The following is a 57,671-nucleotide window of genomic DNA, read 5'->3' on the forward strand; positions in this document are numbered from 1 at the left end:
CCGGATGGTGGGGAACTCGACGAAGGAGGCGGCCGGGACCTCGAAGTCCAGTTCCTGGCCGAGCTCGGCGACGACCTCGATGAGCACCAGGGAGTCCAGGCCGAGGTCGAAGAGGTTGGTGTCGGGGGCGGCGAGGTGCCTGCCGCCGAGGACCTTGCCGATGGCCTCGGTGAGGTGCTCCTGAATCAGTTCGACGTTGTGCTGCGGGTCGGCCGGGTCGAAGCGGGCGATCAGCCGCTCCCCGGCCGGTGCCGTCCCGGTCCGGGCGCCGTGGTCGCCGGGCTCCACCCAGTGCCGCCGCCGCTCGAAGCGGTGGGTGGGCAGGGGCACCCGGCGGATGTCCCTGCCGCTGTGCACGGCCGCGAAGTCGAGGTCGGCGCCGAGCACCCACTGCTCGGCGGCGAGGGTGAGCAGGTGGGCGAGTCCGCCGGGTCCGCCGTCCGGCGGGGTGAGGCGGACCGGGTGCCGGCCGGTGCCGTCGAGCAGCGCGTCCACGGAAGCCGTCGCGTCGGCGGGGCCGGTCCAGACGGCCGGGTCGCGGCCCTCTTCCTCGGTCATCCAGCGGCCGGTGCGCGGCGACACCACGGGCAGCATGGGCGGGGCGACGCGGTGGGGAGCGGCGCCGCGGGCCAGGGCGAGGGCGTCGGCGAGCGGGAGGGCCTCGGCGAGGGCGGCGGCCGCGGCGAGGCCGGCGCCGGTGGCGGCGAGGCCGGCCGGTGCGACTCCCCAGGCGGTGAGGGCGCCGGCGAGGGAGTACTCGTGGCAGCAGGCGGCGACCGCGCCGTACTCGGCGAGGAGGGCCTCGGCCTCGCCGGGGCGCCCGAGGGCGGCGGCGCAGGCGTCGGCGGCGTCCCGGTAGGCGGGCACCGACGCGTACAGCTCGGCCGTGTCGGCGGGGTCGGCGCCGGTGCCGGTCAGGACGAGGACGGGGGCGCTCGGGTCGCGTCCGGTCACGCCGCGGCGGGTGCGCTCCTCGTCGCCCAGGGCGAGCGCCATGGCCGCGGAGCGGGTGCTGTCGGCGACCAGGGCCAGCCGGTGGGTGTGGGCGCGGCGGCCGAGGCCGAGGGTCTGGGCGACGGCTGCCGGGTCGAGGCCGGGGTGGGCCCGCAGATGGCGCGCCAGGGCGGCGGCGGCCTTCTGGAGGGCGTCCTCGGAACGGGCGGAGAGAACCAGCAGCTCCGGTCGGCTCTCGTGCGGGGACTCGCCGCGGGCCGGGCTCTCCTGGAGGATCACATGGGCGTTCGTACCGCCGATGCCGAAGGAGCTGACGCCGGCGCGCAGCGGGCCTGCCTCGTTCTTCCACTCGGTCTTCTCGGTGTTGACGAAGAACGGGCCGGTGGCGAAGTCGATGTCCGGGTTGGGCTCGGTGAAGTGCAGGCTGGGCACCAGCGTGCGGTGCTCCAGCATCAGCGCGGTCTTGATCAGGCCGGCCAGGCCGGCGGCCGTGTCCAGGTGGCCGATGTTGGTCTTCACCGAGCCGAGCGCGCAGTACCCCGTACGGTCGGTGCCCTCGCGGAAGGCCTGGGTGAGGGCGGCGACCTCGATCGGGTCGCCGAGCGGCGTGCCGGTGCCGTGCGCCTCCACGTAGCCGATGGTCTCCGGGGCGACGTCGGCGACGTCCTGGGCGTCGGCGATGACCGCGGCCTGCCCGGAGATGCTGGGCGCGGTGTAACCGGTCTTCGCCGAGCCGTCGTTGTTGACGGCGGAGCCCTTGATGACGGCGTGGATCCAGTCGCCGTCGGCGAGGGCCTCCTTCAGCCGCTTGAGGACGACCGCTCCGGCACCGCTGCCGATCACGGTGCCGCGGGCGTCGGCGTCGAAGGCGCGGCAGTGGCCGTCGGGCGAGAAGATCATGCCTTCCTGGTACTGGTAGCCCTGGCCCGGCGGGTTGAGGTGGACAGCGCCGACCAGAGCCATGTCGCACTCGCCGCCGAGCAGGGCGAGGCAGGCGGTGTGCACGGCGACCAGCGAGGTGGAGCAGGCGGTGTTGACGCTGACGCTGGGGCCGGTCAGGTTGAGCTTGTAGGAGACCCGGGTGGCGAGGAAGTCCTTGTCGTTGGCGAGCATCAGCCGGTAGTGGTCCACGGAGGACGCGGTCCGGTAGCGCTCGCCCAGGTTGTGCAGCAGGTAGGTGTTCATGCCGGCGCCGGCGTAGACGCCGATCTGGGCGTCGGTGCGCTCGGGGTCGTAACCGGCCCGCTCCAGGGCCTCCAGGGCCAGCTCCAAGAGGATCCGGTGCTGCGGGTCGAGGATCTCGGCCTCGTCCTGGGTGAACCGGAACAGCTCGGAGTCGAACAGGTCTGTGCCGGGGATGGTCTGGGCGGCCTTCACATAGCGCGGGTCGGCCAGCCGGGCGGCGGGCACGCCGGCGGCGAGGAGTTCCTCGTCGGTGTACCGGGTCAGCGTCTCGCGGCCCTCGCCGAGGACGTCCCAGAAGCGGTCGACGGAGTCGGCGCCCGGGAAGCGGCAGGCCATGCCGATGATGGCGACGTCGGAGTCGGAAAGCGTCATGGTGCTGGTTCTCCTGCTCGGGTGTCAGCTCAGCCGTATGCCGAGGTCGGCGGCGACGGATCGCATCTCGAGGAAGCCGCGGGCGACGAAGCGGGCGGCGTCCTCGGTGGCGTCCATGCGCTGGAAGAGGTCCACGAGGGTGCGCTCGTGCTCGTCGGGGTCGCCCTTCCCCGCCGCGATCTCCTTGACGACCTTGCCGAGCCGGTCCTCCACGTCGGCGAGGTCGAGCGAGCGCGGGAACTTGATGCTGAAGGTGTTGCGGTCGTAGGAGGCGTTGCGCTTGACGGACCGCACATGGCTGGCCGCGTTGAGCTTGTAGAACATGCAGTCGTAGTTCGTGAACGAGTAGTAGTTCAGCAGCGGGAAGAGCGTGCAGTGGGTCTCCAGCGGCGAGGACTGGTACAGGCCCTTGGCGCGCAGTTCCTCGACGATGCGGTCGGGGTCGTACTCGTGCCGCGTGGCGATGAACGGAAAGACGATCTTCGGCAGGTTCTCGTCGTCGTCGAAGAGGAGCTCCTCCAGCTGCCCGCCGAAGAGCGTGTCGGTGAGCCGCTCGCCGAACGTCTTGTAGAAGTCGCGCACGATCTCCCGGACGTTGGACTCCATGGTGAGGATCTGCTGCGGGTCGGCGCACAGCGCGATGTAGGGGATCTTCTGCCGGTAGGCCATGAGGATCGCGCGCAGCACGAAGAAGGTGCGGCAGGAGACGCAGGGCAGTTTCTCGTCGAGGTACTTGCCGGGCTTCTTCGGCGCGGGGCGGTTGAACACCTCGCGCATCATCAACTTGATGTTGTCGTCGTCGGCGTCGAGGACGAACGTCGCCGGGATCTTCTCCCGCGCCAGCGCGATGTTCTGGGCGGCGTGCACGCTCTCGAAGGGCACGTCGAAGGTGAAGGCCAGCACCCGCTTGCCGTACTCGTTGACGAACTTGTCCAGCATGTACGTGCTGTCCTTGCCGCCGCTGTACATGAACAGGCAGTCGTACTCGCCGGCGGCGGGCGGCGCCTGCTGGAACTCGGTGAACACCCCGCTGGTGTAGCGGTAGTTGACGAGCAGCTCCTCGGCGAAGTCCAGGTTGCACAGGTTGCACACCCCCTGGTCGTCGAGCACCACTCCCGGATGGCCGGCCTTGAGCGAGCAGACCTGACAACTGGACACGGAACCCCCTGGAGAGACGGACGGATCGGGCTGTGCGGTGGGTGTGGCGGCGTCGTGCCGGCCGGTCATGAGCGCCGCCCCCTGCGGTCGCGGCGGCGGGCGAGCGCCGAGGTGTCCCGGGAGCGCCGGGGCCGTGACACGGCATGCTCGGCGGGGCGGCCGGCGTCGGCGACATGGGCGGCCATGGCCCGTACGGTCGGACGGCCGAACATGTCGAGGCGGGTGACCTTCAGGCCCAGCCGCTCCCGCAGGGTCGCCACCACGGACGTCAGACGCAGCGAATCACCGCCGACGTCGAAGAAGTTGTCCTCGGCGCCGACCCACTCCACGCCGAGCGCCTCGCACCAGACCTCTGCGATGCGCCGCTCCAGATCGGTGCGGACGGCCGCCGCGCCGCCGACGCGGACGACGTCCGGCTTGGGCAGGGCCGCGCGGTCGACCTTGCCGTTCGGGGTGAGCGGCAGCCGGGGCAGCACGACGAGGGCGGAGGGGACCATGTAGACGGGCAGCCGCTCGCCCAGGGCGGCGCGCATCCCGGCGACGTCGGGCGGACCGGCCGGGCCGACCAGGTAGCCGGCCAGGCGGCGTTCGCCGGGCCGGTCCTCGCGGACGACGGCGACGGCTTCGGTGACGCCGGGCAGCCGGCGCAGGGCGGACTCCACCTCGCCGAGTTCGATGCGGTAGCCGTTGAGCTTGATCTGGCCGTCGATCCGCTCCAGGTACTCCAGGCGGCCGTCGGGCAGGTGGCGCACCAGGTCGCCGGTGCGGTAGGCGCGGCCGGTGCCGCCGCCGGGGACGGTGACGAAGCGTTCGGCGGTCAGCTCCGGCCGGTTGAGGTAGCCGTCGGCGGTTCCGTCGCCTGACAGGTACAGCTCGCCGGGGATGCCGGGCGGGACCGGGACGCCGCGCTCGTCGAGGACGTGGCAGCGGGTGTTGCCGATGGGCCGGCCGATGGTGGTCGCCTCGCCGGGCAGCACCCGGTCCACGGTGGACCAGATGGTGGTCTCGGTGGGGCCGTACATGTTGTACAGCGCACCGACGCGGGGCGCGAGTCGCTCGGCCAGCTCGGGGGGCAGCGGTTCACCGCCGCACAGGGCCCGCAGCCCCGCGTCGCCGTCCCAGCCGGCGGCGAGCAGCATCCGCCAGGTGGTCGGGGTGGCCTGGAGGACGGTGGGCGCGGAACGCTCCACGCGCTCGCGCAGGGCGACGCCGTCGGCGGCCTCGGCCGCGGGAAGGATCTCCACGGTGCCGCCGCGCACCAGCGGCAGGTACAGCTCCAGGCCCGCGATGTCGAAGCACACGGTGGTCAGCGCGAGCAGCGAGTCCCGGGAGCCGAAGCCGGGCCGGCGGGCCATCGTCCACAGGAAGTTGACCAGCGCCCGGTGGCCGACCTGAACGCCCTTGGGCAGGCCGGTGGAGCCGGAGGTGTAGATCACGTAGGCGGGGGCGTCCGGGTCGGAGCGGTCGAGGGGGGCCGCCGGCGGCCCGGTGGTGAGCGCGGCGGAAACCGGTACCGGGGTGACCGGGAACGGGGTCAGGGTGCCGCCCAGCGTCTCGTCGGTCACGACCAGCCGGGCGCCGGAGTCCTGGAGCATGTGCCCGATCCGGGCGGGCGGGTAGATCGGGTCGATCGGCACGTAGGCGGCGCCGGTGCGCAGCACGGCGAGCAGGCTGATCAGCAGTTCGGGCGAGCGCTCCAGATAGACGCCGACGAGCGTCCCGGGGCCCGCGCCGAGGCCGGCCAGGTGCCGGGCCATCCGGTCGGCGGCCTCGTCGAGTTCGCCGTAGCCGAGGGCGCGGTCCTGGAAGCGGACGGCGGTGGCGTCCGGTGCGGCGCAGGCCATGTCGGTGACCAGCCGGGTCACGGTCTCCTCGCGCGGATACTCCTCGTCGGTGTCGTTCCACCGGCCGAGCAGCAGTTCCCGCTCCTCGGGTGCGAGCAGGTCGGCGGTGCCGAGCGGTGCCCGGGGGTCGGCGGCGAGTGCGCCGAGGAAGGCCGCGAAGTGCCCGGCGAGCCAGCGCTCGTGGTCCGCGGTCAGGCCGGCGCCCGCGTGGAATCCGACGGCTCCGTCGGCGTCGATGCGGACGGTCAGCGGCCGCTCAGCCGGTTCGGCCGCGCCGGGCAGAACCACGGCGACGGGCAGCCCGCCGCGGGCGGCGCCGGTCAGCTCCGGGTGGCGCAGCGGCACGTCACGCCGGTACGGGGTGCGGTCCCGGAGCTCGTCGAGTGCGGCGCCGAGCAGCTCGGTGAGGCCGGACAGGGTCAGGTCGAGCAGCCCGTCCGGGGCCTGCAGGGGCACTTCGGGCGCCAGGATGCGGGAGGCGGCCGGGGAAACCGCCCGCCGGACGGACACGGCGACGTGCCGCTCGTCGCCCCGGGTGAGCCGGGCGAGGAAGGCCAGGGCGGCGGCGAGGGCCGGCCGCTCGGGTTCGGTGCTTGGCTCGCGCAGGGCCTCGGGCAGCGGGACCGGGCCCGCCGGGCGGGCCACCGGGTGCAGCGGGCCGAACCTCGGCGGGAGCACCGGGCGCAGCGACCGCAGGTCGCGCAGCCAGCGGCGCTCCTGGCGGTGGGCGGTGCGGGCGGCCTCCGCGAGGTCGGCGACGGCCGCGTCGGACAGGTGCGGGAAGCGGCCGCCGAGTTTTGGGGCCAGGGCGACGAGGTCGAGCCGTTCCCCGGACAGGGCGGCGAGGTCGGTGAGGCGGACGTCCCGGTCGCCGGTGGCCACGGTGAGGGCGTCGGGTCCGGCGTCGACGACGGTGCCGGGCTCGGCGGTGGAGAGCCGGTCGGTGACCTCCACGGCGCGGACGGCCAGCAGGCCGTCGCCGCGCGCGAGCAGCGCCGTGCCGAGGTCGTTGCGGCGGCGCCCGAAAGCGGTGGCCCGCACCAGGGCGTCCAGTTCGGCGGCGGGCTGGCGCCAGTCGAACACACCGCCCCGGGGCAGGCCGTCGTACCGGCCGTGGTAGGTGCGCAGGCCCAGGTCCTGCGGTGTGCGGGTGGCCGTGCCGGCGGCCAGTTCGTCCACGAGTTCGGCGAAGGACTCCACGCCCGCCTCGAAGCAGGCGACGTCGAGGTCGTGGACCGTGGCCGCCGGGTCGACGGGCACGGTGCGCTGCTTGAGCACGTCGCCGGTGTCGGCCTCCAGATTCATCACGTGCCAGGTGACGCCGTGCTGCTTGTCGCCGTCGAGGATGGCCCAGCTCGTGGCGAACAGGCCGGCGTGCCTGGGCAGCGGACCGTCGTGGAAGTTGACGGGCAGCCGGGTGGGCAGGGCGAGCACCTCCTCCGGGAGCATCCGGAGGTTGGCGATGCTGAACAGGTAGTCGAAGCGCAGCGGGGCCAGTCGCTCGGCGAGGTCCGCGCCGAACGGTACGGCGGGCAGCCCCTCCCCCTCGGCCCAGTCGAGCAGCTCGGCCGAGGGGGACACCACGGCGGCCACCGTGTGTCCGCGGGCCACGAGCAGCCTGGTGCACTCCACGAGGAGGGTCTCCTCGCCGATCACGACACAGCTGAACGGCTCGGCGGTCATCGGACGCCTCCTTCGGACTCCCCGCGCTGGGAGAGCAGTTCGGCCAGCAGCTCGTCCACGGCCGCGTCGGACAGGCCCGCGACAAGGCGCTCGGCGTCGCCGGCGGGGGCTGGTGCGGGCGCTGCGGGGGTGGTGGGGTCGGGGGCTTCCCGGGTTTCGGGGCTTCCCGGGCTGTGCGCCCGGGCGGCGAGGTACCCGGCCAGCTGACGGATGGTGATCCGTTCGAACAGCAGGGTCGCCGGCTGGGGCCCGTAGACCGCTTCCAGGGCTCGGGTCAGCTCCAGGACGACCAGCGAGTCCACGCCGTAGTTCTCGAAGGTGAGGTCGGGGTCGAGCCGGTCGGGGGTCATCTCCAGGACGCGGGCGAACACGTCCGTCACCTGGCGCAGGGCCTCGTCCGGGGAGACCTGGGACGCCGGGGAGAGGGGGGCGGTCGGGGCCCCGGCGGGAGCCGGCGCAAGGGCCGGAGCCGGGTTCCGCCGCGGCTCGCGCCCGGCCGTCGGAGCCGGTCCGTCGCCGGGCACCACGCCGTCGCTGACGGCGGCGATGACGCTCTGGAAGGCCGGTCCGGCCTCCGTCGTCGGGGCGGCCGCGCTGATGTCCGTGAAGCCGCACGCGGCCAGCGCGTCCCGCCACTGGCGCTCGCTCGCCAGGGGCGAGCGGGGCATGCGCTGCTCGGGGTCCGAGAACAGCCACCAGCCGGCCGTCAGGCCGAAGACGAGCGCCAGCTGGTGCCGCGCCCGGGTGCCCTCCACCAGCAGCAGCGCACCGCCCCGCCGCAACAGCCGCTTGGCCCGGCCCAGCGTGTCGGACAGCCGCCGGGTGGCGTGCAGGACGTTGGTGGCGAGCACCACGTCGTGGGCGCCGGAGGTCAGTCCCTGCCCGGCCGGGTCGGCCTCGATGTCCAGCGCCTCGAAGCGGGTGAAGGGGTACTGCGCGCCGAAGCGGTTCCTGGCCTTGCGGACGAAGGCCGGGGAGACGTCGGTGAACACGTACTCGACGCTGTCGCCGTAGGGGGCGAGGGCGGCGAGCACGGCCGCGGTGGTGCCGCCCGTGCCGGCGCCGATCTCCAGGATCCGCACCGGTGCGGCGGGGTCGGCGGCCCGGCGGGCCCCGACCTGCTCGAGCACGAGCCGCGCCACCTCCGCGTTGCAGCGGTCAGTGACCGGGTCGCCCCGGTAGACGGCTGCCACCCGCTCGGCGGAGCCGTCGGGGAAGAGGACCTCCATGGCGGGACGGCGGCCGGTGAGCACGTCGGGCAGCGCGGTCAGGCAGTCACCGAGGAGGGTGGCGACCGGCGCGAGGGACGGGTGACGCCCCGTCAACTCTTCGAACTCGGCGAGGAGCTGCCCCTCGGGCGCGGTCACGCGGTCCGTCGGGCGCAGGCGGCCGTCGTCCGTGGCGGTCAGCCAGTCCGCCTCGGCCAGCATGTCCAACTGCGCCTGGAACAGCGCGGCGTGCTCGGGCACCACGCCCAGGTGGGCGGCGAGCTCCTCCCGGGAGGCCTCGCCCGCGTCGAACAGGGCCGCCCGGTCGAGCACCGACGCCAGCAGGCGCAGCGCCAGCTCCTCCGCCTCGGCGACCGCCCGCTGGTGGGCGGCCAGTTCACCGTCGGCGCCGGGCACGCCCGGGAAGCGGACCTCGGGCAGCGGGTCCGGCGCGTCGCCCGGCAGCACGCTCAAGGTGCGGTCGGGGTCGATGCCGAGGTTGTCCAGGATGGGCCGGTCGGCGTCCAGGGCGAACACCTGGGGCAGCCCGGCGGCGAGGGTCCGCTCGACGACGGTCATGCCCTGCTCGGCGCTCAGCGGCCGGATGCCCGCGGCGCCGAAACGGCGCAGCACCCGCTCCCGTTCCGGATCGCCGCCCGCGTGCCAGTAGCCGAGGTTGAGGACCCGCACCGGGAAGGGCAGGGTGCGGGCGGCGTGCAGGGCGCAGGCGTCGGCGAAGGTGCAGCCGGCGGCGTAGCCGGCCTGGCCGTGGTTGCCCTCGAAGGCCACGCCGGACGAGTAGAGCAGCGCGAAGTCCAGCGGCATCTCCCGCACCGCGTGCAGCAGGCTCCAGGTGGCGTCGGTCTTGGCCTCCAGGGCGGCCCGCAGCCCGTCCTCCGGCAGTTCCTTGAGTACCTGGTCGACCAGCACCATCGCGGCGTTGATCACCCCGTGCAGGGCGCCGAACTCCTGTACGGCGAGCTCGACGGCCCGCGCCAGCGCGTCCGGGTCGGTGGCGTCCAGGGCGAGGTAGCGGACCTCGGCGCCCGCCTTCTCCAGCTCCGTGACGGTCCGCCGCCGGGTCTCGTCGAGCGGGGAGCGGCCGACCACGACCAGTTTCGCCCCGTACACGCGGGCGAGGTGCCGGCAGGTGTCCCGGCCGACGGCGCCGAACCCGCCGACGACCAGGTAGACGCCGCCCGGGCGGAACCGGGGTGCGGCGGCGGGCAGTTCGACCCGCTCCAGGGTGCGCACCCGGCGGACGCCCGCCCGCAGCGACACCGGCACCGGCCGGGCCGGGAACGGCTCGGCCACGATCGCGTCGGCCGCCCGGGCGGCCTCGGCCGCGCGCGTGTCGACGAGCGCCACGCGCAGCGCCGGGAACTCCTTGGCCGCGACGGCGGCCAGGCCGAAGGTCCCGGCGGCCCACGGGGCGGAGTCGTCGCCCGCCTCGAGCGGGTGGACGTCCGTGGTGACCACCTTCAGACGGGTCTCGCGCTCCAGCAGGCCGTGCCGCGCCAGCGCCCGCACCAGGCGGTACAGGGCGACCGGGCCCCGGTCGGTCAGGGCGCGCAGCTCGGCGCGGCCGGCGGGCTCCCCACCGGGAGCGGCGGCGAGGAAGTAGACCAGGTCCGGTGCGCCGGATCCGGCCAGCACGCGGTCGAGTTCGGCGTCCGCGAGGCCGCCGGGGCCGACCGGGAGCCGTCGTACGTCGGCGCCGTGATGGGCGCGGGCGATGCCCGCGGCGGGCTCGGCGTCCAGCCGCTCCCCCACCAGCAGCACGCTTCGGGCGGCCGCGGCGCGCTCCTCGGCGGGCCGGGCGGTCCACACCGGCCGGTGCACCACCACCGCGGCCGGCTTGGCCTCGCGGTAGGTGAGGCCTTCGAACCGGACCCGCACCGCGCCGGTGTCGTCGCAGAGCAGCACCTCGCAGCGGTCCGTTCCGGTCTCCCGGACATAGGACCAGCCGGTCGTGGGGACGGCGCCGAACACCTCGACGCGGTCGGCCGCGAACGGCAGCATCGGCGGGGCGTGTTCACCCCGGCGGCGGACCAGCAGGGCGGCGACGGTGTGCAGGGCGGCGTCCAGGACGCCCGGGTGCAGGGCGTGCGCCGGGTCGTCGCCGGTGGCCTCGCCGATCCGGCCGAGCACCTCGTCCCGGCCGGTCCACACCTGCCGGACGCGGCGGAAGAACGGCCCGTACGGCAGTCCCTGACCGGCCAGCGCCCGGTAGAAGGAGGCTTCGCCCGGGCCCTCGGCCAGGCGGGCGCGCAGCGCGGTGACGTCGAGGGGGGCGGGCGCGGGCGCGGCGGCGGCGAGGCGGCCGCAGGAGCGCACGGCGTCGTCGCCCCCGCGGATCTCGTAACGGTCGCCGTCGAAGGCCACCGCCACCGTCTCCTCGGGGCCGCTCAGGGCCAGCGGGACGATCCAGCGGACGTCCAGGCAGGCCCGCCCGGCCAGGCCCCCGCCGGCTTCGGCGACCAAGTCCAGGTGGCCGACTCCGGGCAGGAGGGGCCGCCCGTCGACCACGTGGTCGCGCAGCACCGGTTCGTCGGCGGCGAGCCGGCGCTCCCACCGGCGCGAGCCCTGCGCGGGTGCCGCGGCGGGCGTGGTGTCGAGCCAGTGCCGTACCCGCTCGAAGGGGTACGTCGGCAGCGGCACCCGGCGGCGCTCGGCGGGGCGCAGGCGGTGCAGCAGGTCCCAGTCGACGGCGACGCCCGAGACCCACAGCCGGCCGAGGAGGTCGTCGGCGCCGGCCGCGATCTGGGCGGCGAGGAAGTCCTCGCCGCCGACGCCGTCGGTCAGCAGGCCGGCCAGCGGCGGGTGCTGCTCCACCCGCCCCCGGTGCAGCCACTGGCCGCCCTCGCCGCGGCCGACGGCGGCGAGCCTGCCCGCTGCTTCCGCGAGGTCGGCGGCGACGAACGCCAGCCGTGCGGGGAGGGGTTCGCGGCCCACACGCAGCGTGTGGGCGACGTCGGCCAGGCGCGGGGCGTCCGGCCCGGCCAGGGCACGGCCCAGGTCGGCCGCCCGGACGCGCAGCCGGTCCTCGTCGCGGGCGGACAGCACGATCAGCTCCGGCTGCTCGGGCCCGGCCGGGGCGGGTCCGGGCGTCAGGTACTCCTCCACGACCACGTGCGCGTTGGTGCCGCCCGCCCCGAACGAGCTGACGGCGGCGCGGCGCGGCAGCGGACGGCCGTCGCCGTCGTACGCGCGCGGCCACGGCGCCGTCTCCCGCTGCACGGTGAACGGCGAGTTCTCGAAGTCGATGACCGGGTTGAGCTCCTCGGCGTGCAGGGTGGGGAGCAGGGTGCCGTGGCGCAGTTGCAGGACGGCCTTGGTGAGTCCGGCGATCCCGGCGGCGCCCTCGAGGTGGCCGATCGCGGACTTCACCGAGCCGAGCGCGCAGAACCCCGTGTCGCCGGTGTGCCGGGCGAAGGCCTGGGCCAGCGCGGTGTGCTCGATCGGGTCGCCCAGGGCGGTGCCGGTGCCGTGCGCCTCGACGCAGCCGATGGTGCGCGCGTCGATGCCCGCGGCGGCCAGCGCCTGTTCCACCAGCGCCTGCTGGGCCTGCGGGTTGGGCACGGTGTAACCGCTGGTCCGGCCTCCGTGGTTGACGGCGCCGGCGCGGATCACGGCGTGCACGGTGTCGCGGTCGCGGACCGCGTCCGACAGCCGCTTGAGCACCACGGCGCCGACGCCCTCGCCGGGCACGTATCCGGTGCCGCCCGCGCCGAAGGCCCGGCAGCGGCCGTCGGTGGACAGCATGGTCTTGTGGCTCAGGTGCACGTACTTGTCGGGGTGCACGGCGACGTTGACGCCGCCGGCGATGGCGTACGAACACTCGCCGCGGCGGATGCTCTCGCAGGCCTGGTGCACGGCGACGAGGGACGCGGAGCAGGCCGTGTCGACGACCACGCTCGGGCCGCGGAAGTCGCCGAAGTAGGAGACCTGGTTGGCGATGGCGGATCGGTTGGCCAGCACGACCTGGTGGTTGCCGCGGGCCGACTCGGCGGCGGCGAGGATCGCGTAGTCGTCCCACATGACGCCGACGAACACGCCGACGTCGTGCCCCTGGCCGCCGTGGCGGGGCGCCGGGATCCGGGACGGCGGGTAGCCGGCGTCCTCCAGCGCCGACCAGGCCGTCTCGAGGAAGAGCCGCTCCTGCGGGTCCATCGTGCGGGCCTGCTTGGGCGCGATCTGGAAGAACAGCGAGTCGAACGAGGCCACGTCCGACAGGAAGCCGCCCCAGCGGCCGTAGCTGCGGCCCGGTGCGGCCGGGTCCGCGTCGAACAGGGCGTCGGCGTCCCAGCGGTCCTCGGGGATCTCGGTGACACAGTCGCGGCCCTCGGCGAGGTTGCGCCAGAACTCCTCAAGGGTGTCCGCCTGGGGATAGCGGCCGCTGATGCCGATGATGGCGATCGGCTCGTCGGCGTCCCGGCGGGCGGACGGGGTGTGCGGGTCCGGCGCGGGAGCGGGAGATGAGGCGGGCGCGGGGGCGGTGTCCCGTGGCGACGGCTGTGTCGCCTGCCGCGACGGCCCGGTCTCCTCGGGGAACAGGCGGGTGACGGCTTCGGCCTGCTCGGCCAGGATGTGGTCGGCCAGCTCGTCGACCGTCCGGAACTCGAAGAACACGGTGCCGCGCAGGCCCGGGAAGTCCTTGCCCAGCAGCGAGTTGGACTCCATGACCAGCACCGAGTCCAGTCCGTAGTCGTCCAGCGGGACACGGCTGTCCAAGCGGCCCACGGGCAACTTGAGCACACCCGCGAGGACCGCGCGCAGGTGCTCCACCAGCCGCTCCCGCAGCCGGTCGGCGCGCGCGGCGGCGGGCGCCGGCGCGGCGGACCGGGACGGGGCGGGCGTGCCCGTCAGGGCGGCGTCGACTGCCGCCGGGTCGCCCCAGGCGGGCACGAGCCACGGAGTGCCGGGGGCGAAGGACCGGGCCAGCAGGTCGAGGCCCGCTTCGGCGGTCAGTGCCCGCATCCCGCTGCGGCGGGTGTACGCGGCCAGTTCCTCCTCGCGGACCAGCCCGTCGACTCCGCCGACGGCCCAGAGCGGCCAGGCGAGGGACAGACTGCGCCCGTGCCCCTCGCCCCGCCGCACCCGGCGGTCGCGGAGCACCGTGTAGAGGTCGGCGAACCGGTTGGCGGTGGCGTAGCCGGCCGCTCCGAAGTCACCGATGAGGGAGGAGACGGAGGAGAAGACCACGAAGAGGTCGAGCGGGTCCTCACGGGTCAGCCGGTCCAGGTGGACCAGGCCGTGCGTCTTGGCGCCGAGCAGCCGGGCGAAGCGGCCCCGGTCGCCGTCGGCGCGGCCTTCGTCGGCGACCCCCGCGAGGTGGAACACGCCGTGCGGGGCGCCGAACCGGTCGCGGGCGGAAGCCAGCGCGGCGACGAGTTCGTCGGCCCGGGCCACGTCGGCGCGCAGCGCGAGCACCTCGGCGCCGAGCCCGGTGAGCGTGCGGTGCCAGGCGCGGGTCCGCTCGTCGGGCTCGGAGCGGCCGATCAGCACCAGTTTGGCCGCGTGGGCACGGGCCAGGTGCTCGGTGAGCACACGGCCGATGGCACCGGCGCCGCCTGTCACCACGTACACACCGCCGTCCCGCAGGGGCGCGTCGGCCGGGGCCGTCGTGGCGGTGAGCGGGCGCAGCGCCCGTACCTGCCGCTCGCCGGAGGCCGTGCGGCGGACCTCCAGGCCCGCGGCGCGGGGTGCGGCGCGCAGTTCGACCGCCACGGCCCGGGCGACCTCGGCGGCCGGGGCCGCGGTGTCGACGCCGAGGGTGAGCAGTTCCAGACGCGGCGCGACCGGAGCCGTGGAGCGGGCGAACCCGGCCAGGGCGGCCCACTCGGGCCGGTCCTCGCCGGCGTCCTGCGTGTGCAGCACCAGGCACCGCACCCGGCCGGGCAGTCCGCCGGTGCGGGCCGCGTCGAGCACGTCAAGGACGGGGGCGCAGGCGCGGTCGAGCAGGTCGGCGGGCGAGCCGCCGTCCGTGCCGCCGAGGACGACCGCGAGGTCCAGCCCGTCCTCGGCGGCGAGGGAGGCGAGCCGGCCGGTGTCCTCGCCCACGGCGACGACGCGCCGCCACACGCCGGTCGCGGTCAGCGCGGACTCCAGTTCCGGGTGGCGGCCGAGCAGGGCGAGGGTCCCGGCGGCGTCCGCCGGTTCCGGGTCGGCGGCGGGACGCCAGTACGGCTCGTAGAGGCGGGGTTCGCCGGCGGCGGGAACGGCCTGGGCGGCGGGCGCGGCGGTCCCGGCCTGCGCGGCGGTCCCGGAGACCCCGCCGGGAGCGGAGAGCGCACCGGGTGTGCCGGACGCGGCGGGCAGGCCGGACGCGCTGCCGGCAAGCGCGGCTCGGACGCCGACCGCGGGGCCCGCCGGGGGCGCCTGTGTGCCGGGCAGGCGGCCCGCGAAGTCCCGTACGGAGGCGAGCACGCGGCCCTGGTCGTCGTACACGGTCAGGTCGAAGCGGCGCACGCCCGCCGACTCGCCGGCCGTGCGGGCGTGCGCGTGGCACACCTCGGGCAGCGGGGCGAAGGAGTCAAGTGCGCCGAGGCTGAAGGGGACGGCGAGTTCGCCGGGGCGCGGCGCGCTGGACCGGCCGGTCCAGTGGCAGGCCCGCAGAGCGCCGTCGAGGAGCGCCCAGGGCAGCTCGGTGCCCGGGGCGGTACCGGGCCGGGTCAGCCGCAGAAGAGCCTCGCCGGGGCCGACCCGGATCTCGTCGACGACCTGGAAGGAGGGACCGTACGCGAACCCGGCGGCCGCGTACTCGGTGTAGGCGGTGGGCCCGTCGCGTACGACGGACAGCCGGGCGCGCAGCGTGGCGAGGTCCTCGGCGGACTCGGGGGCGGCGGGGGCCGGGACGGCACTGCCGCGGGCGTGGGTGGTGCGGGCGGCACCGGTTTCGCTGTACACCTCGAAGGCCAGCCCGGTGCCCTCCGGACGGAAGGCGACGTACAACTCCAGTTCGCCGTCGGCGAGTTCGACGGCCCGGCCCCACACCACCTCGCGCAGGGCGTGCCGGGTGCCGGGCTCGGCGAGCGCGGCGGCGGCGCGGGCGAACTCCAGCGTCGCCGCACCCGCGAGCAGCGGCCGGCCCTCGATCACGTGGTCGCGCAGCAGCGGGTCGTGGGCACGCAGCGTCTTGCGGAAGCGGACCTCGGCGACGGTGGACTCGTTGGCGTCGACCAGCGGGTGCGGAGCGGCCGTGCCCAGGTCGGCGTCGAGCGGGATCCAGTAGCGCTCCGGGGCGAACGGGTACCGCGGGGCGCGCACCCGGCGCGGGGCGGGCCCCGGCCGGCCGGCGTGCCAGGCCGCCCAGTCCACGTCGGCGCCGCCGAGCCAGCTCCGGGCCGGCTCGGCCAGCGGGCCCGCGTCGGTGAGGTCGGGGGCGGGACCGCCCTCGGCGAACCGGCTCAGTGCGGCGACGAGTTCGCCGCCGTCGGTGACCGCCACCGCGAGCCGGGCGTCGAGGGGCTCGCGGCCCACCTGGGTGGTGAAGCACAGGTCGGCGAGCGGCACGCGCTCGGTCCGGACGAAGCGGGCGGCCGACTCGGCGTAGGCGCGCAGCCGTTCCTCGTCGCGGGCGGAGAGCAGGAACAGCACGGGTTCGGCGGTGCGCTGCTCGGCCGCCGGTACGTCGGTGACCGGGTCGGGGCGGGGGGACTCCTCGAGGACGAGGTGTGCGTTGGCGCCGCCCGCGCCGAAGGAGCTGAGGCCGGCCCGGCGCGGCCGGTCCCCGTCGGGCCAGGCGGCCAGCTCGCGCTGGACGCGGAACGGGGAGCGCTCGAAGTCGATGTTGGGGTTCGGCTCGGCCGAGTGCAGCGACGGCACCAGCGTGCGGTGCCGGAACTGGAGCAGCGCCTTGGTGAGTCCGGCGATGCCGGCCGCGGACTCCAGGTGCCCGATGTTGGACTTGACCGAGCCGATCGGCCAGGTGCCGGGCGCGGCGTCGGCGGAGCGGTAGGCGTGGGTGAGGCCGGTCAGCTCGATCGGGTCGCCCAGGGCGGTGCCGGTGCCGTGCGCCTCTACGTAGCCGATGTCCCGCGGAGTGACGCCGGCCCGTTCCAGCGCGGTGGTGATCGCGCGCTGCTGGGCGCGCGGGCTGGGCACGCTGTATCCGTTGGTCCGGGCGCCGTGGTTGACGGCGCTGCCCAGGATCAGGCCGTGGATGCGGTCCCCGTCGGCCAGCGCCTTGCGGTACGGCTTGAGCAGGACGGCGCCGACGCCCTCGCCGGGCACATAGCCGTCGCCGCCCGCGCCGAAGGCCCGGCAGCGGCCGTCGGAGGACAGGAAGCGGCCCTGGCTGAGGAAGGCGTACTTGTAGGGGTGGACGGAGACGTTGACGCCTCCGGCGATGGCCAGTTCGCTCTCGCCCCGGCGCAGGCTGTCGCAGGCCAGGTGGATCGCGGTGAGCGAGGAGGAGCACATGGTGTCCAGCGCCATGCTCGGACCGGACAGGTCCAGGGCGTGACTGACCCGGTTGGCGATGGTGGCGAAGGACGAGCCGGTGAGCGGCCGTCCGCCGCGCAGGGCGTCCAGAGCGCCGTGGAACTGGTACTCGCCGTACATCACGCCGACGTACACGCCGACGGGCCGGCCGGAGACGTCGGAGCGGCGGTAGCCGGCGTCCTCCAGGACGTGCCAGGCGTTCTGCAGGAACAGGCGCTCCTGGGGGTCCATCAGCTCGGCCTGGCGCGGGGAGATGCCGAAGAAGAGCGGGTCGAAGCGGTCGACGTCGCGCAGGAATCCGCCCCACCGGGTGTGGGCGAGACCGGCTGCCGCCGGATCCGGGTCGTACCAGCGGCGGCTGTCCCAGCGGTCCGAGGGGATCTCGGTGATGGCGTCGTGGCCCTCGGCCAGGACGGTCCAGAGTTCGTCGATGTCGTCGGCGGCCGGGTAGCGGCCGGCCAGGCCGATGACGGCGATGGCGTCGGCGCCGTCCTCGGCGGGTGCGTGCTCGGCGGGTTCGACGACGGTTCGAGCGGTGCGGCGCGGGGTGCGCGGCGGGCGCGGGGCGGTGCCTTCGTTCGCGGGCGTGGCCGGTACGGCCGCCGGTGCGCCGCCGGTCAGCTGGGCCGCGTGCTGCTCGGCGAAGTAGCCGGCGAGCTCCCCCAGGGTGGCGTACTCGAAGAACAGGGTCTTGGACAGGGCGTCGAAGTGCCGGTCCAGTTCGCGGTTGAGCTTGGTGATCACCAGCGAGTCGATGCCGAGCCGGTCGAACGGGGCGTCCTCGGCCAGTTCGGCCGGATCCAGGCCGGTCTCGGCGGCGATCAGCTCGCGCAGCAGCCGCAGGGCCTCGTCGCGCGGGCCGCCGCCCTCGGCGGGAACGGTGGGCGGGGCGGTCCTGGGCGCCCGGGCGACGGGCGCGGTGAGCGCGGCGGTGATGGTGCGCAGGTCTCCGTGGGCGGCGACGAGCGCGCCGGGGATGCCGAGGGCCTGCCCGAACAGGGCGAGGCCGGTCCGGGTGGGCAGGACGCCGAAGCCGGTGCGGGCGGCGATGCCCGCGGCGGCCTCGCTGCTCTGGCGCATTCCGCCGTCGGCCCACATCGGCCAGGCGATCGCGGTGATCCGGCCGTGCCGTTCGGCGTAGGCCTCCAGGTAGGCGTTGGCGTACGCGTAGTCGCTCTGGCCGGGGTTGCCGATGTGGGCGGCGATGGAGGAGAAGGCGACGAAGAAGTCCAGCGGGTCGTCGGCGGTGGCCGCGTCCAGGGCGCGCAGCCCTGCGGCCTTGGGGGCGAGGACGGCGGCGAGGTCCTCCGCGGACTTGGTCAGGGCGAAGCCGTCGCGCAGCACGCCGGCGGCGTGGACGACACCGGTGAGCGGGCCGAACTCCTCGCGCACGGAGACGAGTCGGGCGGCCAAGGCGTCCGGGTCTGACACGTCGACGCTGTGGTAGACCAGGCGCTCGTCCAGGTCGGCAGGCCGTTCGCCGCGGCCGAGCAGGACCACACGGGCGTCGGCCCGGGAGAGCAGCAGACCGGCGACGGCACGGCCCAGTCCGCCGGCGCCGCCCGTCACGACGTACACGCCGCCGTCACGGATCGCGACCGGCTCGGCGGCCGGGGCCGGCTCGGCCCGCGGGATCCGCCGGCCCCCCGCGGTGTGCGCGACCTCCGGGTCGCGGCCGTCGCCGGCCAGTTCGCCGGCGAGCGCGTCGGCCTCGGCCACGTCCTCGGCGAGGCCGACGGCCTGCACTTCGAGCAGGGGGTTCTCCGCGCGGACGGTCCGGGCGAAGGCGCCGAGCGCGGCGCGTTCGGGGCGCGGGCCGTCGGTGTCGTGACGGTGCAGCAGCAGGACGCGCACGGGTGCGGTGGGGCGGGCGGCGAGGAGCGTGCGGACGACGTGCAGCGCCTTCTCGGGGGACGGTTCGTCGACGAGGACGACGTCGGGCGCGGTGGCCGGGTCGAGGTCGCGGGTGACCGTGCCGACGCCCAGGGCGGTGAGGTGGCCGGCGAGCCGTGTGCCGCGTCCGGGATCGGCGCTGAGAACGACGGCCGTGTCACCGGGGGGCGCGCCGGTGGGCTCCGCGGGCACGGTGGTCCAGCGGCGGACGAGCAGGGCCGACTCGTGGCGCTCGCCGAGGACGCGCACGGCGAGGTCGTGCAGGCGGGCCAGTACCTGGCCGTGGGTGTCGACGACGGTGAGGTCTGCGTGCGCGGTCCGCTCCCCCAGCCGGCCGGCCGTGACGTGAACGTGGCAGGGACCGACGACGGGGGCGTGCACGGCGAGTTCGCCCAGGGCCAGGGGCAGGAAGCCGTCGGCCCGCTCGCCGTAGGCGCGGGCCAGCAGCACGACAAGAGCGTGCAGGGCGCCGTCCAGGAGAGCGGGGTTGAGCAGGACGCCGTCGAGCGAGGCGCCGTCGGGCAGTGCGATGGTGCCGAGGGCCTCTCCGTCCCCGAGCCGGACCTCGGTGAGGGCGCGCATGCGGGGGCCGTAGTCCAGGCCGCAGGCGCGCAGGACGTCGTAGCAGTCGGTGCGGTCGACCACCTCGGCGCAGCGGGCGGCGACGGCGGCCAAGTCGGCCGGTGCGGGGCGCTCGTCCGCCCCGGGGTGGATCTCGCCGGCCGCCACCACCCGGTCGCCGTCGGTCAGTTCGAACCCGACCGTGTCCTGCTCGCGCCACAGCTGGACCAGCGCGGTGCGCGGCCCGGTGGCGTAGGAGAGCAGTTGCTCGAAGGAGACTCCGCGCAGCCGGACCGGTCCCCCGAGGGAGAGTTCGCCGGCCGCGCGGACCAGTTCCAGCTGTCCGGCGGCGGGCAGGACGGGCTCGTCGCCGACACGGTGGTCGGCGAGGTAGAACTCGGTTCCGGTGCGGGAGCTGCGGTAGGCGAGGGTGTCCAGGGTGGAGACGTTCTCGTCCAGCATGGGGTGCGGTCCCGGGCCGGTGGCCCGGTCGTCGGGTGCGCCGGTGTCCGGGCCGGTCAGCCAGCAGCGGCGGCCCTCGAAGGGGTAGGTCGGCAGCGGTACGCGGCCGCGCTCCTCACCCTCGAACCAGGCGGCCCAGTCGACGGTGGCGCCGGCCTGCCAGGCGCGGGCCACGCCGTCCCAGGGGCCGTCGGACACGCCGAGGGCGACACCGCGGACCTCGTCGTGGGCGCCGCGCACGGAAATCCGCCCTCGGGCGGCGGGCGGTACCGGGCCGCTGCCGGTCAGCGCGTCCTGGAGCGGCAGTGCCCCGCTCACGCAGGCGGCGGCCCGGGCCGCGAGCCCGTCGCCGTGCACCGCCACCGGGGTGATGCCCCAGTGGAGCCACAGCCGACCGAGCGCGTACTGCACGGCGAACGCCCGACCCCGCTCGCCGAGCCGGTCGGCGCCCGCGGCGAGGGCGGCCTGGTGGTGCTCGGCGAACGCGGGCTCGGCCGCGGACCACCGCTCCGCCAGGCCCGCCGCGTCCGGGACGTCCTCGGAGAAGACGAAGGAGACCTCGCCGGTCCCGGGTCGCTCGGGCACCGGGGTCTGCCGCAGCGCCCGGGCGAGGGCGGCGCGGTCGGAGCCGGTGACGGCGAGCCGGTACTCGTGGGCGCGGCGGCCCACGGCGAGCGTGTAGGCGATGTCGGCGAGCGCGGCGGAGTCGTCGCCCTCCAGGTGGGCGGCCAGGTTCCGGGCGGCCGTGGCCAGCGCCGTCGGGGTACGGGCGGACACCACCAGCGGTTGCCGCTCACGGTGTGCGTCGCCGGTGACGGGGGCGGGCGGCGCCTCCTGGAGGACCGCGTGCGCGTTGGTGCCGCCGATGCCGAAGGAGCTGACGCCCGCGCGCAGCGGGCCCTCCCCCTCCCAGGGGGCGGCGTCGGTGCTCACCTTGAAGGGGCCGGCCGCGAAGTCGATCGCCGGGTTGGGGGTGGTGTGGTTGACGGTCGGCACCAGCGTCCGGTGCTTCATCATCAGCACCGTCTTGATCACGCCCGCGACCCCGGCCGCCGCGTCCAGGTGGCCCACGTTGGACTTCACCGAGCCGATGGCGCAGAACCCGGTGTCGGCGGTGGACTCCCTGAACGCCCGGGTGAGCGCCGAGACCTCGACCGGGTCGCCGAGGCGGGTGGCGGTGCCGTGTGCCTCGACGTAACCGATGGAGCGGGGGTCGACGCCGGAGACGGTGTGCGCCTCGCGGATGACTGCGGTCTGTCCGGCGGCGCCGGGCGCGGCGAAGCTGACCTTGCCGGAGCCGTCGTTGTTGGTGGCCGTGCCCTTGATGACGGCGTGGATGGTGTCCCGGTCCGCGATGGCGTCCCGCAGGAGCTTGAGCACCAGGACGCCGACGCCGTTTCCGAGAACGGTGCCGCTGGCGTCCGCGTCGAAGGTGCGCACGTGCCCGTCCTTGGACAGGATCGCGCCTTCCTCGTACAAGTAGCCCTTGACCTGCGGCAGTTTGACGGTGACACCACCGGCCAGCGCCATGTCGCACTCGCCGTTGACCAGGCCCTGGCAGGCCAGGTGGAGGGCGACGAGCGAGGTGGAGCAGGCGGTCTGGACCGCGTAGCTGGGGCCCTTGAGGTCGAGCTTGTACGACAGCCGGGTGGCCAGGAAGTCCTTGTCGTTGCCGACCATGACCGCGAAGTGCTCGGAGGTGGTGGTCTGGTCGACGTGCGGCAGGACCTGCTGCTGGAGGTAGGTGTTGATGGCCGCGCCGGCGTAGACGCTGATCAGTCCGTCGTAGCGGGCGGGGTCGTAACCGGCGTCCTCCAGGGCCGCGTGGCCGGCCGTCAGCAGGATGCGGTGCTGCGGGTCGGTCATCGCGGCCTCGGCCGGGGTGAACTCGAAGTACCCGGTGTCGAACAGGTCGACGTCCGGGATGATTCCGTGGGCGGGGACGTACTCCGGGTCGTCCAGCAGCCGGGCGGGCACCCCGGCCGCCGCCAGTTCCTCGCGGCTGAACCGGGTGATGCCCTCGCGGCCCTCACGCAGCAGGCGCCAGAAGGAGTCCAGGTCGTCCGCGCCGGGGAAACGCCCGGCCATGCCGATGATCGCGACATCCGTCTCGGCTGCCTGGACCTCGTGGCTGCTCACTGGCCCTTCTCCCCTTTTCGTGTGCTCGTCCCGGTCCGGGACGGGCAGGTGGTGGCTCTGGTTCGGTACGGGCCTTCGGCCCTTGGTGCTGCGGCGGCGGATGACCGGGGTCAGCCCGGTCCGGGGCTTCTCACCGGGCCGTCCTGCGTCGCGCGGGACGGCGGCCGCCGGTGCGCGGCGCGCTCTTCGCGGTCGTCCCGGACGCCCTCGCCTCGGCGCGGGCCCGCAGGTCGGCGAGGGAGGCTCCGGGCTCCCCGGCGATCTCGGCGAGCAGCCGTTCGTAGGTACGGGCCAGGTGCTCGGCGGTGTCCCGGGCGAACAGGTCGGTGCTGTACTCCAGGTAGCCGCCGAGGGCGTCACCGGTCTCCTGGACGACGAGGCTGAGGTCGTACCGGGCGGGTCCGGCGTCGGTGCGCACCTGGGTGACCGTCAGCTCGTCCGCGGCGCCGGAGCCGGCCGCCGTGTCCCAGGTCGGCAGCAGGTTGAACGCCGTCCGGAACAGCGGGGAGCCGCCCGGGTCCGGCTCGGGTTCCAGGGTGCGCACGAGGTCGGTGAAGGGCAGGTCCTTGCGCCCGTGGGCCTCGGTGGTCACCTGCTTGGCCTCGGCCAGCAGCTCGAGGAAGGTCCGCCGCCCGGTCACGTCCAGGCGCATCGGCAGCATGTTGACGAAGTAGCCGACGACGTCCTGCAGTTCGGCCCAGGGCCGGTTGGCGACCGGGGAGCCGATGACCAGTTCGCCGTCGTCGGTGCGGCCGCCGAGCAGCACGGCGAAGGCGGCCAGCAGCGTCATGTACGGGGTGGCACCGGCGTCCTGGCCGAGCCGCCTCAGCCTGCCGGCCACCTGCCGGGAGACCGTCAGGTCCACCGAGGAACCCTGGTACGTCTTCACCGGGCACCGCTCATAGTCGGTGCGCAGCGCGGGGCGGGCGGGCAGGCCGGCCAGCGCCCGCCGCCAGTGGTCGCGCTGCCGGTCGAGTTCCGCCGGGTCCACGGCGGTCCGCTGGCGGCGCGCGAAGTCGGCGTAGTCGAGGGACAGATCGGGCAGGGTCGCGTCCTGTCCCGTGGCGATCGCCCGGTAGAGGGCGAGCTGCTCGGTCAGGACGATGTTGACCGACCATCCGTCGAAGACGCCCCAGGGCCGGGTGAGGACGGCGACGTGCCGGTCCTCGGACATGGTGAGCAGGTGCGAGCGGAGCGGGTACGGGTCCTCCGGCGCGAAGGGCCGGGCCCGTTCGGCGCGCAGCCACTCGGTGAGCCCGGTCTCGTCGCGGGGACCGGGGGCCACGGTCACGGTGAAACCGTGACCGTCGTTCACGCGCTGGGTGACCGTGCCGTCGGCGCCGCGGTGATAGCTGGTCCGCAGGATCGCGTGCCGTTCCACCAGCGCGTGCACGCTGCGCACGAACGCGTCCCGGTCGAGGGGCCCGTCCAGCCGGAAGGCCAGCTGGACGTTGTCGTGGGCGGCGGACAGGTGCGCGGGCCGGTTCAGGAACCACAGGTCGCGCTGCTGGAGGGAGAGGGGGGCGTCGCCGGTCTCCGGGGTGGTGACGGTGTCCGAGGCGGTGCCGGTGTCCGAGGCGGCGGTGCCGGCCGGCGCGGCCGGTGCCGGCGTCCCGGGTGCCTCGGCGCCGGCGCCCACCGTCCCGAGCCCCTCTGTCCCGGCGCTCCCCGTCTCGTCGTGGCCGTCGGCGACCGCACGCCGTTCCTCCGCCGTGCTCGGCGACCCCGGAGCCGCGTCGGGGCTCTCGGGCCCCTCCAGCAGCGCGTCCAGCGCCGCCGCTATGCCGGCCATGCCCGACGCGGTGAAGATGGTCTGCAGCGGGAGGTCGGCGCCCGTCTCCTTCTTGATGCGCAGGGAGAGACGGGTGGCGAGGAGGGAGTGGCCACCGAGGTCGAAGAAGCTGTCGTGCAGGCCCACACGGCTGACGCCGAGGACCTCGCCGACGATGCGGCACAGGGTCCGCTCGGTGGCCGTGCGCGGCGCCACGTAAGCGTCGCGGGCCAGGTCGTGCTCGCTCGGGGCGGGCAGGGCCCCCCGGTCGACCTTGCCGTTGCGGTTGACCGGCAGCTCGTCCAGGACGACGAACGCGGTGGGCACCATGTAGTCGGGCAGCCGGGCCGCCAGGTACTCCTTCAGTTCCCGGGCGGGCGACGCCTCCGGACCCGCCTCCTCGCGCCACTCCCGGGACGGGCTGAGGTAGGCGACCAGCACGCGGGCGGCGCCGGAGCCGTGCGGCAGGACCACGGCGCGGTGCACCGCGGGGTGGGTGTGCAGATGGTTCTCGATCTCGCCCGGCTCCACCCGGAAGCCGCGGATCTTGACCTGGTCGTCGACCCGGCCCAGGTGCTCGATCAGCCCGTCGGACCGCCACTTGACCAGGTCGCCGGTGCGGTACATGCGGGTGCCCGGCGTGAAGGGGTTGGCGACGAACCGCTCGGCGGTCAGCCCGGGACGGCCGAGGAAGCCGCGGGCCAGCTGGTCACCGGCGATGTAGAGCTCGCCGGGCACCCCCTGCGGCAGCAGCCGCAGCGCCGAGTCGAGGACGTAGGCCTGGGTGTTGCACACCGGCGCGCCGATCGGCACCCGGACGGCGCCCGGCTCGACGGTGTACGGCGTCTCCAGGCCGAGGGCGCCGCCGACCTCGGTGGGCCCGCACAGGTTGTACAGATCCGTGCCGGGCAGGGCACGCGCCACGCGCTCGGCCAGCTCGACGGGCAGCGGTTCACCGGTGGCCTCCAGACGGACCAGGCCGGTGCAGTCGACGGCGGCCGGCTCGGAGAGGAACTCGGCGAGCATCGACGGCACGAAGTCGATGTCGGTGACGCGCCGGTCGCGGATGAGGTGAGCCAGGTACTCGGGGTCCTTCTGCCCGCCGGGCCGGGCGATGACGACGGTGCCGCCGACCTGGAGCGGCCAGAACAGCTCCTTGACGGAGACGTCGAAGCCGATCGAGGTCTTGAACACGATCCGGTCGTCCTCGCGCATGCGGTAGGCGCGCTGGTCCCAGTGCAGCCAGTTCATGCTCGCCCGGTGGGTGATCATCACGCCCTTGGGGCGGCCGGTCGTGCCGGAGGTGTAGAGCACGTACGCCGGGTTGTCGGCGTGCACGGGCACGTCCGGGTCGATGTCGGGCAGGCCCGCGGTGTCCGGCAGCTCCTCCAGCAGCAGCAGCGGGCGTCCGTCGTTGAGCATCTGCTCGCGGCGTTCGAGCGGCAGGTCCGGGTCCAGGGGCAGGTAGGCGGCGCCGGACTTGAGGATGCCGTAGATCGCGACGAACAGGTCGAAGGAGCGCTGCATGCTGACGGCGACCAGCTGCTCGGGTCCGGCGCCCCGCCCGGCCAGCCAGTGCGCGAGCCGGTTGGCGCGGGCGTCGAGCTCCGCGTACGACAGTTCGGCGTCCTCGAGGACCAGCGCGGTCAGGTCGGGGGTGCGGGCGACCTGGGCTGCGAAGGCGGCGGTGAGCGTCGGGGACGGCATCGGGGTGTCCGTGTCGTTCCACTCGGCCAGCAGGCGCCGGCGTTCGGCGGCGGGCAGGACGTCGATGTCGAGGGCCCGGGTGCCGGTGCCGTCGCCGTCGGCGAGGGCGGCGGTGATGCCCCGGAGGGCGGCCTCGACGTAGTCGGCGACGGAGTCCGCCGAGACCGAGTCGTCGGTCTGGAGGTCGAGGGAGAATTCGCTGCCGAAGTCGTCGAGGGAGACCGACAGCGGGTAGTTGATGCCGTCGGCGGCGGCGAGGAACCGCACGCCCCGGTCCTCGATGCGGACGGCGGCGGCCTCGCCGTGCCCGGGCTCGAAGTGCCGGAAGTTGCCGACCGCGCTGAACAGCGGTGCGTCGCCGTCGGTGCCGGCGCAGCGCTGGGCCAGGCCGAGCGGGGTGTGCTCGCGGGCGACCAGCTCCCTGAGGCCGGTGTCGACGTCGTCGATCAGCTCGCGCACGGTGCGTCCGGCGAGCCGGACCCTGAGCGGCAGCGTGTTGATGAAGTTGCCGAGCATCCGCTCGACGCCTTCGACGCCCTGGAGGCGCCCGGACATCACGGTGCCGAAGACGACGTCCTCGCGGCCGCTGCACGCGGCGACGACGCGGGCCCACGCGGCATGGAAGAGACACGCCGGGCTGAGCCGCAGCCGCTTGGCGTGGGCGCGCAACTCGCGGGTCAGGTCGTCGGGCAGCGAGCGGCGCAGCCGGGTGACCCCGCCGGTGTCGCCGTGCGTGTCGGACAGGCCGAACGGGAAGGTCGGTTCGGTGACGTCGCCGAGGACCCGGCGGAAGTAGTCCTCCGCGTCGCCGGCGGTCTGCTGGTGCAGGGCGTGGGCGACGAACTCGCGGTACGACGCCGGTGACGGCAGCAGGTCGGCGCGGTCGGCCATGTGCAGGGCCAGCTCCTGAAGCGTCAGCCGCAGCGAGGTGGCGTCCTCGATGAGGTGATGGGCGGTCAGGAGCAGGTAGCGGCGCTCGGAGTGCGGGTCCTCGGCGACGAGCAGGCGCAGCAGCGGCGCGTGCTCCAGGCTCATCCGCTCGGGACGCGCCAGCAGCTCCCTCGCCTGTTCCTCGGCGTCGCGGTCTGCGGCGAGCCGGATCCGCCGCACGGGCAGTGTCGCGGTGCGGTGCACCACCTGGACCGGTTCGGGCAGGCCGGCGGTGAGGACGGCGGTACGCATCACGTCGTGGCGGTCGACGATGCGCTGGAGCGCGTCGGTGAACCGGGCGCACGCCTGCTCGTCCTCGGCCCGGTAGAGGGTGGCGACGAGGTACGGGTCGTGGTCCGGGTCCATCAGATGGTGGAAGAGGATGCCCTCCTGCGTGGACAGCAGCGGGTACACGTCCTGCACGCCGGCCGCGCCGCCGGGCACGGCGGCCACGACGGTGTCGATCTGCTCCTGCGTGAGGTCGATCAGCGGAAGCAGGTCGGGCGTGAGGCGCTCGCAGCCGACCGGGATCGGGTTGGCCGGGACGGTGTGCGCGGGCGCGGCGCCGGTCCGGTCGATGCGCGCGGCGAGCTCGGCCAGCGTGGGTGCGGTGAAGACGTCCTGGACGGTGACGTGCAGGCCGCTGTCCTTCAGCCGGGCCACCAGCACCGTGATCATCAGTGAGTGGCCGCCGAGGGCGAAGAAGTTGTCGTCGGCGCTGATCCGGTCGGTGTCGAAGCCGAGCAGTCCGGCGAAGATCCCGGCCAGTGTGCGCTCGGTGCCGGTCGCGGGGGCGACGTGGGCGCGCCGGGTGAACGCCTCGATGCCGGGGGCGGGCAGGGCGCGGCGGTCGAGCTTGCCGTGCGCGGTCACGGGCAGGGCGTCGAGCGCGACGAAGGCACTCGGGACCATGTACTCGGGCAGGGTGCCCTCGAGGTGCCGGACCAGTTCGGTGCGGTGGCCGTCGAGGGCCTGTCCGGGTTCGAGGACGAGGTAGGCGACCAGACGCGGGCTGCCCGGCTGGTCCTCACGGACCAGGACCGCGGCGGAGCGGACGGCGGGGTGCTCGGCGAGGCGGTGCTCGATCTCGCCGGGCTCGATGCGGAAGCCGCGCAGTTTGACCTGGTCGTCGGCGCGTCCGAGGAACTCCAGGGCTCCGTCGTGCAGTCGGCGCACCAGGTCGCCGGTGCGGTACATGCGGGCGTCCGGGTCGTCGGCGAACGGGTTCGGCACGAACCGCTCGCGGGTCAGCTCGGGCTGGTGCAGATAGCCGCGGGCCAGTCCCACGCCCGCTATGTACAGCTCGCCGACACAGCCGACGCCCTGCGGTGCGAGGGCCTCGTCGAGCACGTGCAGCTGGATGTTCTGGATGGGCCGGCCGATGGGCACGACGCGGGGCGCCGGTCCGGCGGGGACGGTCCAGTGACTGACGTCGACGGCGGCCTCGGTCGGGCCGTAGAGGTTGTGCAGCGGCGCCGGGTGACGCTCGTGGTGGCGGGCGCACAGGTCCGGGGGCAGGGCCTCACCGCTGCAGAAGACCTGCCGCACGGTCGTGCACCGCGCCCAGCCGGGTTCCTCCACGATGCTGCGCAGCAGGGACGGCACGAAGTGCAGGGTGGTCACGCCGAAGTCCTGGACGGCGCGGACCAGGTAGGCGGGGTCGCGGTGGCCGCCGGGCGCGGCGACGGCGAGGCGGGCGCCGAAGAGCAGCGGCCAGAAGAACTCCCAGACGGACACGTCGAAGCTGTAGGGGGTCTTCTGCAGGACGACGTCGTCGCCGGTGAGCCGGTACTCGTTCTGCATCCACTCGATGCGGTTGACGGCGGCCCGGTGCTCGATCATCACACCCTTGGGCCTGCCGGTGGAGCCGGAGGTGTGGATGACGTACGCCAGATTGCCCGCGCCCACGCCGAGTCCGGCGGCGGGAAGGTTGTCGTCCCGATCCCCGGAGACGTCCTTGCCGTCCTGGTCGCGCAGGGTGCCGTCAGGGTGCAGGGCGAGCAGGTGGGCGGCGCCGCGCAGCGGCTCGGTGTCCAGGTGCGGCTGGGTGAGGATCACGTCGGCGCCGGTGCGCTCGACGAGGTCGGTGCGGCGGGCCGCGGGGTAGGAGGGCTCGATCGGCATGTAGGCGCCGCCGGCCTTCAGGGCGCCCAGGATGCCGGCGACCATTTCGGCGGAGCGCTCGGCGTGCAGACCGACCAGCGTGTCCGGTCCGACGCCGTGCCGACGCAGGCCGTGGGCGATGCGGTTGGCCCAGGCGTTGAGCTCGGCGTACGTCCAGGAGCGGTCGGCGGTGACCAGGGCGGTGAGCTCGGGGTGCCGGGCCACCCGGTCCTCGAACAGCTCGTGCAGGCAGCGGTCGTCGGTGAAGGGCCGCCCGGTGTCGTTGAACTCCTCCACCACCCGGCGGCGCTCCTCGTCGCCGACCATGGGGAGCCGGGACACGGGCAGCGCCGGGTCGTCGGCGACGGCGGCGAGCAGCCGTGTGTAGTGGCCGATGAAGCGCCGGACGGTTTCGCGGTCGTACAGGTCGGTGTTGTACTCGATCGTGCCGACCAGCCCGTCGGGGGTCTCCCGTACGTCGACGGTCAGGTCGAACTTGGTGAAGCTGAGATCGATGTCGACCGGGGAGACCGCCAGGTCGCCGAGGGTGACGTCCCTGCGGGTCTGCGCCTCCTGGAGGACGAACAGCGTCTGGAAGACGGGCGAGTGGGCGAGGCTGCGCTCGGCGCCGAGGGCGTCGACCACCACCTCGAAGGGCACGTCCTGGTGGTCGTACGCCTCCAGCGCGGTCTTCTTCACCCGGGCCAGCAGGTCGCCGAAGTCCGGGTCGTCCGCGAGGTCGGCGCGCATGACCAGGGTGTTGGCGAAGAAGCCGACCAGGTCCTCGAGTTCGCGCCGGCCGCGGTTGGCGACGACCGTGCCGACGGCGATGTCCGTCTCGCGGGTGTAGCGGCCGAGGACGGCCATGTAGGCCGCGAGCAGGGTCATGTAGAGCGTGGCCTCGTGGAACTTGGCCACCTCGCGCAGGGATCCCAGCAGGTCGGCCGGGCAGGTGAAGCTCTCACGGGCTCCCGCGTAGGTCTTCACGCGCGGGCGTTCCCGGTCGGTCGGCAGCGTCAGCCGCGGGTCGATCCCGGCCAGCTGCCGCTTCCAGTAGTCCGTCTGACGGTCGTGCAGGTCGCCGGCGAGCCGCTCCCGCTGCCAGTGCGCGTAATCCGCGTACTGCACGGGCAGCGGCTCCAGCGGGTCCGGGCGGCCCGCGGCGAACGCCTCGTACAGGGCGACGAGGTCGCGGAAGAAGACGCCGACCGACCAGCCGTCGGACACGCTGTGGTGGGTGGTGACGAGCAGGTGGTGCTCCGTCTCCGACCGGCGCAGCAGCCGTACCCGGATCAGCGGCCCGCGTTCCAGGTCGAACGGGGTGGCGGCCTCGTCGCGGCAGATCCCGGCGAGCCGGCCCGGGTCGGTCAGCTCCTCCTCGGCGACCGTGAAGTCGCCGCCGTCGCCGATGACCTGGTGCGGTACGCCGTCGCGGTCGGTGAACCGGGTGCGCAGCACCTCGTGCCGCTGGACGACCGCTTCCAGCGCGCGCAGCAGCGCGGGCCGGTCGAGGCGGCCGCTCAGCCGCATCGCCATCGGGATGTTGTAGGCGGCGCTGGTGCCGTCCAGTTGGGCGAGGAACCAGAGCCGCTGCTGGGCGAACGACAGCGGCACGGGTGTGCCGTCGGTCCGGGGCCGCCGGGGAACGGTCTCGAGCGCGGAGAGGTCGACGCCCTGCTTGCGCAGCAGCGCGATCAGGGCGCGCTGCCGCTTGCCCGGCAGGGACCGGATCCTGCGGATGAGGTCAAGGCTGGTGTCCTCACTGGTGGTTGCCATCGTCGTCCCCTGCCTCAGCTCTCGATGTCCAGCGCGTCCAGCTCCTCGTCGCTCATGTGCTCGACGAGGGCGATGCTTTCGAGGATCAGATCCAGCTCGCGGGTGCTCGCGTCCCCGGCCACCGGCAGGCGGGCGCCCAGTTCCCGGGTCATGTCGGAAAGGCGCGGTGCGTTGAAGACCGCTTCGGTCGGCAGCTCGACGCCCGCCCGCTCCTTGAGCAGGTTGATCAGCCGGGTGGCCAGCAACGAGTTGCCGCCGAGCGAGAAGAAGTCGGTCCGTGCGGTCAGCGTGGCCGCGTCGACCTGGAGGACGTCGGCCCAGGCCTGCGCCATGGTCTGTTCGGCGTCGGTGACGGCGCCGGCCGGCAGGGGGTCCGGTGCCGTCGTCGTCGGTGCGGCCGCCTGCGAGGCGTGTCCGACCCAGTAGCTGCCCGCCTCGAACGCGGTGGCCGGCAGGGGCACCATCCGGCGCCGCCCGGTGTGCAGCGCGCTCCAGGGCACCCGGGCCCCGCACACCCACAGGGCGGCCAGTTCCTCCAGGGCCCGGTCCTCGGCGAGCCCGGTGAGGAATGCCTCGCCGCGGGCGCCGGCCAGGACGGACGTCCAGGGTCCGGGGTCGTCGTCGGCGTTGCCCCGGTGTACGGGTACGGCCGTGGGGGTGCCCGCGAGGTGATCGGCGAGCGCCCGCGTCAGTGCGGCGCGGTCGGCGGCGACCACGGCGAGTCGCTCGGGCAGTGGCTCGCGGCCGAGCTGCGTGGTGTACGCGATGTCGGCGAGGCTCACGGTGCCGTCCTCGTCGGGCAGGGCCGCCAGGTGGTCGTGCAACCGCCGTACCGCAGCGGCCAGGCGTTCCTCGGTCCGGGCGGAGACCACGACGATCTGCGGCGCGGTGTCCGGGGTGGCGGCCGGGGCCTCCGCGGCGGCCGGCGGTGCTTCGACGACCATGCTGACGTGGCTGCCGCCCGCGGCGACGCAGTTGATGAGGGCGCGGCGGGGCTGGGACGGGCCGCCGGTGTCCGTGCCGCCGCGCGGCTCCCAGTCGGTCAGCCGGTCGCACAGTTCGAGCGGCGAACCGTCCAGGTCCAGGCGGGGGTTGGCGGCGCCGGCGGCGACGAGCGGTGCGATCCGGCCGTGCTGGAGCTGGAGCACGACCTTGGTGAGCTGGGCGATGCCGGAGGCCGCCTCGGGGTGGCCGAGGTTGGACTTGACGGCGCCGACCGGCACCGGGCGGGAGATCCCGGCGAACACCTCGCGCAGGGCGCGCAGTTCGATCTCGTCGGAGAACGCGGTGCCGTTGGCGGCGGACTCGACGTAGCCGATGGAGTCCGGTTCGGCACCGGCCCGCTCCAGTGCCCGGCGCATGGCGGCGACCTGGGTGCGGTGGCTGGGCGTCATGAAGCCGTTGGAGCGGCCTCCGTGCAGGGAGGACGTGCTCTTGATGACCGCGAGGACGGTGTCGCCGTCGCGCAGCGCCGCGTCCAGCGGTTTCAGCAGTACGGCGCCGACCGCCTCGGCGGGCAGGTAGCCGTCGCCGTCGCGGAAGCTGCGGCTGCCCGGGTGGGTGCCGAGCAGCCGCATCTCGGAGAGCGCGACGTACTTGTCCTCGTGCACGGTCAGGTTGACACCGCCCGCGACGGCCAGCTCGCACTCGCCGCGCAGCAGGTCGGCGCAGGCGAGGTGGACGGCCATCGCCGAGGAGGTGCACATGCTGTCCACGGCGAGGCTCGGGCCCTCGAGGCCGAAGAAGTGCGAGACGCGGTTGGCGATGAGGTTGTACGAGGCGGAGGAGGTGAGCGCCGCGAGCACCGGTTCGGACGCGTCGGCCCGGTACATCTGGTAGGCGGCGCCCACGTACACGCCCACGCGCCGGCCGTAGCGGCGCTCGATCACCTCCTGGGTGACGCCGCCCTGTTCCAGCAGGTGCCACACCGTCTCCAGGAACAGCCGCTGCTGGGGGTCCATGGCGGCGGCCTCGCGGGGCGAGATGCCGAAGTGCAGCGGGTCGAAGCGGTCGATGCCGTCGAGGAAGGCGCCGTACTGGCCGCCGTCGGTCTTCCAGCGGTCGGCGGGGACCTCGGTGACGCAGTCCCGGCCCTCGCGCAGCGCGGTCCAGAAGGCGTCCAGGTCGTCGGCGTGCGGGTAGCGTCCGCCGATGCCGACGACCGCGATGTCCTGGCCCGCCGCGGGCGCGACCGGGGTGCGGGCGGTGGCGTCGGCGGTGTTCGGCCGGGCCGTCTCGGCTGCGGTGTTCTGCGGCCGGGGGGCCTCGTGCGCCGGCTCGCCGACGAGTTCGCGCAGCGCCTGCGCGTGCTCGTCGCCGAGGTACCGCGCCAGCCCGCGCACCGTCCGCACCTCGAACAGCAGGGTGCGGGACAGGGGCCCGAAGGCGTCCTCCAGCGGCTGGACCATGGTCACGGCGAGCACGGAGTCCATGCCGTACCGCTCGAGCGGGGTGTCCGGGTCCAGGCGCTCGGGCCCGAGTTTGAGGGCGGAGGCCAGCACGCGCCTGAGGTGCGCCACGGCGCGGTCCTCCACCGACCGTGCGGATCCACCGCCGGCCGCCGTCACGGGAGCGGGGGCCTGCGGTGCCTTGGCCGTGGTGATCTGCGCGGGCGCGTTCTGCGGTGCGGCAGTCGGCGTTGCGGCGAACTGCGGTGCGGGAGCCTGCGGTGCCGTCTCCCCGGCGCGCTCCGTCAGCCGGCTCAGCAGCGCCTCGCGGCTGCCCGCGACCACCAGCAGCCTGCCGTCCGTGACGCCGCCCTCCGCGCCGGCCAGGGCCTGGTGCAGGACGGCGAGGCCGCGCTGCGTGTCGAGCGGGGCGAGGCCCAGGGCGCGCAACTGCTCGCGGACGGGGCCCTCGGCGCCCATGCCGCCCTCGTCCCACAGCGGCCAGTTGACGGACACGGTACGGCCGCTGCGCCGCCCGGCGCTCACGAGCCGCTCGCGGTGGCCGACGTAGGCGTCCATGAAGGCGTTGGCGGCGGCGTAGTCGCACTGCCCGGGGTTGCCGAACGCGCCGGCGAGGGACGAGAAGCAGACGAACAGCTCCAGCGGCTGTTCCTGGGTCAGTTCGTCCAGGTGGACGAGTCCCGTGACCTTGGGGGCGAGGACCCGGTCGAGTTCCCCGGGGCTCTTGCGGACGACGAAGTTGTCCTCGATCACCCCGGCGGCGTGCAGGACGCCGGTCAGCGGGCCGTGGTCCGCGGTCACCCGGGCCAGCAGGGCGCCGAGCGCGTCCCGGTCGGCGACGTCGACGCTCTCGTACTCGACGGTCAGGCCGGTGGTGCGCAGCTCCCTCAGCACCGCGCGCCGCTCGTCGGTCAGCGGCGAGCGCCCGGTGAGGATCACCGTGGCCTGCGCGACCGAGGCGGCGATGTCCCGCGCGAAGTGCAGCCCGAGCCCGCCCAGGCCGCCGGTGACGAGGTAGACGCCGTCCTCCCGCCAGGGCGCCGCGGCGGGCCGGGCGCCGGTGACCTCGGTGAGGCGGCGGACCTGGCGGCGGCCGTCGTGGTGGCGTACCTCCGGTTCCGGGTCGGCGGTGGCCTCGGCCGCGAGGCGGGCGGCGAGGGTGGCGGGCGACGCGCCGTCCAGGCACTCCAGGTACTGGGTGTGCAGCTTCGGGTTCTCCAGGTGGGCCGTGCGCAGCAGCGCGCCCAGACCACTGAAGCAGGCCAGTCGGTCGCTGTCGCCGACGGCCGCGACCTGAAGCAGCGTGGGCCGGCGCACGCCCTGCTCCAGCAGTCGCCGGGCCAGCGTGAAGACCTGCCGCACGGCGTCGGTGTACTGCCGGTCCAGCGGTGCGTCCGCCGGTTCGAGGAAGGTGCACCCGACCCCGGCGGGCAGCGCGGCCCGCAGGGTGTCGCGCGCGTCGGCGGCGAGGCCGAGCACCACGACGTGCCGTTCCGTGAAGGCGCCCGTCGCCCCGTTCGCGGCCTGCCGCTCGGCCCACTCGGGCCGCAGCAGCACCACGTCGGAGGCGGCCGGGGAGCCGGCGGCCGGCGCGGGCCGGTGCGGCGCGCCCGCGGTGTCGAGGTCGAACCAGCAGCGTTCGCGGGCGAACGGGTAACCGGGTAGGCCGATGCGCCGCACCGTGCCGCCGGCCGGCCAGGCGTCCTCCCAGCGCACGTCGGCGCCGCCGGCCCAGCGCGCGAGCAGGTCCTCGTACGCGCCCTGCCGCGTCCAGGCGTCCAGGGCGGTGCGCACCGCCGGGACGTCGGCGGGCCGGTCCGGGCGGACGGTGCCCCGGTACCAGGGGCCCGTCGCGCCCGGCTCGGCGGCGAAGGCGGCGAGCCGGGCGCGGGCTTCGGCCAGGCTGGTCGCGGCGAAGGCGAAGCGCTCCTCCAGCGCCAGGCGCCCGGTCTGGAGGGTCCAGGCGATCGCGGGCAGGTCCGCGTCGGCCGCCTCGCCGAGCCGGGCGTGCAGACGACGGGCCTGTTCGGCGAGTTGGCCCTCGCTCTTGGCGGAGAGCACCAGCAGCGCGGGGCGGCCATCGGCCGGGGCCTCGGCCGGGCGGGCCGGCGGCCGGTACTCGGCGATGACGACGTGGGCGTTGGAGCCGCCGCCGCCGAAGCTGGACACCCCGGCGATCCGGGGCAGGCTGCGGCCCTCCAGCACGGGGCGTCGCCACGGCTCCAGAGTCCGCTGGACGCGCAGCGGCGTGCGCTCGAAGTCGATGTGCGGGTTGAGCGCCGTGGAGTGGAGGCTGGGCACCAGTTCGCCGTGACGCATCTGGAGCAGCACCTTGGTGACGGCGGCGATGCCGGCGGCGGACTCCAGGTGCCCGATGTTGGACTTCACGGAGCCGATGGCGAGCCGTTCGGGCGCCCCGCCCGTGCGGCTGAACGCCCGCTCAAGGCCGCTGACTTCGATCGGGTCGCCCAGGGCGGTGCCGGTGCCGTGGGCCTCCAGGTAGCTCAGGGCGCGCGGGTCGACGCCGGCTGCGGCGAGCGCGTCGGCGATGACCTCGCCCTGGGCGACGGGGGTCGGCACCGAGTAGCCGGAGGTGCGTCCCCCGTGGTTCACCGCGGTGCCCTTGATCACCCCGAGGATCCGGTCGCCGTCGGCGACGGCCCGCTCCAGCGGCTTGAGGAGCACGGCGCCGACGCCCTCGCCGGGCACGTAGCCGTCGCCGCCCTCGCCGAAGCTGCGGCACCGGCCGTCGCTGGACAGGAACTTGCGCTGCCCCAGCACCAGGTGCTTGTTCGGGTGCGGGGTGAGGTTGACGCCGCCCGCGAGCGCGGTGTCGCACTGACCGCTGCGGATGGCCTCGCAGGCCAGGTGGATGGCGGTCAGGGAGGAGGAGCACATGGTGTCCACGGCCATGCTCGGCCCGTGGAAGTCGTAGAAGTACGACACCCGGTTGGCGACCGTGGAGGCGCTGCCCCACAGGGCCGCGGGCTCGCCGCGCTCCTGCGCCTGGGCGCCGAGAAGCTGGTACTCCTGGTACATCACGCCGACGAAGACGCCGACCTTCGCGCCGCGCGAGAGCCGGTCGGGCGTGTATCCGGCGTCCTCCAGGGTGTGGTGGGCGCACTGCAGGAACAGCCGCTCCTGCGGGTCGAGGTGGTCGGCCTCCAGCAGCGATATCTGGAAGAACAGCGGGTCGAACCGGTCGATGTCGTCCAGGAAGCCGCCCCAGCCGCCGGCACCGGCCTCGGCGTACCGACCCTGGTTCCAGCGGTCGGCGGGGACCTCCCGTACGCAGTCGCGGCCCGCGCGCAGGTTCTGCCAGAACTCGTCCAGGTCGGCGGCCTCGGGGTAGCGGCCGCCCACGCCGATGATCGCGATGTCACCGGGGCGCACGGCTTCGGGCTCGGGACGTACGGCCTCGGGCTCGGCCGGCGTCTCGACGGCGGGCAGCGGACGGCTGGAGAGCCCGGTCAGCTCCGCGCACACGCGGCCCTGTTCGTCCATGACGGTGACGTCCAGCCGGGCGGAGGCCCGGTCGGTGCCGCTGCCGGGCTGGTGGCGGATCCAGGCGTACGCCCGGGAGGGCGAGTCGGCCAGGGCCTCGGCGCGGGTGAGCGCGAACGGCAGGGCGAGCGTCGCCGAACCGCCGTCGCCCAGCCACAGGCCGATGGTGGCCTGGAGGGCGCCGTCGAGGATGCTCGGGTGCATGAGGCCGCCGTGCAGCGGTTCGGCCGCCTCCGGCAGGCGCAGCTCGGCGAGAACCTGGCGGCGGCCCTCCGCGTCCCTGCCGGTGCGCAGCTCCGTCAGGGACCGCTGGGAGGGGCCGTACTGCAGGCCGAGGCCGCCGTACAGGCCGTAGACGTGCTCGCCGGTGTACGGCGCCTCGGTGCACGCGGCCCGCAGCGCGGCGAGGGGCAGGGTGCGCCGGGTGGTGTCCCCGGCGAGGCTAGCCCGGCCCTGGCCGCACAGAGTGGTGGCACCGTCGGGTCTTACGGCGAGGATCTCGTACGCACAGCCCTCGCCGCCGGTGCGCACGCGCACGCGCAGCGTCAGTCCGTCCGGGCCGTGCACGGCGGCCCGCAGCCACACCACGTCGGTCAGCCGGACGGCGGCGGTGTCCTCCCTGCCCAGCGCCCGGGCGACCGCCGCGCGCGCCATCTCCAGATGCGCGACCCCGGGCAGCACCCGGCCGCCGCGGACCTGATGGTCCCGCAGATACGGTTCCGAGCCGTCGAAGAGCGTCTCGTACGTCGCCTCGTCCGCCCCGCCGCCGGGCAGGGTCCGCTGGAGCAGGGGGTGGGCCCGCGGGGCGGTGGTGTTCCGGAAGGGGGCCTGCGGGACGGCGGTGCCCGGCGCGGCGCCCCGGGCACCGGGTGTGTCCGACACGCCGTGAACGCCGACGAGGTGGGTCGCCAGGGCGTGCAGCGTGCGGTGCTCGCCGAAGACGCCCGGAGTCAGCGCCAGCCCGTACCGCTCGTTCACCCGCTCGACGAGCCGCGCGCGTCCGCCCAGGTCCAGCCCGAACTCGCCGAGCTCCGCGTCGGGGTGCACATCGTCCTGGTGCACCCCGAGAAGGGCCGCCACGTCTTCGGCGAGGGCGGTGCGCACGACGGAAAGGGCCTCGGGGGTGCCGTGGGCGTGCGGGACGTGGGCCGTGTCGGCCGGAACCCCGGCGGCGGGAGCCGACGCGGGGGCCGGCGGGACGGGGGTGGCTGGTGCGGCGGACGCGGGGGCGACCGGTGCGGGAGCAGCCGATACGGCGGGCATGAATGCGACCGGTGTGGGGGCGACCGGCGCGGCAGGCGTGGAGACGACCGGTGGGGCGGGCGCGGGGGCGACGGGTGCGGCGGGCGCTGCCGCGAGGGCACCCGCGGGCAGTTGCGGCTCCAGCCACGCCGCCAGTTCCTCGATCGTCCGGTGCTCGAACATCACCGTCGGCGACAACTCCACCGACAGGCGCTCCTCCAACTCCGCCACCAACGACAGAAGATCGGCCGATCCCAAGCCCAACTCGTAGTACCCCAGGCCCACGTCCACCGCGTCCACGGGCACACCCAGCCGAGCCCCCACCAGCTCCCGCAACACGGCCGAGACCGGCCGGGCATCCGCCACCGGGTCAGGAGCAGGCGCAGGAGCAGGAGCAGGAGTGGGTGTAGGAGCGACGGCTGCGGGCGGCGCGGCGGGAGCGTCGCCGCGGACGTCGAGCGCGTCGGCCGCGCGGATGCGCTTGGCGACGAACTCCCCCACCTCGGCGACCTTCTGGCCGGTGTGGTCGTAGAACTCCACGACCAGTCGTATGAGTTCGTCGTCGCGGCGCACGGAGTCGGCGGGCACGCGGACGTAACAGCGCCCACCGAGGGGTCCGGCCGCGCGGAAGCGGTCGAACATCAGCGGGAGATAGAGGCCGGGGCCGTCGTTGTCCCCGTGCAGCATGCCGAGGGCGACACCGCCGCCGAGGAGCCCGGCTTCGAAGAGGGCGGGGTGGAACAGGAACGCGCCGGTGGTGGCCTGGTGCTCGGGGGCGAGTTCCAGCTCGGCGATCCAGTCGCCGGGACGGTGGTGGACCGCACCGCCGAGCTTCATCAGACCCGAGTGGAACAGGTCGTACTCCCGGCACCAGGTGTAGATCTCGTCCATCGTGGTGCGCCGGGTCGCTCCCTGAACGGGCAGCGGGAGCCGCTCCGTGAAGGCGACGGGGCCGCGGTGGTGGGCGGTGACGACGGCGTGCAGCACGTCGGTGGTGTCCTGGGCGCGGCGGCTGCGCACCTCGACGCGCCATCCCCCGCCGGCCGCGGGGCGGCCCTCGACGGTGGTCAGGACGGCCTCACCCGGCCCGGCGACGAGCGGCGCGAGGATCGTGAGGTTGCGCAGCTCCACCTCGGGCATGGGGTGTCCGTGCCGGGCCAGCACCTGGAGCGCCAGGTCCACGTAGCCGACACCGGGCATGAGGCTGCGACCGTACACGACGTGCCCGCGCAACAGGGGGTTGTCGGCGGTGACGGTGAAGGTCTCGGTGAACGTGGGCGATTCGGTCATCGGTTTTCCGTCCCAGGAAAGGCGCGCGAGGGTGCCCGAATGCGCGTGGCGCATGACGGGGATTCGTTTACGGACAGGGGAGGGCGATGGCTGTCAGAATGAGCCCGTCGCGGTGCATCCAGCGCCCCGTGAGCCGGGGTACCGGATTCCCGGCCGCCCGGGGCGGGGGCACCAGGAACCGCGCGGAGAAGAACCCGCCGGACTCGATGTCGATCCGGGCCCCGTCGAACCCCAGCATCCGCTGGGCCAAGGGGAACCAGGCTTTGTAGACCGCCTCCTTGCAACTGAACAGCAATCGGTCCCACGGCACCGCGTCGCTCCGCGCGCCGAGCCCTTCCACGAGGTCCCGTTCGTCGGGCAGGGCCACCAGGTCGAGCACGTCCTGGGGAAGCGGGGCACTTTGCTCGGCGTCGATTCCCACGGAATGCAGCCGACTGGCCCGGGCCACCGCGGCCGCGCGGTATCCGGAGCAGTGCGTCATACTGCCGACCACTCCGGGCGGCCATTGCGGGGCCCTGCCCGTTCCGGGCGGCAGGGGAACCGGGGGAATTCCCAGTTCGCCGAGCGCTGTTCGAGCGCATCGGCGCACTGTCGAGAATTCCTGTCTGCGCCGCGGCACGGCGTCGGCGACGGCCGCTCTTTCCTCGGCGAAGAGATGAGTGTCCGCGTCGTCGTCGAAGGCCTCCGCGGACATCACGTCGACGGGAAGTATCTCCTCGATCACTGTTCCCCCGGGCCCGTTCTCCGGCCGCTTACCAGGTGGTCAGCGAGAAGCGCTCGCCGAGTTCCCGTGCGCCGATGGCGAAGTCTCTGATCTGCTCGGCCTTTTCCACCATCTTGTCGTCCCCGACGCCCTTCGAGACGGCCACGAGCCACTCGTAGGTCTCGCTCGGATGAACGTCGTAGATGTAGTGGACCTTGGACAGCAGAAACAGGATGTCCCGGAAGTTCTCACGTCCGATCACGCCGGACAGGGCGAGGATCCCGGCTTCCCGCTCCTTGGTGAACGGCGCGCGTTCGTGAACGGCGGGGCGGAGGTTCGGGGTGTAGACGGAGGCGTCCGCGAAGGCTTCCTTCTCGTCGAACGCGCCGTCGAAGGCCAGGTCGACACAGAGCGACTGCCTGCTGAACTCGGCGAAGTTGACCGCCGAATGGACGGCGGCCGCGTCGAGGAACCAGATCTCGCCGGCCCGCATGTGGATGACCGTGTCGTCGTCCGAGTGGAAGGCCAGCGGACTGTCCTCGAGCATGAGGTGGGTGCGGAAGTACTGGTCGAGATCGCGGTCCAGCTCCACGAAGTCCCGATGCGGGATGATGACGGCGTTCTTCAGGTTCCGGGTGCGGGCCATCTGGAGCCGGTCGGCGTTGTAGACCGTGGTGATGATCTCGCTGAGGTAGGGAACGTGCTCCACGTGGTCGGTGGGCCGCGCCGGTGAGCCGTTGAGGTCACGGTACAGCCTGTCGTCGATTCCGCCGCTCGCGTTGTACAGCGGAATATTCTTCCAGAACCCGTTGCTGAACTCGTCGTACTCCTCCTCCACGGTGGGCACCGCGGCGAGGTGGGCAAGGTCCTTCGCTAAGCGTTCCTGGTCGAGTTCAATGCGGCCAAGTATGTGCGAGCGCACGCGTCGCCCTCCTGATTTCGAGTTCAACTTTCGACGGCGGAACAGGTACCTGTGGTGGACTTCATGGCCGAGCGAAGACTGCGTGGCCGCATGTCGGACCAGTTCTCCTCGATGAAGGCGAGACAGTCCTGGCGGTTCGCCTCGTTCAGTGCGATCCGCCATCCCGCGGGCACGTCCGATGAGGCCGGCCACAGGGAGTATTGCTCTTCGTCGTTGAGCAGCACGTGGTAGCTGCCATCGTTCTCTTCGAAAGGACTGGACACACAACACCTCACGTGGGCACGACTGAGCCAACGCTGCGCTCCCGGGCGCTTTCAGCATCATCACCGGAATCGCCGACGGCGAGAAACAGTGGTCACAGGGGCGACGGACAGCGAACAGCCGGACCGCGGAACGCCCCAGAGTGAACGGAGGGAAGGTGGCCTAGGCAACCAGGATGCGCACGATCCGGCCTACGGCACCTGAACAAGTCGTGAAAATTCCTTGGCCCCCTAACGCGCCGCGAAGCGACGCCTCCCCCGTTCGGCCTTCGTGCTCGAACCGGGAATGAGCCTAGGTTGACCTGATCGTGATCGTCAACCGCCACTTTTCAATCGCATGTTGGCCACTCTGGCCGAAATGTTGTCGGTGTCGGCAGCGGCGGGTCGGTGGGGTGCAGCCGTCCAGGTTCACCGCCGCCCGGCTCGGCCGGCACCGCGGGACCGCCGAGCGGAGTGAGCCGCCTCAGCGACATCCGCCGACTCCACCGCCGCTGCGAAGTGTGCGCGGGTATCGCAGCAACCCTCATCTGCTATCGCCCCTCATGATCGCAGTGGTCGTCACCATCGGGCTGGCGTTCGTCGGCTAAGTCGTCACCTACCTCAACGGGTTGCGGCTGTCGCAGCGTCAAGAATGTCTCGCTCGCGTGAACCGCCGGCTCAGCGACCTCTACGGGCTTCACCACCCTGAAGAAGGAACAGGCCTGTCTGCTGGGGCGACAGCAGATGAGCTGACCAATCGCAGCCATCGCCGCCACCTGATATGCCACCGCAGACTCACTGAAATGGCATCTAAGCCCGCGCCAGGGCGCCTTCACTGCGGTCCACAAAGACTTCTGCTTCACGGCAGGCATCTCGCCTGGTCCGTTCAGCCGTTAACCGGTAAACATCACTCCGGTAAAGGCGATTCCTGAGATGCACGACGGCCAAAACTGGCGCAGCATCGAATGCAGGGGCATCGGTTCGACCGGGATTCACCGACTGTGGTCGGCAATCACCCGTCGAGCACTCCAAGATCATGAGTGAGACCGAGCACGGCCCTTCAACGGTCAATCGCTCTCCGCCCGGGCATGTCCTGGGAATCCCGCCATGAGCAGAAAGCGATGGGGCGATTCGCTATGTCCAACAATCAACCGACGGGTGTCCCAGCACCGCTCCAGAGTTTCGAGCCTGCTGTCGAACTGCTTCAGGAGGCACCTGAAGAGGACGTCAGGAGCGGGCTCGACTCGACGCTCCATGAGGCCGAGGTACAGGCGGCCGGTGACGCCAATGTCGCGGCGGCACAGCCACCTCCCGTCGTGTCGGCGGAAGAAGTGCCGCAGACCACTCTCGCGGAGCGGTGGCGCAAGCACATAGAGGCGTCTCAGCAGCGAGGAGCATGATCATGCCGTACTTCCGAAACAGTCATTCCTCGACGATCCAGGTGGTGGGAATGTACTGGGACCCGCAGAGATGCGGGCAGTACGGAAACTACCGGACCATGGGCTGGTGGCGCATCAAGCCCTACGAGCGAATCCTCCTCGCACCCAACAATCAGCAGTTCTTCTACTGGTACGCCGAGTCCGACGACGGCTACAAGTGGGAGGGCCGCTACGGGCCCGTCTACACCTATCTGTACCCGTTCGACTCCTGCCTTCAGATCGGCTCGACCGGAGCGTGGAAGACGGTGACGATGCGCCCGTACGACCAGTACGCCTATCCCGGCGGCGTGAACGTGGACATCTGAGCCCGCCACGAGCACGACGTCACGAGCACGAAAGTCAGGGGCATCACCATGACCGCTGAACAGGAGAAGGAAGCTCTGCGGTACTGCGCCCAGCCCCCGGAGCGAATCCCCACGCTGCCCTCGAGCCTCAGCCTTCCGCGGACCAGGGCGATACTGGCCAATCACTCGAAGTGGGTGAACGGCACCCAGCTGCGGTACAGCTTTCTCAACGGTGCCGACAACGGCGTGGCAAAAGCATGGTTGACCGAGGTCCACAACGGTTTCGAGGAGTGGGAGGGCCTTGGCATCGGACTGAAGTTCCGTCCCGAGGACAACCCTGCGGAATCGGAGATCCGGATCACCTTTGCCGATGACGGATCCTGGTCATACGTCGGTACGGACTGTCTCGGCATCGGCGTCGAACAGGCCACGATGAACTTCGGATGGGACCCTACCTCGCCCTACGGCAAGGCCACGGTCCGGCACGAGATAGGGCATGCCATCGGCTTCTGCCATGAGCACCAGAATCCGTTCGCCGGCATCGACTGGAACACGGACAACGTCTACCGCTCCATGGCAGGCCCACCCAATTTCTGGCCCCATGAGACGACCTACAACAACATAATCCGCAAACTCTCCACGGACCAGGTGACCGGTTCGCACTGGGACGTGCAGTCCATCATGGAATACGGCTTCGGACCCGGTCTGATCAATCGGCCGGAGGAGTATCGGAACGGCATTCCTTCTCCGCTCAAAGTGTCTGAGCAGGACAAGGAGTACGTGCGATCATGGTATCCGCCGCTGGCCCCTCACATGGACGAGTTGAAGCCGTTCGATTCGTCGGTCCTTACCCTCGCCTCAGGAGAACAGGCCGACTACGAGATCATCCCGGAGAAGAGCCAGAAGTACCAGTTCGGCACCTTCGGAGACGCCGACGTGAAGATGGTCCTCTTCGAGCAGGCCGATGACGAGAACCTGCGCTACGTCACCGGCGAGGACGACAGCGGCGAGGACCGCAATGGCCGCTTCGAGGTCAAACTCTTCAAGGGGCGCCGGTATGTCCTGCGCGTCCGGATGTACTCCACGTGGGGTTCTGCGAACGCGTCGGTCATGTATTGGTGACCGCAAGCAGGAGAGAGCGGGGCCCAGTGAGACTGGGCCCCGCTCTTTGCGGGCAGATCCGGTGGCGGAAGACGTTCCTGCGCCGACCGGCGGGCGCTTTCGGTGTGCTGGTCCGCGGGGAGGGCCGGGTGAGCAGTTCGTCGGTGACGTGGAAGTCATCGGCGGCCAACTGTCCGACGGCGGCGTCGATATGGAGGCCACTCCAACAAGCACTTACGACGTTGCTCTGGGCGAACGTACAACCGTTCGGCCCCATGATCGGTCTCCTGTTCGCGGACCTCACGCCTCACCCTGGAGCAACTCTCGGCGAACGACGTGGCGCCCGCACCCACCAGTGGCCACGTATCTCCCCCGGGGCGCCCAGTTCGCCGCCGACTGAGCCCATCGCCTCCGCGACTCACAAGGAGCCCGAACACTATGCTCGTCCGCACAAAGCCGACGCTCGCCACCTTCCTGGTAGCGGGCCTCATCCCCCTCACTCTGCCCGCCGCGTCAGCGAGCGCCGCGCCCGCGAAGTACGGCGACGACTTCAACGGCGACGGCTACCGGGACTACGCCTACTCGAGCTTCAGCGCCAGAGGGGGCGGCGGCGTCAGCGTGGTCTTCGGGACCGCCACCGGGCCCGGCCCCACGAAGCAGCGCATCACCCAGTCGAGCCCCGGCGTGCCCGGCTCCGACGAAGCCGACGACATGTTCGGCGAGGTCCGGGCCGCCGCGGACTTCGACGGCGACGGATACGGCGACCTCGCGGTGGCGGCGACCGGCGAGAACGGCTTCCAGGGCGCCGTGACGATTCTCTGGGGCTCTCCCTCCGGCCTGTCCACGGGCACGACCCTCCCGAACAAGAACCCGGGCCGCAACAACTACATGGGCAGGGACCTGGCGACCGGCGACTTCAACGGGGACGGCAAGCAGGACCTGGCCGTCATCAACGAGGCCATGACGTACGTCTACCGCGGCCCGCTCAAGCGCTCCGGCACCACCGGCGCCGTGACCAAGCTCGACAAGACGTCGTCCTTCTACGCGACCGCCCTGATCTCCGGCAAGGTCAACGGCGACAAGAAGACCGACCTCGCGATCATCGGTGACGTGGTCGGCCCCGAATCCGTCGCGTCCGATGTCTGGTTCATCAAGGGGGGCGCGACCTCGCTCACCCCGGGCAGCAGCCTCCGCCTGGAATCCGAGCCCGGCGACGGCGGCAGTGCCGAACGCGGCGGCGACGGTGTCATCGCCGACTTCGACAAGGACGGCTACGGTGACATCGCCGTCGGCACATCCCTCTACTCGAAGCACAAGGGCCGCGTCAGCGTCTGGTACGGCTCGTCCGCCGGCCCGTCCCGAAGCACCCGCATCACCCAGTCGACCAGTGGCGTCGCCGGAACCCCTGAGAACCGGGACGAGTTCGGCTCTTCTATTTCCGCGGGCGACGTCAACGGCGACGGTTACGCGGACCTCGCGGTCGGCGTGCGGGGCGAGGAGATAGACGGCCAGGAGTACGCGGGCGGCGTGCACGTCCTCAAGGGGCGGGCGGGCGGCCTGTCCGGCTCCGGTTCCCAGTGGTTCGCCCGCAACACCGCCGGTGTCCCTGGCCAGTTGACGGCCGACGAGCAGTTCGGTGGCGTGGTACGGCTGCGTGACACGGTCGGGGACGGAACGGCCGACCTGTACGTGAGCGGTCTCGGCTCTCTGCGGCTGCCCGGCTCAGCCGGCGGCATCACCACGGCGGGCGCGACGGAATTCAAGGCGGCGCCCATCAACGGCTTTCTGGAATGACTTCCCTGGACGAGTAGGAGCCTGTATATCGGCCCCGCAGAATAGGAGGTGCAGGGTTCCGCTGCGACTTCTGCGGGGCCGATGCATGTCGCACATACCCCCCGATGCTCGCAATACGCCCCATCCCCGTCACTCGAGGGGATGGGGCCTACTGCACGACGTGGGGCCCGGCCGCACCGGCCGGGCCCCACGTCAACCTCCGCTGTCAACAGCGCCCCTCGCACCCGAGGGGCGCGGCTACCAGCGGTACCAGCGGCCCTTGCGGCCCGCGCCGTCCACGGATCGGACGACGAAGCCGAGCACCCACACGATCAGAACGATCACTGCGATCCACCACAGTGCCTTCAGGGCGAAGCCCGCACCGAAGAGGATCAGGGCCAGCAGAAGAACGAGAAGCAGGGGAACCATTGTTATCAACCTCCTGGCCACCGAATGCCCTTCGTTGCGCCCATCATTCATGGACAACGCCTTGTTTGTTAAGGAGATGCCAGGGCAGCAGGTCTTCACCGCGACAGCGGCTACAACACTACGAGGAGGCGTATTCCATGAGTGCCGGCGAGAAGGCCAAGGCGAAGTCCGAGCAGGCTCAGGGCACGGCCGAGGAGGCTCTGGGAAGCGCCGTCGGGAACGACCGTATGGCCGCCGAGGGGCAGGCCAAGAAGAGCACGGGGGACGCCCGTGAAGCGAAGGAAAAGACCAAGGACGCCTTCAAGCACTGAGTCGCTATGACGCGTGGGTCAGGGGCTGTCCCAGGGTGAAACCTGGGACAGCCCCTGACCCACGATTGCGGAGCACCCTCCGGCGTGCCGACACACAGGCCGCGCAGCGATCAGTACTGCTCGGTCTCCATGAAGCCCGTACTCCCGCCATCGTCCGCACTGAAGGCGTCCGCGGCGGCGGTCGGGTCGAATCCGGGCGGGCTGTCCTTCAGGGCCAGGCCCATGCCGGCCAGCTTCGCCTTGACCTCGTCGATGGACTTCGCACCGAAGTTGCGGATGTCCAGCAGGTCGGCCTCGGAGCGGGCCAGGAGCTCACCCACGGAGTGGACGCCCTCGCGCTTGAGGCAGTTGTACGACCGAACGGTGAGCTCGAGCTCCTCGATCGGCAGCGCCATATCGGCGGCCAGGGCAGCGTCCGTCGGGGACGGGCCCATGTCGATGCCCTCGGCGTCGATGTTCAGCTCACGGGCGAGACCGAACAGCTCGACCAGGGTCTTGCCCGCGGAGGCCATGACGTCACGGGGACGCATCGCCTGCTTGGTCTCGACGTCGACGATCAGCTTGTCGAAGTCGGTGCGCTGCTCGACACGGGTCGCCTCGACCTTGTACGTGACCTTCAGCACCGGCGAGTAGATGGAGTCGACCGGGATACGGCCGATCTCCTGGCCCACCTGCTTGTTCTGCACCGCGGAGACGTAGCCGCGACCGCGCTCGACGGTCAGCTCCATCTCCAGCTTGCCCTTGCCGTTGAGCGTGGCGAGGACCAGGTCGGGGTTGTGCACCTCGACACCGGCCGGGGGCGCGATGTCGGCGGCGGTGACCAGACCCGGGCCCTGCTTGCGCAGGTACATCACGACCGGCTCGTCGTGCTCCGAGGAGACGACCAGCTGCTTGATGTTGAGGATCAGGTCGGTGACGTCCTCCTTGACACCCGGCACGGTGGTGAACTCGTGCAGGACGCCGTCGATGCGGATGCTGGTGACAGCGGCACCGGGGATCGACGACAGGAGAGTACGGCGGAGCGAGTTGCCGAGGGTGTAGCCGAAGCCCGGCTCCAGCGGCTCGATCACGAACCGGGAGCGGAACTCGTCGACGACCTCTTCGGTCAACGAGGGACGCTGAGCGATCAGCACGACGTATTGCCTCCAAGATGGGGCGCCCACTATATGACGCCACGGATACCTCCAAGGGTACGGCCGGTTCTGTCGGCTCACGGGGCCGAACCGCCCAGGGACCGCCCCGAAAGCAATCCTTTCGCCGGGCGAGCCCCCGATCACAGGGACCACATCACCGTCGCGACACCCTGCTCCTCGGCGCCGAAGGGGATTCCCGCATCGGCGCCGAGGACCTGGCGGTGGCGGTGCTGGACGAGCTTCGGACCCCGGCCACCGACCGGCGCTCCACCGTCGTCCACGCCGCCGGACGAGCTAGTCGACGTTCACCGGACCGTCGTCCGACGTCCGCTCCTTGCCCGAGCGCAGCTGCAGCAGCCCCTTGGCGCCGGTGTTGTCGTCCGCCTTGGCGTCCTGGTCCTGCCCGCTCATGTTCTGCCGCACCGAGTCGAGGATCGTCAGACCCTGGGACACCAGGCCGGCGGCGATCTCGCCGAGGCCGTCCGCTCCGTTCAGGATGTTGACGTTGGCGCCGGACAGGCCGCCTGCCGCCTCCTTCACGATCTGAGGGAGCTGGTCGATCAGCATCCGGTCCAGCGCGACCCGGTCGTACGAGGCCGCCGCCTCCGCCTGGATCTTCATGCGCTGGGCCTCGGCGGCCGCGAGGATCCGCACCCGCTCGGCCTCGGCCTCGGCCGGCTTGACGACCTCGGCGACCAGCTGCTGCTGGCGCAGTTTCGCCTGGCGCTCGGCCAGCTCCGTCTGAGCGGCCAGCACCTCCTGCTGGGCGTGGGCCTGGGCCAGCGGCCCCGCCTGTGCGGCCTCCGCCTGGGCGCGGTCCACCTGGGCCGAGTACTCGGCCCTGACGATCGCGGTCTGCCGGGCGTACTCGGCCTGCTTCCGGGCCGCCTCCTGCTCCGCCTCGACCGCGGCCTGGGTGGCCTGGGCCTGGGCGATCTGGGCCTGCCGCTGGATCGCCGCCTTGTGCGGGGCCGACATCGCGTCTATGTAACCGGTGTCGCCGTCGTCGATCGACTGGATTTGCAGGGAGTCGACGATCAGGCCGATCGTCGCCATCTCCGTCTTGGAGGTGTCCAGCACCTCGGCGGCGAGCTTCTGCCGCTCGGTGACGATCTCCTCGACCGTCATCGAACCGATGATGGCCCGCAGGTGTCCGGCGAAGATCCGGCCGGTGAGCACCGACATCTGCTCCTGGTCGGAGAGGAACCGCTGACCGGCGTTGATGATGCTCTCGTGGTCGTTGCCGACCTTGAAGGCGATGACCGCGCGGACGTGCAGGGAGATGCCCTGCTTGGTGACACAGGTCTCGGTGACCTCCGCCTCGCACATCGACAGGGTGAGGAAGCGGACCTTGCGAAAGACCGGGAGCACGAACTTCCCGTGCCCCGTGACCACTCGGAACGGCGCGCCCCCCAGTCCCCGCCGGCCCCCCGAGATCAACATCGCCTCGTCGGGAGCGGGAACGCGGTATCCGAACATGCTGTACTCCTCAGCTTGCGCCGGCGGCCTCTCCGCCGAGCGCGTCCAATGGATCCACCCACTCGATGACGCCGACCTTCCGGCATCCGCGTGCTTCGATCACGAGGACCGTCGTGCCCGCGGGCAGGGGGTCCTCGGACCAGGCCAGAAAGGTCTCGGAGCCGCCTCGGACCCGCACCAGGACCTCGCCGGGGCCAGCGGATCCCCGCGTCCCGATGAGCACCTTGCCCGTGCAGCCGATCACGGCGTCGTCCTGCGGCATCACCGGCCGTCCTCCTCGTCCTGGCCTCAGAAGTCTGACGATAGACCCAGCGGGGCCGCGACCCAATGGGAGGGAGGGGCGTGGAGCGTTCCCGTACCCGCCAGGCCTTCACATGGCACCGTGTGTGGAGTTCACCGCTCGTCCTCCTGGGCGAAGTGTGAGGTCCGGGGGCACAGTCCCCGGCACGCCCACACTATGGATCAACGGTGAAGCACTCCCGAATGTCGCCCGGCAGCGGGGGCCGGTGACTGCGCCTGTCGCGCGGTTCGCGGCGCGATCAGGTAATCAGGAACGGTGAACGAGAACGCGACCGACCCCTTCGTGCATGTCCGGGGCGCTGGTGAGAACAACCTGCGGAACGTCGATGTCGACGTTCCGCGGGACGCGATGGTCGCCTTCACCGGCGTCTCCGGTTCGGGCAAGTCCTCGCTCGCGTTCGGCACGCTCTACGCGGAGGCCCAGCGGCGCTACTTCGAGTCCGTGGCACCGTACGCCCGAAGGCTGTTGCAACAGGTCGGCGCACCGCACGTGCAGGAGATCACCGGCCTGCCACCGGCCGTGGCCCTGCAGCAGCGACGCGGGGCGCCCAGCTCGCGCTCGACGGTCGGCACCCTCACCACGCTGTCCAATCTGCTGCGCATCCTGTACTCCCGCGCCGGCACCTATCCGCCCCGGGCCGCACGACTGGAGGCCGAGTCGTTCTCCCCCAACACCGCCGCCGGCGCCTGCCCGGAGTGCCACGGCCTGGGCGTCGTGCACGACGTCGCCGAGGACCTGCTCGTCCCGGACCCCTCGCTGAGCATCCGCGAGGGGGCGATCGCCGCCTGGCCGGGCGCCTGGCAGGGCGCCAACCTGCGCAGTGTCGTGAGCGGTCTGGGGATCGACATCGACCGCCCGTGGCGCCGGCTGAGGAAGAGGGACCGGGACTGGCTGCTGTACACGGACGAGCAGCCCCTGGTGTACATCGAGCCGGAGGAGGGCCGCATCGACTACGGCTACCAGGGCAAGTTCTGGAGCGCCCGCGCGCACGTCATGCACGTCCTCGCCGATTCCAAGAGCGAGAAGATGCGCGAGCGGGCGCTCCGGTTCGTCGGGAGTGTGCCCTGCCCCGTCTGTCACGGCAGCGGGCTGCGGCCCGAGGCCCTCGCTGTGACCTTCGCCGGGCGTTCCATCGCGGAGATCAACGCGATGCCGCTCACCGAGGCCGTGGCACTGCTGCGGCCCGTCGCAGGGCGGTCCGAGGCCGACGCCACCACGTCGACGGCCCGGTCCGGGGAGACGACCGAGGTCGCGGTCCGGATCTGCGGCGACCTGGTCGCGCGGATCGACGTACTGCTCGACCTGGGCCTGGGATATCTCAGCCTCGGGCGCCGCTCGACGACCCTGTCGCCGGGCGAGGCGCAGCGCCTGAGGATCGCCACCCAGCTGCGCTCGGGGCTGTTCGGCGTCGTCTACGTCCTCGACGAACCCTCCGCGGGCCTGCACCCGGCTGACGCGGAACCGCTGCTGAAGGTGCTGGACCGCCTCAAGGCGGCGGGCAACTCGCTGTTCGTCGTGGAGCACGACATGGACGTCGTACGGCGGGCGGACTGGGTGGTCGACATCGGCCCCGGTGCGGGCGAGGGCGGCGGCCGCGTGCTGTACAGCGGCCCGGTCGCCGGTCTTGAGCAGGTCGGGGAGTCGGCCACGAGCCAGTACCTGTTCGGGCGCGCCCAGCCGCTCGATCACCGCCCGCGCACACCGCACGGCTGGCTGCACCTGCGCGGCGTCTCCCGCCACAATCTGCACGACGTGTCCGTCGACGTACCGCTCTGCGTACTGACGGCGGTGACGGGCGTGTCCGGTTCCGGGAAGTCGACGCTGGTGACGCAGGTGCTCGCCGAGGTCGTCCGCGGCCACCTCGGACTCGTGCCCGAGGAGCCCGACGAGGCGCAGTTGGAGGTCGACGTCCAGGACGCGGCGGGGGTCGAGTCGTTCGACCGGCTGGTCCGGGTAGACCAACGGCCCATCGGCCGAACACCCCGGTCCAACCTGGCCACGTACACCGGGATGTTCGACGCGGTGCGCAAGCTGTACGCGGCGACGGACGAAGCCACGGCGCGCGGCTACTCGGCCGGGCGGTTCTCCTTCAACGTGCCGGAAGGGCGGTGCGAGACCTGCCAGGGCGAAGGATTCGTCGCGGTGGAACTGCTGTTCCTGCCCGGCACCTACGCGCCGTGCCCGACCTGCGGAGGCGCCCGGTACAACGCCGAGACGCTGGAAGTCACCTACCGCGGCAAGAACATCGCCGACGTACTGGCGCTGTCCGTCGACGCCGCGGCCACGTTCCTGTCCGCCGTTCCGGCGGCCTCCCGCAGCCTGGAGACATTGCGCGAGGTGGGACTGGGGTACCTGCGGCTGGGCCAGCCCGCGACGGAACTCAGCGGCGGTGAGGCGCAACGCATCAAACTGGCCACCGAACTGCAGCGAGCCCGGCGCGGGCACGCGCTCTACCTGCTCGACGAGCCGACGGCGGGGCTGCACCCCTCGGACATCGCGCTGCTGCTGCGACAGCTGCACCGGCTCGTCGACGCCGGCAACACGGTCGTCCTCGTAGAGCACGACCTGGACACGATCGCCACCGCCGACTGGGTCATCGACCTCGGTCCGGGCGGCGGCGACATGGGAGGGCGGGTGGTCGCGGCGGGCCCGCCGGCCGAGGTGGCGAGGGCCCGCCGCAGCGCCACCGCGCCCTATCTCGCGGCCCGGCTCGCGCGCTCCTGACGACAGCGCACGACAGCGCGAAGGGCTGAGTACGCCCTGTGCCGGTGCGGCCCTTACGGCTTGAGGACGACTTTCTCGCAGTGGTCCTTCTTGTTCTTGAACAGGTCGTAGCCGGCCGGTGCCTCGGTCAGGGGCAGCCGGTGGGTGATGACCCGGGTGGGGTCGATCCTGCCCTGTTCGATGAGGCTCAGCAGCGGTTTCATGTACTTGTGCACGTGGCACTGCCCGGTGCGCAGGGTCAGGGACCTGTTCATCCAGGCGCCTGCCGGGAACTTGTCGATCAGTCCGCCGTAGACGCCGATGACGGACACCACGCCTCCGCTGCGGCAGGACAGGATGGCCTGGCGCAGGGCGTGTGGCCGGTCGGTCTCGGAGCGGACCGCCTGCTTGGCGCGGTCGTAGAGGTGGATGTGGGACGCACCGTGTGTGGCCTCCAGGCCGACCGCGTCGATGCACTTGTCGGGGCCCCGGCCGCCGGTGAGTTCGAGCAGTGCCGAGCGTACGTCGGTGTCCTCGAAGTTGATGGTGGCGTAGCCCTGGGCGGCGGCCATGTCGAGCCGGTAGGTCTCCTTGTCGATCGCGATGACCTTCTCCGCGCCCAGGACCCGGGCGCTGTCCATGGCGAACTGGCCGACCGGGCCGGCGCCCCAGACGGCGACGACGTCACCCTTCTGGATGTCGCACATCTCGGCGCCCATGTATCCGGTCGGCAGGATGTCGGACAGGAACAGCACCTGCTCGTCGGTGAGTTCGGGCCCGACTTTGAGGACGTTGGCGTCGGCGAGCACCACGCGGGCGTACTCGGCCTGGCCGCCGGCGAAGCCGCCGGTGAGGTGGGAGTAGCCGTAGATGCCGGCGGTGGGGTGGCCGAAGAACTTCTCCGAGATGCCGGCGTTGGGGTTGGTGTTCTCGCAGCACGAGTACAGCTCGGCGCGGCAGGACGCGCAGGCGCCGCACGCGATGGGGAAGGGGACGACGACCCGGTCGCCTACGCGGAGTTTGTCGCTGACGCCGGGGCCGACCTCGACGATCTCCCCCATGAACTCGTGGCCCATGATGTCGCCCTTTTCCATGGTGGGGACGTAGCCGTCGAGCAGATGGAGGTCGGAGCCGCAGATCGCCGTCGAGGTGATCTTCACGATGGCGTCGCGGCTGTTGAGGATCGACGGTTCGGGGACGTCCTGCACCTCGACCGAGTTGCGTCCCGTCCAGCAGTTCGCCTTCATGCCAGGGCCTCCTTCAGTTCGTCCTCGGTCAGCGGTCGGGCCGGGTGCTGCGGGAACTCGCCACGGGCCTGCTTGCCGCCGGGCGCGCCCTCGGAGCGGACGACCTCGCCGATCTCCACGATCTGCTTGAAGCGGCGCAGATCGTCGTCCAGCTGCTGGTGCGGTTCCTCGCCGAAGTAGCGCGCCGCGGCCTTGCCCACCGGTCCGCCGGGCAGGTCGTAGCGCAGGAGCACCCGGATCTCCGTGCCCCGGCCGCCGGGGGCGGGCACGAAGCGGACCTCGCCGGAGTTGTCGATGTCGGCGCCCTCCACCGACCGCCAGGCGATCAGCCGGCCGGGGTCGTCCTGCGTGGTCTCGGCGTCCCATTCGACCGTCTTGCCGAACGGCGCGCCGGCCCGCCAGTGACTGGTGCGCGGACCGGTGACGCGCACCTCGTCCAGGTGCGCCATGAAGTCCGGCAGTCGCTTCAGGTCCTTCCAAAGGGCGTAGACCTCGTCCGGGGATCGGCTGACGGTGGTGGTCGCGGTCAGTTCCATGGGGGTGCTCCTACGGGTGCGGGTCACGGCCGCGTAGACGTCCGTGGCCGTGAGGGCGGTGACCGCGGCGGTCGCGGCAACGGTGCGGCCCAGGCCACGACCGTCGTGGTTCCTCAGGGCCCGGGTCAGCATCGTCAGATCCATGAGATCGCCACCGACGCGGCCCCAGAGCCAGGCGGGATGCGGCCGCCCCAGCAGCCCGGCCGCCGCCGTCAGCTCACGCACACCGACGGCGGTCGTGGCCGAGCGGTGCCGGAATGTGCCGTCTACACCCAGTGCCCGGGCGAAGCCGGCCGGGGCGGCGACCTGGGGCACGCCCAGGAGCGCACTGGCCCAGCCCAGGCCACGCACGAGCGGATCGTGCTGTAGGCGGGAGGCGGAACGGGTGTCTGTCTTCATGAGTGCTCCCACGTGCGGTGAGGTGAACGGAAGGCGTGCCACTTGAGTGAGAGGGCGAAGAGCGCATGCGGATAACACCGGGGGTTTCCACGTGGCCCGCATCCAGTCCTCGACCGGCGTCATCGGGATCCGACGTCCGGCCTGCCCAGCGAGCACGGTCGATCACCGCGGCGTCTGATCCCGGCCTGGGCCAGGGTCGGACGCCGCTCGTCGGCCGGCCTTCTCCCTCGGTGAGCGGAGGCGGCGGCCCTCTGCCTACCGCTTGTGGCCGTTGCCGTGTCCGTCGGGATGCAGGACGACCTTGGTCCAGCCGTCGTCACGGGCGTCGAAGTGCTCGTAGGCGGTGGGGGCCTGGTCCAGGCTGAGTTCGTGGGAGACGACGAAGCTCGGCTTCGCCTTCCCGCCGGCGATCAGATCCCGCAGCGCCCGGTTGTACCTCTTCACCGGCGCCTGCCCGGTCCCCATGCGCTGGCCCTTGAACCACATCATGCCGAAGTCGATCGGGACCTTGCCCTGAGCCTCCAGCTCGCCCTGGGCCTCCGCGCCGCCGGGGTCCTGGGGCAGGAACACGCCCACCACACCGATATCGCCCGTGAACCGGACCGAGTCGATCAGACCGTTGAGCGTCAGGCTGGCGTCCTCGTGTCCCTGGGGATCGTGCGCCTGGTAGCCGACGCATTCGCAGCCGTTGTCGGCGCCCAGACCGAGGGTGGCCTCCTTGACGACCTCCGCCGGGTTCTGCTCGGCGGTGTTGATCGGGATGGCGCCGATCTCCTCCGCCTTGCGCAGCCGGTCGGGCTGGTGGTCGGCCGTCCAGACGCGCCCGGCGCCCTTGAGGAGGGCCGAGTAGGTCGCCATCAGCCCGACGGGACCGGCCCCGAAGACGATCGTCTGGTCACCCGGCTTGACGTGCGCCATCTCGGTGGCGTGATAGCCGGTGGGGAAGATGTCGGCGAGCATCACGTAGTCGGTCTGCCGCTCGGCGGCGTCCTCGCCCAGACGCAGCGCGTTGAAGTCGCCGTAGGGCACGCGCAGCAGCTCCGCCTGGCCGCCCTGGTAGGGGCCCATGTCGGCGAATCCGTAGGCGGCTCCCGCGAGGGCCGGCTCCGGCTGCATGGTCAGGCAGTAGTTGGTCAGACCCTGCTCGCACTGCTTGCAGAAACCACAGGCGATGTTGAAGGGCAGCACCACGTACTCGCCGACCTGGACCTTGCGGACGGCCGAGCCGACCTCCACCACCTGGCCCAGGTTCTCGTGTCCCAGGGTGCGGCCGGACTCGAACGAGGTGCGGCCCTCGTACATGTGCAGGTCCGAGCCGCAGATGTTGGTGGTGGTGATCCTCACGATGATGTCGCAGGGGTGTTCGATCTTCGCGTCCGGCACGTCCTTCACGGTGACCGTTCGCGGTCCTTCGTATACCGCTGCTTTCATGATGTCTTCTCTCGGTGCCACGGCGTGAGCGCGGCACGGCGCTGATGAGACGGCGCAACGAGCCTGTCTCTCGGAAGGTTGCGATGGCGGGGTCCGTGGCTCCTGCGCACTGCTGCGGGCCGTTCACCCGGATCAGGTGCAACGGTGCTTCCGCCGCCGACCTGCTCGGCGGAGCTTCGGCACTCCGGCGGCGTGCGGTGCGGGTCCCCGTCGGCATGCCACCCGAAACGACCCTCAGCGATCGATCAGCGCGGAGCTCCCCACTCGGAGGGTCACCGGTCCAAGACCCCTCCGACTCGAATCACCAGCTAGTCACCATCGTCGTACGCCAGCATGCGGCGGCTGCGCGATCTTCGTCGGCGCATCGGGATCCGCCAGGAGAGCCACGACCGTAACGCCCTGCGACGACTCCTTCATGACGGGACCCTTCTCGTCGGCTGTCCCGGCGCTCATCAGTGCCCGAAACGTCCCCGCTGTAACGCTGGCGCCCATAACCGCCGCCAATTCGACGACGGAGACCAGAGTCCTGCTTCGGAAGAATGTCCACGCACCGACAAGGTCGACCTCGGTCACGAACTCGCGACAACCGAAGGCGGTTCGCTCCGGGACGAGCACGGATGCCACGTGCTCATGCCCGACAGCTGTCGGCGAGACGGCTTGACGAACTCGCCCGGTCTGTCCGGTCCCCTACCGCCCGGCCAGGTACGCGCCGAACACGGGGTCAAGCCGGGTGAGCCACTCGGTCAGCCTGGCCGCCCGGCGGGCGTTCAGCTCGCAGTCGAACACGCTGCCGTCCCACAGCCGGACCGTCACCGTCAGCCGGTTGCCACGCGGGGTGCGCACCACCCCGGCGATCTCCGCCCACTCGAAGTCCGCCGCCGCGCCCTCGACTTCGAGGATGACCCCGGTCGCGTTCACGACGATACGGCTGTCCCGGTCGGTGAGCACCACCTCGGGCGGGCCCAGCGGGGCGGGCGGCCCGAACCCGTACGGGCTCCCCGGCGGGGTCGGGGGAAGCGGCGGCGGCTGCCGGTACGCCGGGGAGGGCGGCGAGAAGGGCTGCGGGGCGGGCGGGGCGTACCGGGAGGGCGCCGGAGGAACGGCGACGGTCGGGGAGTACGCCGGCGGACCCGGCTCCCGGGACTCTCCGGTGACCGTGTCCAGCAGCCGGGAAGGCGTCGGCCGGGCCGCAGGGTCCTTGGCCAGGCAGGTCGAGACCAGCTCCGTCAGCCTGGCGGGCACGGCGGCCAGGTCGGGCGTCTCGTGGACGGAGCGATACATCAGCCCCATGGGAGTGCCCTCGCCCCAGGCGCTGCCACCAGCCGCGGCGACCAGGACGGCACCGAGGGCGAACACGTCGGCGGCGCCGGTCACGTCGTGGCCGAGGGCCTGCTCGGGGGCGAGGAAGCCGGGAGTGCCGAAGGCGGTGCCGGTGGCGGTGAAGCGGGTGGACTCCACGGCCCGGGCGATCCCGAAGTCCAGCACCCGGGGTCCGTCCTCGGCCATGATGATGTTGCCGGGCTTGAGGTCGCGGTGCACCAGGCCGCGGGCGTGGATGGACTCCAGCGCCTCGGCGAGGGCGGCGGCCAGCGCCCGCAGCTGCGGCTCGTCCATCGGGCCCTCGGCGGCGAGCCGTGCCGCGAGGGTCGGCCCGGGAATGTAGGCGGTCGCCAGCCACGGCGGGTCGCCGTCGACATCGGCGTCGACCACGGAGGCGGTGTGGAAGCCACCGACCGTGCGGGCCGCCTCGACCTCGCTGCGGAACCGCTCCCGGAAGACCGGGTCCGCCGCCAGCTCCGGCTTGGCCACCTTCAGCGCGACCGCGCGCCCACCCCGTGTCCGGGCCAGGAACACGGTTCCCATCCCGCCCTCACCGAGCTTGCGCTCGACGAGGTACCCCCCTATCCGCTCCATGCGCACAGTATGGCGGCAGATCCACCGTGCTCCGCCACTCGACGACCGGCCCGACCGGAACCTACAGATGTCTCCTGGTCCTAAGGCGGCCTTGCCGCCTTCGGACGGCGCCTGACAACTCCCCACCGCCGGCATGCGCTGGTATCTGTGAGCAGAGTCGGCCGCCACCGCCGCACGGACCTGCTGCACCGCGCATGCCGACCGTGCCGTGGAGCGTTCGGCATCCGGTCCTGCATCGCATCGGTGATCACCAGTCGGACTGGTAGATCCGATCAGCCAATGAGCGGACCGGAATGACACGCTTTTGAGGGGTCAGCCGTTGAGGTTCCGCATCAGTTCGGGGGCGTAGCGGTCGCCGGAGACGACGCCGCGCGGGGCGACGGCCTCGATGGCGGCCAAGTCCTCATCGGTGATCGTCACGGTGGCGGCAGCGACGTTCTCCTCCAGGTAACGGCGGCGCTTGGTGCCGGGGATGGCGACTGCACCCTGGTGCAGCACCCAGGCGAGAGCCAGCTGGGACGGCGAGACCTGCTTGGCGGCGGCGATGCGGCGGACCTCGTCGACCACAGCCAGGTTTCGGGCGAAGTTTTCGCCCTGGAAGCGGGGGTCGGTGCGGCGGAAGTCGTCGGCTGCGAAGTCGTCCGGGCTGGTGATCGCACCGGAAAGGAAGCCACGTCCGAGCGGCGAGTACG

Annotated in this window: 24 protein-coding genes (2 of these 24 cut by a window edge); 5 read left to right on the forward strand and 19 right to left on the reverse strand. The window is 72.6% G+C overall.

Going from position 1 to position 57,671, the window contains the following annotated elements; all coding sequences use genetic code 11:
* The 9 genes from ACZ7JA_RS12245 to ACZ7JA_RS12285 form a co-directional block, all read right to left on the reverse strand.
* Positions 1-2,511, reverse strand: the 5' portion of a protein-coding gene (locus ACZ7JA_RS12245; protein WP_470808028.1) for a type I polyketide synthase. Its footprint begins 135 nt before the window's first position; 2,511 of the gene's 2,646 nt are visible here — the first part of the coding sequence; its start codon is at positions 2,509-2,511; its stop codon lies off the left edge, out of view.
* 24 nt (positions 2,512-2,535) lie between these two features.
* Positions 2,536-3,669, reverse strand: coding sequence for an adenine nucleotide alpha hydrolase family protein (locus tag ACZ7JA_RS12250; protein WP_351668550.1), 1,134 nt, complete (start codon positions 3,667-3,669; stop codon positions 2,536-2,538).
* Between the two features lie 65 nt (positions 3,670-3,734).
* Positions 3,735-7,196 carry an amino acid adenylation domain-containing protein gene (locus tag ACZ7JA_RS12255; RefSeq protein WP_470808029.1) on the reverse strand — a complete coding sequence of 1,154 codons (3,462 nt, stop codon included), beginning with the start codon at positions 7,194-7,196 and terminating at the stop codon, positions 3,735-3,737.
* Complete coding sequence (locus ACZ7JA_RS12260; RefSeq protein WP_470808030.1) at positions 7,193-21,904, reverse strand: SDR family NAD(P)-dependent oxidoreductase; 14,712 nt, start codon at positions 21,902-21,904, stop codon at positions 7,193-7,195. The genes ACZ7JA_RS12255 and ACZ7JA_RS12260 overlap by 4 nt, the downstream gene beginning before the upstream one ends.
* A gap of 130 nt (positions 21,905-22,034) precedes the next feature.
* Positions 22,035-30,191 carry an amino acid adenylation domain-containing protein gene (locus ACZ7JA_RS12265; protein WP_470808031.1) on the reverse strand — a complete coding sequence of 2,719 codons (8,157 nt, stop codon included), beginning with the start codon at positions 30,189-30,191 and terminating at the stop codon, positions 22,035-22,037.
* Positions 30,192-30,205: 14 nt separating this feature from the next.
* Positions 30,206-38,635: an SDR family NAD(P)-dependent oxidoreductase gene (locus ACZ7JA_RS12270; protein WP_470808032.1), complete on the reverse strand. Its 8,430-nt coding sequence runs from the start codon at positions 38,633-38,635 to the stop codon at positions 30,206-30,208.
* Between the two features lie 67 nt (positions 38,636-38,702).
* The gene (locus tag ACZ7JA_RS12275) at positions 38,703-39,359 is read right to left on the reverse strand and encodes a 4'-phosphopantetheinyl transferase family protein (RefSeq protein ID WP_351668560.1); all 657 of its coding nucleotides are present in this window, start codon (positions 39,357-39,359) and stop codon (positions 38,703-38,705) included.
* A 28-nt stretch (positions 39,360-39,387) separates the two neighbouring features.
* The gene (locus ACZ7JA_RS12280; RefSeq protein WP_403680464.1) at positions 39,388-40,260 is read right to left on the reverse strand and encodes an aspartyl/asparaginyl beta-hydroxylase domain-containing protein; all 873 of its coding nucleotides are present in this window, start codon (positions 40,258-40,260) and stop codon (positions 39,388-39,390) included.
* Between the two features lie 23 nt (positions 40,261-40,283).
* Positions 40,284-40,523 carry an MbtH family protein gene (locus ACZ7JA_RS12285; protein ID WP_470808033.1) on the reverse strand — a complete coding sequence of 80 codons (240 nt, stop codon included), beginning with the start codon at positions 40,521-40,523 and terminating at the stop codon, positions 40,284-40,286.
* A 1,378-nt stretch (positions 40,524-41,901) separates the two neighbouring features.
* Between ACZ7JA_RS12285 and ACZ7JA_RS12290 the strand changes: the two genes are divergently transcribed.
* The 3 genes from ACZ7JA_RS12290 (at position 41,902) to ACZ7JA_RS12300 (ending at position 45,117) form a co-directional block, all read left to right on the forward strand.
* Entirely contained in the window at positions 41,902-42,243 is a 342-nt protein-coding gene (locus tag ACZ7JA_RS12290) for a hypothetical protein (protein WP_351668566.1), read from the forward strand.
* Between the two features lie 48 nt (positions 42,244-42,291).
* Complete coding sequence (locus ACZ7JA_RS12295) at positions 42,292-43,344, forward strand: M12 family metallopeptidase (RefSeq protein ID WP_470808034.1); 1,053 nt, start codon at positions 42,292-42,294, stop codon at positions 43,342-43,344.
* 417 nt (positions 43,345-43,761) lie between these two features.
* Positions 43,762-45,117: an FG-GAP and VCBS repeat-containing protein gene (locus tag ACZ7JA_RS12300; protein WP_389305422.1), complete on the forward strand. Its 1,356-nt coding sequence runs from the start codon at positions 43,762-43,764 to the stop codon at positions 45,115-45,117.
* 237 nt (positions 45,118-45,354) lie between these two features.
* Here ACZ7JA_RS12300 and ACZ7JA_RS12305 read toward each other — a convergent pair whose 3' ends face one another.
* A complete protein-coding gene (locus ACZ7JA_RS12305) occupies positions 45,355-45,525 on the reverse strand; it encodes a hydrophobic protein (protein WP_470808035.1) in 171 nt (56 codons plus the stop codon).
* Between the two features lie 137 nt (positions 45,526-45,662).
* On the opposite strand from ACZ7JA_RS12305, the gene ACZ7JA_RS12310 reads away from it, so the two are divergent.
* The gene (locus tag ACZ7JA_RS12310; protein WP_351668572.1) at positions 45,663-45,836 is read left to right on the forward strand and encodes a CsbD family protein; all 174 of its coding nucleotides are present in this window, start codon (positions 45,663-45,665) and stop codon (positions 45,834-45,836) included.
* Between the two features lie 110 nt (positions 45,837-45,946).
* Here the strand turns inward: ACZ7JA_RS12310 and ACZ7JA_RS12315 are convergent, their stop codons facing one another.
* The 4 genes from ACZ7JA_RS12315 to ACZ7JA_RS12330 form a co-directional block, all read right to left on the reverse strand.
* The gene (locus tag ACZ7JA_RS12315; RefSeq protein ID WP_389447314.1) at positions 45,947-46,969 is read right to left on the reverse strand and encodes a DNA-directed RNA polymerase subunit alpha; all 1,023 of its coding nucleotides are present in this window, start codon (positions 46,967-46,969) and stop codon (positions 45,947-45,949) included.
* A gap of 140 nt (positions 46,970-47,109) precedes the next feature.
* Complete coding sequence (locus tag ACZ7JA_RS12320; RefSeq protein WP_470808036.1) at positions 47,110-47,250, reverse strand: hypothetical protein; 141 nt, start codon at positions 47,248-47,250, stop codon at positions 47,110-47,112.
* Between the two features lie 13 nt (positions 47,251-47,263).
* Positions 47,264-48,448 carry a flotillin family protein gene (locus ACZ7JA_RS12325; protein WP_468895798.1) on the reverse strand — a complete coding sequence of 395 codons (1,185 nt, stop codon included), beginning with the start codon at positions 48,446-48,448 and terminating at the stop codon, positions 47,264-47,266.
* 10 nt (positions 48,449-48,458) lie between these two features.
* Positions 48,459-48,710, reverse strand: a complete 252-nt coding sequence (locus ACZ7JA_RS12330; protein ID WP_351663688.1) for a hypothetical protein — start codon at positions 48,708-48,710, stop codon at positions 48,459-48,461.
* 294 nt (positions 48,711-49,004) lie between these two features.
* Between ACZ7JA_RS12330 and uvrA the strand changes: the two genes are divergently transcribed.
* The gene (gene uvrA, locus ACZ7JA_RS12335) at positions 49,005-51,473 is read left to right on the forward strand and encodes an excinuclease ABC subunit UvrA (protein WP_470808037.1); all 2,469 of its coding nucleotides are present in this window, start codon (positions 49,005-49,007) and stop codon (positions 51,471-51,473) included.
* 53 nt (positions 51,474-51,526) lie between these two features.
* Here the strand turns inward: uvrA and ACZ7JA_RS12340 are convergent, their stop codons facing one another.
* The 5 genes from ACZ7JA_RS12340 to ACZ7JA_RS12360 form a co-directional block, all read right to left on the reverse strand.
* Positions 51,527-52,699, reverse strand: a complete 1,173-nt coding sequence (locus ACZ7JA_RS12340) for a zinc-dependent alcohol dehydrogenase (RefSeq protein ID WP_351663684.1) — start codon at positions 52,697-52,699, stop codon at positions 51,527-51,529.
* Positions 52,696-53,634 (reverse strand): SRPBCC family protein, encoded by a 939-nt coding sequence (locus ACZ7JA_RS12345; RefSeq protein WP_351663682.1) that lies wholly within the window; start codon positions 53,632-53,634, stop codon positions 52,696-52,698. The genes ACZ7JA_RS12340 and ACZ7JA_RS12345 overlap by 4 nt, the downstream gene beginning before the upstream one ends.
* Before the next feature lie 255 nt (positions 53,635-53,889).
* On the reverse strand, positions 53,890-55,065 hold the full coding sequence (locus ACZ7JA_RS12350) for a glutathione-independent formaldehyde dehydrogenase (RefSeq protein ID WP_389297924.1): 1,176 nt from the start codon (positions 55,063-55,065) through the stop codon (positions 53,890-53,892).
* A 687-nt stretch (positions 55,066-55,752) separates the two neighbouring features.
* Positions 55,753-56,979, reverse strand: a complete 1,227-nt coding sequence (locus ACZ7JA_RS12355) for a serine/threonine-protein kinase (RefSeq protein ID WP_470808038.1) — start codon at positions 56,977-56,979, stop codon at positions 55,753-55,755.
* A gap of 312 nt (positions 56,980-57,291) precedes the next feature.
* Positions 57,292-57,671 carry the final stretch of an aldo/keto reductase gene (locus ACZ7JA_RS12360; protein WP_351663674.1) on the reverse strand. It continues 604 nt past the right edge of the window, so only the last 380 of its 984 coding nucleotides appear in the window; its start codon lies off the right edge, out of view; the stop codon is at positions 57,292-57,294.

The organism is Streptomyces sp. NPDC038135, assembly GCF_055601245.1.

What these genes read in the sequence shown, in the direction of transcription:
- ACZ7JA_RS12350 (WP_389297924.1), bottom strand. Translation starts at nt 55,065, where the DNA reads ATGAAAGCAGCGGTATACGAAGGACCGCGAACGGTCACCGTGAAGGAC.
- ACZ7JA_RS12340 (WP_351663684.1), bottom strand. Translation starts at nt 52,699, where the DNA reads ATGAAGGCGAACTGCTGGACGGGACGCAACTCGGTCGAGGTGCAGGAC.
- ACZ7JA_RS12330 (WP_351663688.1), bottom strand. Translation starts at nt 48,710, where the DNA reads ATGCCGCAGGACGACGCCGTGATCGGCTGCACGGGCAAGGTGCTCATC.
- ACZ7JA_RS12325 (WP_468895798.1), bottom strand. Translation starts at nt 48,448, where the DNA reads ATGTTCGGATACCGCGTTCCCGCTCCCGACGAGGCGATGTTGATCTCG.
- ACZ7JA_RS12305 (WP_470808035.1), bottom strand. Translation starts at nt 45,525, where the DNA reads ATGGTTCCCCTGCTTCTCGTTCTTCTGCTGGCCCTGATCCTCTTCGGT.
- ACZ7JA_RS12295 (WP_470808034.1), top strand. Translation starts at nt 42,292, where the DNA reads ATGACCGCTGAACAGGAGAAGGAAGCTCTGCGGTACTGCGCCCAGCCC.
- ACZ7JA_RS12345 (WP_351663682.1), bottom strand. Translation starts at nt 53,634, where the DNA reads ATGAAGACAGACACCCGTTCCGCCTCCCGCCTACAGCACGATCCGCTC.
- ACZ7JA_RS12310 (WP_351668572.1), top strand. Translation starts at nt 45,663, where the DNA reads ATGAGTGCCGGCGAGAAGGCCAAGGCGAAGTCCGAGCAGGCTCAGGGC.
- ACZ7JA_RS12270 (WP_470808032.1), bottom strand. Translation starts at nt 38,635, where the DNA reads ATGACCGAATCGCCCACGTTCACCGAGACCTTCACCGTCACCGCCGAC.
- ACZ7JA_RS12290 (WP_351668566.1), top strand. Translation starts at nt 41,902, where the DNA reads ATGCCGTACTTCCGAAACAGTCATTCCTCGACGATCCAGGTGGTGGGA.
- ACZ7JA_RS12355 (WP_470808038.1), bottom strand. Translation starts at nt 56,979, where the DNA reads ATGGAGCGGATAGGGGGGTACCTCGTCGAGCGCAAGCTCGGTGAGGGC.
- ACZ7JA_RS12300 (WP_389305422.1), top strand. Translation starts at nt 43,762, where the DNA reads ATGCTCGTCCGCACAAAGCCGACGCTCGCCACCTTCCTGGTAGCGGGC.
- ACZ7JA_RS12265 (WP_470808031.1), bottom strand. Translation starts at nt 30,191, where the DNA reads ATGGCAACCACCAGTGAGGACACCAGCCTTGACCTCATCCGCAGGATC.
- ACZ7JA_RS12255 (WP_470808029.1), bottom strand. Translation starts at nt 7,196, where the DNA reads ATGACCGCCGAGCCGTTCAGCTGTGTCGTGATCGGCGAGGAGACCCTC.